The following is a 57,671-nucleotide window of genomic DNA, read 5'->3' as shown; positions in this document are numbered from 1 at the left end:
GCGGACTAGTTCCTCCAGCTTGATGCGGTACTCTTTAGACAGAAAATCATGCGTGGCGTCGACCGAACGGCACCAGATTGCAATCAGTTTGTTCCCTTCATCATGCCGCGATCGGCGTATGTTAATAACCATATTCTCTCCTTTTCGTTATGCTTATATTCTAACGTATCCGTCGTCGTGAAACTTTCTCACCTTTAACATGCAGGCTCGACATTGGCGTGATTTCTGAGTATCTTCAGCTATCTGGATGTCTAAACGTTTAAACGTATGTAGTGAGGTTATCAGGTTATGCCGATTCGTGTGCAGGACGAGCTACCCGCCGTCAATTTCTTACGTGAGGAAAACGTCTTTGTTATGACGACTTCCCGTGCTTCAGGTCAGGAAATTCGTCCGCTAAAGGTACTCATCCTCAACCTGATGCCGAAGAAAATCGAAACGGAAAATCAGTTTTTGCGGCTGCTGTCGAACTCTCCGTTGCAGGTGGATGTACAGTTACTGCGCATTGATGCACGTGAGTCGCGTAATACGCCAGCAGAGCATCTGAACAACTTCTACTGTAACTTTGAGGATATCTGCGATCAGAACTTCGATGGCTTGATCGTCACCGGCGCGCCGCTGGGTCTGGTGGAGTTCAATGATGTTGCCTACTGGCCACAGATCAAACAAGTGCTGGAGTGGGCGAAAGATCATGTCACCTCAACGCTGTTTGTCTGTTGGGCGGTCCAGGCAGCGCTTAATATCCTCTACGGTATTCCGAAACAGACCCGCACTGATAAGCTTTCTGGCGTTTATGAGCATCATATTCTTCACCCTCATGCACTGCTGACGCGGGGTTTTGATGATTCGTTCCTGGCCCCGCATTCACGCTATGCTGATTTCCCGTCAGTGTTGATCCGTGACTACACCGATCTTGAGATCCTCGCCGAGACTGAGAATGGTGATGCCTATCTTTTTGCCAGCAAAGATAAACGCATTGCGTTTGTCACGGGCCATCCGGAATATGATGCCAACACATTAGGTAGCGAATATTTCCGCGATGTAGAAGCCGGATTAAACCCCGACGTTCCCTACAATTATTTCCCGCAAAACGATCCCCAAAACAAACCTCGCGCTACCTGGCGAAGCCACGGTAATTTGCTGTTCATCAACTGGCTCAACTATTACGTCTACCAGATCACACCATATGATCTGCGTCACATGAATCCAACGCTGGATTAATCGTCTGTCGCTGACGATCCTAAAGCGTTTCAGCATAGTGAATCAGGCACCTTCGGGTGCCTTTTTTATTTCCGAAATGCACTTCAACTTGTGATTAAACTTTATTTTTATTGTTATCAACAGGTTAATTGATAATTAAATTAAAAATGGAAATTGTTTTTGATTTTGAAATTTAAATGAGTAGTCTTAGTTGTGCTGAACGAAAAGCGCACAACGATCCTTCGTTCGCATTGGGAATGCTTTGTTATCAATGACGAGGAGTTACAGAATGAATCAACAGGCAACGACTACCGATGAATTGATCTTTACCAGGCCCCATGGTGAGCCAGAGAAGCAGATCCTGACCGATGAAGCGGTCGAATTTCTCACTGAACTGGTGGCGCGCTTTACGACGAAGCGCAATAAGCTGCTCGCGGCTCGTATTCAGCAGCAGCGGGATATCGACAACGGTATATTGCCTGATTTTATTTCGGAAACTGTTTCCATTAGAAACGGAGACTGGAAGATTCGCGGCATTCCGGAGGATTTACAGGATCGTCGGGTCGAAATCACCGGACCGGTTGAGCGCAAGATGGTCATCAATGCGTTGAACGCGAATGTGAAGGTTTTTATGGCCGATTTCGAAGATTCGCTGGCACCGGAATGGAGCAAAGTGATCGACGGGCATATCAACCTGCGTGACGCGGTAAACGGCACCATCAGCTACACCAATGAAGCTGGCAAAATCTATCAGTTGAAGCCCAATCCGGCATTACTGATTTGCCGTGTGCGTGGTCTGCACCTGCCGGAAAAACATGTGACCTGGCGCGGTGAAGCGATCCCCGGCAGCCTGTTCGATTTTGCCCTCTATTTCTTCCATAACTACAAAGCGTTGCTGGCCAAAGGCAGCGGTCCCTATTTCTACCTGCCGAAAACGCAGGCCTGGCAGGAAGCGGCCTGGTGGAGTGAAGTCTTCAGCTATACCGAAGATCGTTTCAATCTGTCGCGCGGTACGATTAAAGCCACGTTGCTGATTGAAACCCTGCCGGCCGTGTTCCAGATGGACGAGATCCTGCACGCGCTGCGTGACCATATTGTCGGGCTGAACTGTGGTCGTTGGGATTACATCTTCAGCTATATCAAAACGCTGAAGAATCATCCGGATCGCGTTCTGCCGGACCGCCAGGTGGTGACGATGGATAAGCCTTTCCTTAGCGCCTATTCGCGTCTGCTGATTAAAACCTGTCACAAACGTGGTGCCTTCGCGATGGGCGGTATGGCGGCATTCATCCCGAGCAAAGACGCTGAACGCAATAATCAGGTACTCAGCAAGGTGAAAGCGGATAAAGCGCTGGAAGCCAATAACGGCCACGACGGCACGTGGATTGCGCATCCGGGACTGGCGGATACCGCGATGGCAGTCTTCAACGAGGTGCTCGGCGAGAACAAAAACCAGCTGTTTGTGACCCGTGATGAAGACGCGCCGATTACCGCAGAACAATTGCTGGCGCCATGTGAAGGCGAGCGTACGGAAGAGGGGATGCGCGCCAATATTCGCGTTGCGGTGCAGTACATCGAAGCGTGGATCTCCGGCAACGGCTGCGTGCCGATTTATGGCCTGATGGAAGATGCGGCGACAGCGGAGATCTCCCGTACGTCAATCTGGCAGTGGATCCATCACGAGAAAACCCTGAGCAACGGCAAACCGGTCACTAAGGCGCTGTTCCGCCAGATGTTGGCTGAAGAGATGCGGGTCATCCAGGACGAACTGGGTGAACACCGTTACAGCAGCGGCCGATTTGATGATGCCGCGCGCCTGATGGAGCAAATCACCACTTCTGACGAATTAATCGATTTCCTGACATTGCCAGGCTACCGCCTGCTGGCGTAAATGCCCAGGCTATTTTGTTCGCCATTTTGGCCCCGGGCCGTGCTCAAAATCCTCACGTACGATAAGTACGCTCCGGTTTTTGCGCGGCTTCCCGTGACCAAACTGCCTTCACCAATAACGCCTGGGAAGCCAGGAGAATAATATGGAGCATCTGCACATGAAAACCCGTACCCAACAGATCGAAGCGTTACAGAAAGAATGGACACAACCGCGCTGGGAAGGCATCCGTCGCCCGTACAGCGCGGAGGAAGTGGTGAAATTACGCGGCTCGGTTAACCCGGAATGCACGCTGGCGCAGCTGGGCGCAGCCAAAATGTGGCGTCTGCTGCACGGCGAATCGAAAAAAGGTTACATCAACAGCCTTGGTGCGCTGACCGGTGGTCAGGCGTTACAGCAGGCGAAAGCGGGTATCGAAGCGGTGTATCTGTCGGGGTGGCAGGTTGCGGCGGATGCCAACCTGGCGTCCAGTATGTACCCGGATCAATCGCTCTACCCGGCGAATTCTGTTCCGGCAGTGGTGGATCGGATCAACAACACCTTTCGCCGTGCGGATCAGATCCAGTGGTCCAGCGGTATTGAGCCCAACGATCCGCGCTATGTGGATTACTTCCTGCCAATCGTCGCCGATGCGGAAGCCGGGTTTGGCGGCGTACTGAATGCGTTTGAGCTGATGAAGTCGATGATTGAGGCCGGTGCAGCGGCTGTTCACTTCGAAGATCAACTGGCCTCGGTGAAGAAATGTGGTCATATGGGCGGCAAAGTGCTGGTGCCAACTCAGGAAGCGATTCAGAAACTGGTGGCTGCGCGTCTGGCGGCAGACGTTATGGGCGTCCCGACGCTGGTGATTGCGCGTACCGATGCGGATGCGGCGGATCTGATCACCTCCGACTGTGACCCGTACGACAGCGAATTTATTACCGGCGAGCGCACCAGTGAAGGATTCTTCCGTACGCGTGCCGGCATTGAGCAGGCGATCAGCCGTGGCCTGGCCTACGCCCCGTATGCCGATCTGGTGTGGTGTGAAACCTCGACGCCGGATCTGGAACTGGCGAAGCGTTTTGCCGATGCGATTCATGCGAAATTCCCAGGCAAACTGCTGGCCTATAACTGTTCGCCATCGTTCAACTGGCAGAAGAATCTGGACGATAAGACCATCGCCAGCTTCCAGCAGCAGTTGTCAGATATGGGGTACAAATACCAGTTCATTACCCTGGCAGGTATTCACAGCATGTGGTTCAACATGTTCGACCTCGCGCACTCCTACGCGCAGGGTGAAGGCATGCGCCACTATGTTGAGAAGGTTCAGCAGCCGGAATTTGCGGCGGCTAAAGACGGTTACACCTTCGTGTCCCATCAGCAGGAAGTAGGGACAGGCTACTTTGATAAAGTCACCACCATCATTCAGGGCGGCACTTCCTCGGTGACCGCGCTGACCGGCTCGACCGAAGAATCACAGTTTTGATTAATGCCCGGTGGCGCTGCGCTTACCGGGCCTACGAAGGGATGTAGGCCGGATAAGCAGACGCGCTATCCGGCATGACGTTGTGCCGGATGAGGAGAAGCGATGACGCGTGGCCTGGAGTTACTGATTGCTCAGACGATTTTGCAAGGTTTCGACGCCCAGTATGGTCGATTTCTGGAAGTGACCTCCGGCGCGCAACAGCGCTTTGAACAGGCTGACTGGCATGCCGTGCAGCAGGCGATGAAAAGCCGTATTCACCTCTACGATCACCACGTGGGTCTGGTGGTGGAACAACTGCGCTGCATCACTGGCGGCAAAAGTACCGACGCCGCATTTTTGCTGCGTGTAAAAGAGCATTACACCGGGCTCCTGCCGGATTACCCGCGCTTCGAGATTGCGGAGAGCTTTTTTAACTCCGTATATTGTCGGTTATTTGACCACCGCTCGCTCACTCCCGAGCGGCTCTTTATTTTTAGCTCCCAGCCGGAACGTCGTTTCCGGACGATCCCGCGTCCGCTGGCAAAAGATTTCTTCCCGGATAGCGGTTGGGAACCGCTGCTCACCCGCATTCTCAGCGATCTGCCGTTGCGCCTGCCCTGGCAGAACAAAGGGCGCGATATTCGCTATATCATTGCACATCTGCGTGAAACCTTTGGTGAGGAGACGTTGCAGCAGTGCCATCTACAGGTGGCTAACGAGCTGTTTTATCGCAATAAAGCCGCATGGCTGGTCGGCAAACTCATCACGCCATCCGGCACGTTGCCCTTTTTGCTGCCGATTCATCGCACCGATGAAGGTGAACTGTTTGTGGATACCTGCCTGACCACCACGGCAGAAGCCAGTATCGTGTTCGGTTTCGCTCGTTCCTATTTTATGGTGTACGCGCCGCTGCCCGCCGCGCTGGTGGAATGGTTGCGCGAGATCCTGCCAGGAAAAACCACCGCTGAGTTATACATGGCGATTGGCTGTCAGAAACATGCGAAGACCGAGAGCTATCGCGAGTATTTGTTGTATCTGCGCAGCTGCGATGAGCAGTTCATTGAAGCGCCGGGCATACGTGGCATGGTGATGCTGGTCTTTACGCTGCCGGGGTTCGACCGGGTTTTTAAAATTATTAAAGATAAGTTCGCGCCGCAAAAAGAGATGTCTGCCGCCCACGTTCGCGCCTGCTATCAACTGGTGAAAGAGCACGATCGCGTGGGACGCATGGCAGATACCCAGGAGTTCGAAAATTTCGTGCTGGATAAACGTCAGATCGATCCGGCATTGATGGCGCTGTTACTTGAGGAAGTGCCGGAAAAGATAACCGATCTTGGTGAGCAGATTGTCATCCGTCATCTCTATATTGAGCGGCGGATGGTGCCGCTCAATATCTGGCTTGAGCAGGTCGAAGGTCAGCAACTGCGGGATGCGATTGAGGAATACGGCAACGCGATTCGCCAGCTTGCCGCTGCCAATATTTTCCCCGGCGACATGCTGTTCAAAAACTTTGGCGTCACCCGTCATGGTCGCGTGGTGTTCTACGATTACGATGAAATCTGCTACATGACGGAAGTGAATTTCCGGGCCATCCCGCCGCCGCGCTACCCGGAAGATGAGATGAGTGCCGAGCCCTGGTATAGCGTATCCCCTGGCGATGTGTTTCCTGAGGAGTTTCGCCACTGGTTATGCGCCGACCCACGCATCGGACCGCTGTTTGAGGAGATGCACGCCGATCTGTTTCGTGCCGATTACTGGCGCGCATTACAGACGCGCATTCGGGAAGGGCATGTTGAAGATGTTTACGCATATCGCCGTCGCCAGCGATTCAGCGTGCGTTATGAAACCGACCGGGCGCTTGCGCCGCCATCCGGCAGTGTGCGCCGACCTGCCTGATGGCACGACGCTTATCAGGCTTGCCGAAAATGCTCCTGAGGAGGATTTTGTTTAACGAATCCCGCCGTATGCCAGCGTCACCTCTTTCGCCGCCTTGATCACCATCGCGCCAAACTCGGTCACGCGGTCGTCCGTGATGCGCGAAATCGGGCCAGAGATAGAGATTGCCGCGAATGGCTCGCGGTGTTCGTCATAAATGCACGACGCGACACAACGCAGACCGAGCGCATGTTCCTCATCATCAAAGGAATAACCGCGCTTGCGGGTCTGGGCGAGGTCGTCCTTCAGATGAACCGGGGAGACCAGCGTCGCGTGGGTGTATGCATGCAGCCCTTTGCGGTGCAGCAACTGGGTCACCTGTTCTTCGCTCAGTTGTGCTAAAAACGCTTTGCCTGCGCCAGAGGCGTGCATCGGCAGTTTACCGCCAATCGGCGCGGACATACGCATCAGTTGGGTACACTGTACCTGGTCAATGATAATCGCCTGATGATCACTTTGATCCAGCACCGCCAGATTCACCGTTTCGCCGGAATCTTCCATCAGTTTGCGCAGAATAGGGTGGACGATCGCCAGCAAATTGCGGCTCTGTAAAAAGCTGCTGCCGACGATAAACGCATGCGCGCCTATCGCCCAGTGTCCAAGGTCACCCACCTGACGCACAAAGCCCTGCTGCTGCATGGTGGTCAGTAAGCGATGAGTCGTGGAGTTCGGCAGGCCAGCCTGCTGTGCCAGTTCGGTCAATGCCACGCTGCCGTTGGATTCCGCGATCCATTCCAGCAGTTTCAGGCCACGGGTCAGCGACTGAACCTGTCCGGCAGCGGGGGCGGTCGTCGCGGCGGGTTTTCTGCCGCGTTTGGCGGGAACGGGTGCAACCATAGCGCATTCCTTTTCTGTATCGTGGAAATCATTTTCGTTTTATTCAATTATAATGCAAGAAGTCTTGTACTGATCGGATGAGTGAAGCTGAACATGTCTCATGTTGCCCGTTGTTGGCTTTTCCGTCAGCCCTGTTTATGCCACTATGTTTTGTTGACTTTTTCGGTCTGGTTAAGCGTTGTCGGGAGCAAGTGTGAGCAGCAAAGTTGAACAACTGCGTGCGCAGTTAAATGAACGTATTCTGGTGCTGGACGGCGGTATGGGCACGATGATCCAGAGCTATCGTCTGAGTGAAGAGGATTTCCGTGGTGAACGCTTTGCCGACTGGCCGTGCGACCTGAAAGGCAACAATGACCTGCTGGTGCTGAGTAAGCCAGAGGTGATCGCCGCGATTCATAACGCGTACTTTGACGCGGGCGCGGACATCATTGAAACCAACACGTTTAACTCCACCCCCATCGCGATGGCGGATTACCAGATGGAGTCCCTGTCGGCGGAGATCAACTTTGCCGCCGCGAAACTGGCGCGTGCCTGTGCCGATGAGTGGACTGCCCGTACCCCGGAAAAACCGCGCTATGTTGCGGGCGTTCTCGGCCCAACCAACCGGACCGCATCGATCTCGCCGGATGTGAATGACCCGGCATTTCGTAATATCACCTTTGATCAGCTGGTGGCTGCTTACCGCGAATCCACCAAAGCGCTGGTGGAAGGTGGCAGTGACTTGATTTTGATCGAAACCGTCTTCGATACGCTGAACGCGAAAGCGGCGATTTTTGCGGTGAAAGAAGAGCTGGAAGCGCTGGGCATCGACCTGCCGATCATGATTTCCGGCACCATCACCGATGCTTCTGGACGTACCCTTTCCGGGCAAACGACAGAGGCGTTTTACAACTCCCTGCGCCATGCTGAACCTCTCACTTTCGGCCTCAACTGCGCGCTGGGGCCGGATGAACTGCGTCAGTATGTGCAGGAACTGTCTCGCATTGCTGAATGTTACGTGACTGCACACCCGAACGCCGGGCTGCCCAACGCTTTCGGTGAATACGATCTCGATGCCGATACGATGGCAAAACAGATCCGCGAATGGGCCAAAGCGGGCTTCCTGAATATCGTTGGCGGCTGCTGCGGCACCACACCGGAACACATCGCGGCAATGAGCAGGGCGGTCGAGGGACTGGCACCGCGCCCGTTGCCGGAGATCCCGGTGGCCTGCCGCTTATCCGGTCTCGAACCGCTGAATATTGGCGACGACAGCCTGTTTGTAAACGTCGGTGAGCGTACCAACGTTACCGGCTCCGCCAAATTTAAGCGCCTGATCAAAGAAGAAAAATACAGCGAAGCGCTGGACGTTGCCCGTCAGCAGGTAGAAAGCGGCGCACAGATTATTGATATCAACATGGATGAGGGGATGCTCGACTCCGAAGCGGCGATGGTGCGCTTTCTCAACCTGATCGCCGGTGAGCCTGACATTGCTCGTGTGCCGATCATGATTGACTCCTCAAAATGGGACGTCATTGAGAAAGGGCTGAAGTGCATCCAGGGGAAAGGCATCGTTAACTCCATCTCGATGAAAGAGGGGATTGAAACCTTTATCCATCATGCGAAGCTGCTGCGCCGCTACGGTGCGGCGGTGGTGGTGATGGCTTTTGATGAGCAGGGCCAGGCGGATACGCGTGCGCGTAAAATCGAGATTTGCCGCCGGGCGTACAGGATCCTCACCGAGGAGGTGGGCTTCCCGCCGGAAGACATCATTTTCGACCCGAATATTTTCGCAGTAGCAACCGGGATCGATGAGCACAACAACTACGCGCAGGACTTTATCGGTGCCTGTGAAGACATCAAACGCGAGCTGCCGCATGCGTTGATCTCCGGCGGCGTGTCCAACGTGTCATTCTCGTTCCGTGGCAACGATCCGGTGCGCGAAGCCATTCACGCGGTGTTCCTCTACTATGCCATTCGTAACGGTATGGACATGGGGATTGTCAACGCCGGGCAACTGGCGATTTACGACGATCTCCCTGCCGAGCTGCGCGATGCGGTGGAGGATGTGATCCTCAATCGGCGTGATGACGGCACCGAACGATTGCTGGAGCTGGCGGAGAGATATCGCGGTAGCAAGAGTGATGAGGCGGCCAACGCGCAACTGGCGGAGTGGCGCACCTGGGAAGTGAAAAAGCGCCTCGAATACTCGCTGGTTAAAGGCATCACCGAGTTTATCGAGCAGGACACCGAAGAGGCGCGTCAGCAGGCGGCCCGCCCGATTGAGGTGATTGAAGGGCCGCTGATGGACGGGATGAACGTCGTCGGCGACCTGTTCGGCGAAGGAAAAATGTTCCTGCCGCAGGTGGTGAAATCCGCCCGCGTAATGAAACAGGCGGTGGCGTATCTCGAACCGTTTATCGAAGCCAGTAAAGAGAAAGGCTCCAGCAATGGCAAAATGGTCATCGCCACCGTGAAGGGCGATGTCCACGATATCGGCAAAAATATCGTTGGCGTGGTCCTGCAATGTAACAACTACGAAATCGTCGATCTTGGCGTGATGGTGCCGGCGGAGAAAATTCTCCGAACCGCCAAAGAGGTGAATGCGGATCTGATAGGCCTTTCCGGGTTGATTACCCCGTCGCTGGACGAAATGGTCAACGTGGCGAAAGAGATGGAGCGTCAGGGCTTCACCATACCGCTGCTGATTGGCGGCGCGACGACCTCAAAAGCGCACACGGCGGTGAAAATCGAGCAGAACTACAGCGGCCCTACGGTGTATGTGCAGAACGCTTCGCGCACCGTCGGCGTGGTCGCCGCGTTGCTTTCTGATACCCAGCGCGATGACTTTGTCGCCCGTACTCGTAAAGAGTATGAAACCGTGCGCATCCAGCATGGGCGTAAGAAACCGCGCACGCCGCCGGTGACGCTCGCCGCCGCGCGGGATAACGATCTGGCGTTTGACTGGGAAAGCTATACCCCGCCAGTGGCGCACCGTCTGGGTGTGCAGGAGGTCGAAGCCAGCATCGAAACGCTGCGTAACTACATCGACTGGACGCCGTTCTTTATGACCTGGTCGCTGGCCGGGAAGTATCCGCGCATTCTGGAAGATGAAGTGGTAGGTGAAGAGGCGAAGCGCCTGTTTAAAGATGCCAACGACATGCTGGATAAACTGAGCGCAGAGAAGGCGCTGAATCCGCGCGGTGTGGTGGGGCTGTTCCCGGCAAACCGCGTGGGTGATGACATCGAAATCTATCGTGACGAAACGCGAACGCACGTGCTGACGGTCAGCCATCATCTGCGTCAACAGACTGAAAAAGTGGGCTTTGCTAACTACTGTCTGTCTGACTTCGTGGCGCCGAAGCTGACCGGCAAAGCGGACTACATCGGTGCTTTTGCGGTGACCGGTGGTCTGGAGGAGGACGCGCTGGCGGATGCGTTTGAAGCGCAGCACGATGATTACAACAAGATCATGGTGAAAGCGCTTGCCGACCGTCTGGCGGAAGCCTTCGCGGAATACCTGCATGAGCGCGTGCGTAAGGTCTACTGGGGCTATGCGCCGAACGAAAATCTCAGCAATGAAGAGCTGATTCGCGAAAACTACCAGGGAATTCGTCCGGCGCCGGGGTACCCGGCCTGTCCGGAGCATACCGAGAAAGGCACCATCTGGCAGTTGCTGGAAGTGGAAAAGCACACCGGCATGAAGCTTACCGAATCCTTCGCCATGTGGCCTGGCGCATCGGTTTCCGGCTGGTACTTCAGCCATCCGGACAGCAAGTATTACGCGGTTGCACAGATTCAGCGCGATCAGGTGGAAGACTACGCGTTCCGTAAAGGGATGAGTGTTTCTGACGTTGAGCGCTGGCTGGCCCCTAACCTGGGCTATGACGCCGACTGATTCACGAAACTGTCATCTTTCCTTACAACTAACAGGGTGCTTGTCGGGCACCCTGTCTCTTTCTTGCGTTTAAACCCTTATACTGGAAGAAGGCTATGACCTCTCTGGTTATATTTTTACACGCAATCATTCAAGTTGCGTCGAGGCGGCAAGCCTGGGAATCTCCAGGAGCTTACTGAAGTAAGTGACTGGAGTGAGCAGGCGCAGCCAACAAAGAGGCAGCTTGAAGGATAAAGTGTAAATGATAAGGAGTACCTGATTCCGTGCTAACCCTGCTCCACCTGCTTTCTGCTGTCGCCCTGCTGGTCTGGGGTACCCATATTGTGCGTACTGGCGTGATGCGTGTGTTCGGCGCCCGCCTGCGAACCGTGCTTAGCCGTAGCGTCGAAAAGAAACCGCTCGCCTTCTGCGCGGGAATTGGCGTCACTGCGCTGGTGCAGAGCAGTAATGCCACCACCATGCTGGTAACCTCGTTTGTTGCTCAGGATCTGGTCGCACTGACGCCTGCGCTGGTGATTGTGCTTGGTGCAGACGTAGGGACCGCGCTGATGGCGCGTATCCTCACCTTCGATTTATCGTGGCTCTCGCCGCTGCTGATTTTTATCGGCGTGATCTTCTTCCTCGGCCGTAAACAGTCACGCGCCGGACAACTGGGGCGCGTGGGGATCGGCCTTGGCCTGATCCTGCTGGCGCTGGAACTGATTGTCCAGGCCGTCACCCCTATAACCCAGGCCAACGGCGTACAGGTCATTTTTGCCTCGCTGACCGGCGATATCATGCTGGATGCGCTCATTGGCGCGATGTTCGCGATCATCAGTTATTCCAGCCTGGCGGCGGTACTGCTCACGGCCACCCTGACCGCGGCGGGGATCATCTCCTTCCCGGTGGCGCTGTGTCTGGTGATTGGCGCCAACCTCGGTTCCGGCCTGCTGGCGATGCTCAACAACAGCGCGGCTAATGCCGCGGCTCGTCGCGTGGCGCTTGGCAGTCTGTTGTTTAAGCTGGTGGGCAGCCTGATTATTCTGCCATTTGTCCATCCGCTGGCGAATCTGATGGATGAATTGCCGCTGGCGAAATCCGAGCTGGTGATCTATTTCCATGTTTTCTACAACCTGGTCCGCTGCCTGGCAATGATTCCTTTTGCCGAGCCGATGGCGCGCTTCTGTAAGCGCATCATCCGCGACGAGCCTGAGCTGGATGCGCATCTCAAGCCAAAGCATCTGGACGTTAGCGCGCTGGATACGCCGACCCTTGCGCTCGCCAATGCCGCCCGTGAGGCGCTGCGCATCGGCGATGCGATGGAACAGATGATGGAAGGGCTGAAGAAGGTGATGCATGGCGAGCCGCGCGAAGAGAAGGAGCTGCGCAAAATCGCGGATGACATCAACGTGCTCTACACTGCCATCAAACTCTATTTGGCGCGGATGCCGAAAGAGGAACTGGCGGAAGAGGAGTCGCGGCGCTGGGCGGAGATCATCGAGATGTCGCTTAACCTTGAACAGGCGTCGGATATTGTGGAGCGCATGGGGAGCGAGATTGCTGATAAATCGCTGGCGGCGCGGCGGGCGTTTTCTATTGAGGGGTTAAAAGAGCTGGATGCGCTGTACGACCAGTTGCTCAGCAACCTGCAACTGGCGATGTCGGTCTTCTTCTCCGGCGACGTGACCAGTGCCCGGCGGTTGCGCCGTAGCAAGCATCGTTTCCGCATACTGAATCGCCGTTACTCGCATGCGCACGTTGATCGTCTGCATCAGCAGAACGTACAAAGTATCGAGACCAGCTCCCTGCACCTGGGATTATTGGGGGATATGCAACGTCTGAACTCGTTGTTCTGTTCCGTGGCTTACAGCGTGCTGGAACAGCCGGACGAAGATGACGAGCGGGATGATTACTAACAGGCGGTAAGGCCGGATAGCGCTTATCCGGCCTACCAATTGCGCTCATTGCAGGCCGGATAAAGCATTTACGCTGCCATCCGACAACGTCGGTTAAAAGCAGTGACCTGCCTCAACGGCAACGGCGTCTTTACCGGCTTCGAACACGTAGGTGGTGTTCGGACCGCCAAGCACCGCCTGACCCTTACTAACTTTAATCCAGTTGCCTTCCGGCAGACCGATCACCGTCAGTTCAGGCGCGACAACCAGCAGCTCGCGAATACGCTGTTCACGCGTTTCGCCTTTGTGTCCTTCCGGCAGCGCGTTAGTGAAATGCGGGTTAATCTGCAACGGGAACAGGCCCAGCGCATCAAAACCTTGCGGATCAACAATCGGCATGTCGTTGGTGGTGCGGATGGTCTTGCAGGCGAGGTTGGCACCCGCACTCCAGCCAATGTACAGCGCACCGCGTTTAACCACGTCAACAATCGGTGCCAGCAACCCGCGCTCGCGGCTCTCTTTCAGTAACTGAAAAGTATTACCGCCGCCGACAATCACCACTTCCGCATTTTCAATGGCCGCCACCGGATCAGTCACGGTGTGAATACCCACCACCTTGACGCCCATCGGGGCGAAGATTGCAGCCGTTTTTTCTGTGTATTCATCCCAGGTTTGCGTGACGCCTGCAAAGGGTATAAATACTGCCGAACGGCGCCCCTCAAGTTGCTCCGCAATCAGCGGCAGCGCATGCTCCATCCAGCCTTTACCCGGCAGTGTCGAGTTACTCAATAAAAGCAGTTCCATTCTTTCTCCCTGTAATCAGTAAATGACAAAACGCGGTCATGCTACCACTGACAGTGTAGCGCCTTACTGACATGGCTCACGATGTTGGAAGGGGGGGTAGAAAGGACCACTGACTCAATAATGAAAAATGCACGATATGCGTATTAAAGCGAGTGAAGATATTTCTCACTCTGCCAGTATGAACATGTAACGCCTTGATAATACAATAAACCAGGTGTGATTGAATTTATCGTAGTTGAAATGTGTATTCACTCTTTATGAAAAGTGAGAAGGGGATTTTTAAATTTTGACGGTTACTAATTTAAAACAGCAACATTGCGGTATTGCCCTGGATTTATCCCGAACAGGCTTAAGCGTATTGCGATAAGCACTATGAGGTTTCTGGCCCATGCTGAAGCATTGGCGTCTGTCCTCTGATCAACAACAGTGTCGCTATTTTCATTATTATGTAACTAAACATTTCAATTCGAATGGAAAAATTATTGTAACTCACTGAAATATAGGATTTTTACCAAAAATTATAATTTATGTATCTTTTTGTTTTACTTACAAACAGTAAGGTAAATTCCGAAAAAAAGATCGATTACAACGATCGATACCTTTCAAGTGATAGTCTTTAACTATTGATTTTGTTTTATCGATCAGGTTTGACAATCAATATTGCTCATGTACTATTCTGTTTGAATCAATATTATACCGACAGCAGCAGAGTGGGTGTGCCGGACATCGTCAGAATAAATAACCTCGCCGGATAATAAATACCCCCTGAAAATAAAAAACAGGCTGTCCAGGATATAGGGAGCATCATCTGTATGACAAAGGAATATGTAAAGAAGAGCCATATTGCCAGTTGGCCTGAAAATGATGTTTATTTTTCCACGGGTATCTCTGCGCTGGCCAGAAAAGTGACTAATTCTCATTCCGGCCCAGACTATCTGTTTATTAATCTTAATAGTTATACCTTAAAGCTTTTTTTTCGATCGTTCTCTCAATTGAGCAAGAGTGGTTATCAGTTGATTATTATTTCAACCCAACGACTCATGCCGCTGGCTTTTTTCTGGCACCTGAAATGTCACGCCGTCAGCGCAATTTTCGAATCGCGTTGCTCTGTTCATGATGTTATTCGCGGTCTGGATACTGTCGCGACCGGGCGGCAAATCGTCTGGTCCTTCCCGGGGCCTGCCTGTTTACTCTCTTCAAGAGACGTTTTACTTCTGCGGCATTATCTTGAAGGGGGAAGTATGGGCTATTTACAAGAGAAACACTGCCGCGCGTATTCCACCTTGCAGGGATGGAAGACTACAGTCGCGCGGAAATTTAAAGTACGAAAACTCGAACATCTCCTTATTTCGAATTAATCATCATTGTCCAGTATGAATATTTCTGATGCCTGAGCGTCCAGTGGAATATTTATAAGCAAGATAGAACTGCCCGTTTAATAGGGATCTTATTAACTATGGATGTAGATATGAAACGCGTTTTTTACCATGCTTTTTTCCCCGCGTTATGTTTAACCGCGTACCCACTGACTGCGGCGGAAATGCTTCCCACACCTTATCCACCCGTGCAAACTACCACGATGCCGGACGACTTATTATCGAATTCGAATTATACGAATCACTGGGATTGGGTGAAAGAAACCTGGGAGAAAGGCTATTCCACTTTTTCCATCAAAGATAAAAAATATATTGCTAACCAGGAAATTACGCTGATCAATCCTGCTTTTTCTAAACAGGTCGTGACGTTATTAAATGAGTCGTATAGTTATAACAATACGTTGAATTCTGTGCAGCTTAATATCGGTGACGGTATATACGATGCCGCCGGTTCTGAAGCCGTGAATACCACGGTGAAAGGGGAATACACCAATAGTAAAGGGAATATTGAAACAGGTGTATTGCAACTTAATGGCGACGGGAAAGCCTTCCATACGCTGGTTGAGAATAACGGTGCCCTGACGATGAATGGTGATTCACAGGCGTATGACACCGTGGTGAAAGCCGGTGGTCGACAGACTGTTGGAGGCCGTGCTTATGCTCAGGCGAATCTCATCGATGGCGGTATTCAGGTGCTCTCAGTCACCAGTACGGCGTTGGCTGAAGATACCATTGTGCAAAATGGCGGCCAGCAAATCATTTATAACGGGACCGCGAAAAACTCGCACATCGGCGCCAACAGCTATCAGCTTGCCAGCGGTCTGGCTTTGGATACGTACCTGTATAACGGCGCATTCCAGCAGGTGTTTAGCGGTAAAGGCGAAGAGTTCGTTGCGGACCTCAATACCACCGTTTATGCCGGTGCGCGACAAACGATAACCTCGGGTATTTCAGAAAATGCGCAGGTCTATGGCACGCAGGTGATTACCGGCGTAGACGGTCAATGGAGCGATGGAGACTGGGTTTCCGACAGTAATTCCAACGTTCGTGTCAACGGGCAGCAGGCGAAGAACGCCACCATCCATGCCGGTGGTTTGCAACGTATTCAAACCGGCAATGCCGATGGCACACAGGTCTATGGCACTCAACTTGTCAATGGTCAGAAAGGTGGCTGGGTTGGGGGAAACTGGGTGGAGCAATCTGGATGGACCGGTGGCATTCGCGCTAACGCGACAAATACGACCGTTCATGCAGGCGGCCTTCAGCAACTTGCCTGGTACGGTGAAGCCAGTAATACGGTTATCGATGGCGGCCGTCAGGAAGTGCTTGCGCTGGGGCATATCTCGAACACAACGCTTCGCAATGGCGGGAGCAGCCTGATTGCCTATGGAGGCTATTCAACGGGGGCACTGACGGTAGAAGACGGTTCACTGACTATGGAAGGGGGAAGTGTACACGACTGGACGGGGAATCTGGGTAAGGGTGCCTGGGCCGCGTCGGTGGACTTACAAGGCCCTTCTTCCGTTCTGTACTTAAAACACAACGCGGATACTGCGGAATCCGTCACGACGATTAAAGCCTTAACGCATAATGGTGTGGTCAATTTTAGTGCGCCAGAGGGACGCGACGCGGGACAGTTTAACCGTCTTGAACTCACCACGCTGGAGGGGACCGGGACTTTCGTTATGAACACCAATCTGTCCGGCGGGATTGGGGATTTTCTGAACGTTTCCGATGCCGTGACGGGGCAATTTAAGGTCACGGTGCATGATTCCGGAAGTGAGTTACGCAGTCGAGCGGCTACTCCTTATCACTTAATTTATGCGAATGGGAGCGGGGCAGACACCTTTGCGATGACCAACGGCAGCGTCGATCTTGGTGCGTACAAATACTATCTGGTGCATGGCGCCGATAGCGATAAGGATAACTGGTATTTGTCACCGCAGGCGAATACGCCAGAACCTGAGCCAGGCCCGGATCCTGAGCCGGGTCCAGGACCTTCGCCTGAACCGAATCCTGAACCGGGAGTTAAGCCGGATTTATCAGAAAGCGCGAAAGCGGTTATTGCCATGGCGAATGTGACACCCACTTTGTGGGACGCTGAGTTGTCAACGCTGCGAACCCGTCTCGGTGAAATTCGTCAGATGCGTGACTACGAAGAGGGCGCATGGGGCAAATACATCAGTAGCCGCTACCGCGTTTCCACAGAGCACGTGGCTTACCGTCAGGATGTGAACGGTGTGATGCTCGGTGGCGATAAGCGTTTTGATTTAGAAAATAGCGCACTGATTATGGGCAGTATGGCTTCCTATACGCGTGCGGATCTCGACTCATCCAGTACCAATGGCAAAGCGGACAGTTACGGCATTGGACTGTACACGACCTGGTTACACAACAGCGGTTATTACATCGATGGTGTGTTGAAAGCCAACTATTTCCGTACGGAGAACAACCCCTACTTCAACGGCGGACGCACCCATGCGAAAGATAATACCGTTGGCGGCGGGGCTTCAGTCGAGATCGGTAAGCATATTGCGCTTGAGACGTGGTTTGTTGAACCCTATCTCCAGGCATCATGGTTTATTGGCGACCAGACCCACTACAAACTCGACAGTGGCATGTCGGTTAAAGCGGATGCTGCGCGATCGTTAAAAGGGGAAACCGGGTTAACCTTCGGTAAGAATGTGACGCTGGTAGATGGGACACTGTTACAGCCGTATGCGAGAGTGGCCGTTCGTCATGAGTTTATGAAGAACAACGACGTCGTCATTAACCACACTGAGAAGTTCAAAAATGACCTGTCAGGGACAAGCGGCAAATATGGCCTGGGGATGACCGCGAAGCTAAGCGATCGGTGGTCCGCATGGGGAGAAGTCAGCTACGAAAAAGGGCAACATATCGAGACGCCTTATAGTGGTCAACTGGGTATCCGCTACAGTTTCTGAACGTTGTGATTACGCGTTTAATAACCCTCCTCAGCGTCATCAGAGGAGGGTTATTTGCACATGTTACCCCACCCGGGCAAATTCAGCGGCTTCACTAATCAGCGCGTCATCCGGGCGTACGCCGGTGTACATTGCGAACTGCTCAACGGCCTGCAACGCAATTACTTCTGCGCCGCTGATAGTCATTTTACCCAGCTTCTGCGCCAGTTTGATCACCGGGGTATCCGGCGGCAGGGCAACGACATCGAACACTACGCTGGCGCTGGCGACCATGGCTTCGCTGTACGCCAGCTCATCGCTCTCTTTACCTCCGGCCATGCCGACGGGCGTGACATTGACCAGAATGTCGCAGGCAATGCCTTCCGGCAGCGGCTGCCACTGAAAGCCATACTGTTTCGCCAACGCCGGACCGCTGTCCCGGTTACGAGCGGCGACGATCACATCGCGAAAACCGGCGTCGCGAAAGGCGGCAATCACCGCTTTGCCCATCCCGCCGCTGCCGCGAATCATCACCCGCGCAGTGGTGTCGAGCTGGTGGCTGGCAATCAGGCTTTTTACCGCCATATAATCGGTGTTGTAGCCTGTCAGTCTGCCGCCGTCATTGACGATGGTATTGACGGAATCAATGACTTTTGCCGATGGATCGACCGCGTCGAGAAACGGCATACAACTCTCTTTAAACGGCATCGATACCGCGCAGCCACGAATGCCTAACGCGCGAACCCCTTTCACCGCCGCTTCAATATCCTGGGTGGTAAACGCCTTGTAGATGAAATTTAAACCCAGCTTTTCATACAGATAGTTGTGAAAGCGGGTACCAAAGTTGCCGGGCCGACCGGCAAGCGACATGCACAACTGGGTGTCGCGGTTAATCATGTTAAATCTCCTCGGCGTGCGACAGTAAATACTGTTCGGCTTCCTTAGACCAAATCCCGTGATGGCGTTCCAGAATAGCGCACAGCGCGGGATCGTCAATCTGGCTGAGAGCGGTTAGCGGTAACGCTTTCCCGGTATAGACCAGCTTTTTACCGCCGCCCACTTTCGGCAGCTCCAGCGTGGTTTCTCCTGCGGCATTCAGCCCAAGAATGTGCGTGACCACTTTGGCGGCCTGCACTTTCTTCTCTTCAATCAGTTTAACCGCCGTGCGCATATCGTCAGTGTTCCCACCCGAGGTGCCCACGTAGTGAGTGAAGGCGTAATGCACATCGTAGAAGTTGATTGGGGCGCTGAACTGCTTGTCCTGCGGGCCGGCAAAGAAGTTCATACAACCGTCGGGTGCGAGCAGGGAAGAGGCCAGGGTGACCAGTTGTTCGTTCGGCACGAAGACAAAAATATCATCAAAACCGTGGCCGCCGGTCAGCGCCATCAGCGTGTCGTAAGCGGCATCCTGTGCGTGCAGGTAGTGGATCAACGTTTGCGGTTCAGAAGGATAGTGTTTACGGGCATAGCTCAGCTTGTCGTGGTTAGTATCGGTCACCACCAGTAACGCCGGGTTGATCGGGCCATGCAGCGCGTAGTCGATCGCCAGCAGCCCCATTGGCCCCGTCCCGCCAAGGATCAGCGTGCGACCCTGTGGACGAATCCCCATGTTGTGGTTATAGGTGCCTTCCTGCAGGTGATAGTTGGCGTTGAACGCGCCGATCACGCAGGAGAGCGGCTCGACCAGCGATCCTTCAAAGTACGTTTCGCCTTCGTAAGCCAGCAGGCAGTCCTGTTCCATCACCACATTGGGGATCACGACGTGTGTGGCTTCGCCGCCTACCCACGGGAAGGAGTAACCGGGGCAATCCGGGCGATCCGCCAGTTGCAGGTTCGCCTGAATCACATAGCGCTGGCCGGGCTGGAACTTGTGCTGCCACTTTTTCCCCACGGCGATAATATCGCCGCAGAACTCGTGGCCGATGATGATTGGGTGGGTCGCTACATCGTCCGGCACCTTTTTATGATCCTCACCCTGATTAGCCTCTTTCCAGGAAGAGAGGCACAGGCTGTCGGTGACCACGGTAGCCAGAATTTCATCGTCCTGCATCTCTGGAAGTTCGAACGTTTCCAGGCGCAGGTCGCGTTTGCCATAAAGGCGCAGAGCTGTTGTTAACATATATTCCACCTCATGTTGAGCGATAGCCCCGGCTGACCACCGGGGCGAAAAAATCAGGACAGGAAGCCCAGTGCGTTACCCATAATCCCCAGACCAAACAGGGCGAAGATCAGCCATACCGGGTTAATTTTCTTGTTGAGCAAACGAACCATCAGCATCGTCAGGCCCAGCGCCAGCAGGCCGGGGCAGAGCTGATCGAGGATGTTCTGCACGGTCATCGTGACGGTGCCGCCGTCCGCGCCGGGGGTTTGCGATACCACCAGTGGCACGTTGATGCTGGTCCACTTGGTGACCAGCACCCCCATCACAAACAGGCCGAGAATCGATGCGCCTTCGGTCAGTTTTTGCAGCAGGTTGCCGCCCATGTCACTGACGATGTTGACCCCTTTATTGAAGCCAATTTGCAGGCCGTACCATTTCATCGCCAGACGGACTGCGTTGAAAATAAAGAAGAACAGCAGCGGGCCGAGCACGTTGCCGGACAACGCCAGCGACGCGCCGAGCGCGGCGGTGATCGGTCGCAACGTGCCCCAGACTAACGGGTCGCCAACGCCCGCCAACGGCCCCATCAAACCGACTTTGATGCCGTTGATCGCGCCATCATCGATTTCCGCCCCGTTCGCTCGCGCCTCTTCCATCGCGGCGGTCACGCCAATCACCGGGCCGCACACCGCGGGCGTGGTGTTGAAGAACACCAGATGACGCTTGAGTGCCGCCACCTGATCTTCTTTCAGCGGGTACAGGCGCTTGATGGCGGGGATCATGTCGTAGCAAAAACCCAGCCCATGAATACGTTCAAAGTTGAAAGACGCCTGCTGCAGGTTGGAGCGAACAAACATGCTAAACAGGTCAGATTTGGTCAGTTTTTTCTGTTCCATGATGGGCTCCGTTAGTCATCAAGCTGGTCAAGAGCGGTGGAGGAGGAGGTCTGCGTCTGCGGTTCGGCCTTACGCCACTGTGGGTTCAACTGGATATAGACCAGCGCAATAATCGCGCCGACGCCGCCAAAGGCCAGCAGACTCAGGTCGAGGTAACCACCGGCGATAAAACCGAGGAAGAAGAAGGGCATCAGGTACTTCACGCCCATCATGCGCAGCACCATGGCGTAACCGACCACCACGATAAAGCCACCGGCAATCTGCAGGCCGCGAGTGACGAATTCCGGGATGGCGTTGAGCATATTGCTGACCATATCTGCACTGACAAACAACGAGACAATTAACGCCGGAATGGCGACGCGTAACGCCTGGACGCCCAGCGCAGAGACATGGAGGATGTCGATGGTGCGAAAACGTGCGTCTTCTGCGGCTTTATCCGCCGCATGCTGGAACACCACGGTGATAGTCCGGGCGAAGACGGTCAGGACCTGGCCTGCCGCCGCGACCGGCAGTGCGATGGCGATACCGGTCGCGATGCTCTGTTGCCCGACGATAACCAGAATGGCGGAGATAATACTGGCGAGCGCGGAGTCCGGAGATTGCGCGGCACCAACGTTCATCCAGCCAAGCGCGATCAGCTCCAGCGTTCCGCCGAGCATCACCCCGGTTTTTAAATCACCGAGGATCAGGCCGATAACCGTACAGGCAATGAGCGGGCGGTGGGTCTGAAATTCATCCAGCACGCTGCCCATTCCGGCAATACAGGAAAATATAAATATGGCGATAATTTGTAGGGTACTGATTTCCATAATGGGTCACCTTAAAATGTGAACATCCCTGCCTGTTAAAGCATTTACACGTCGTCCTTCAGGCTGCCTCGTTGTTGGCTGAATTACTCGTCTCATCCATGAGACTCGCCCTGACGGGCCGTCGCTTCGCAACGTTCAAATCTGTTCCCGACAGATTTGTGACTCACCCCCAGTCACATCGTTATTTATGTTCCTGTGGATTCACTCATTTGCCGCCGTGATGCTTCCAGAATGACTGTGTAATAAATACAGGCGCTTTTATTTATTCCGCGAACGACTGTTCTTTTATTTTTTCGAGAATATTAATGGAGGGATCGGAGGCGACCACGCGTAAATCCAGGGTGACGCCAAATTTATCCAGTTCGCGAAACGCATTAATATCATCGTCATCTAAGGATACGGCTTTGGTTAATTGTTTTTTACCCGGTCGCCAGGCCATGCCGCCAATATTTAAGGTGGCAATTTTTACGCCCTGTTTGACCATCGCCAGCGCATCCTGGGGGCGGGTAAATAAATAAAATACAGTCTCGTCCTGATACTGTGGATTATGATAAACCGCGACGGCTTTTTCGATATTCACCACGTTGACCTTCATTCCCGGTGGGGCGGCCTGGCGTAATAATGTCCGGCGCACTTCATCATTATAAACGTCGTCATTACAGATAATAATCCGCTGGGCATTCGCCACCTTCGACCAGACGGTGGTGACCTGACCGTGGATCAAGCGGTCATCAATACGGGCAAGGGTAATATTCATCAGAAATCCTCTTCGGTCGTTTCCAGATGCTGCCAGACCACGCAGGTTTGTTGTGCAATGGTCGTCAGGTGTTCGCACAATTCATCCACATTCATACTGCTCTGGTTATCTACCAGTTCCAGCGCCAGCGGCAGGGAAAGCCCGCTGATCACCCGGATGGCCGGATTGCGCATCGCCAGCGTTGCCGCGGCGTTCCACGGACTGCCGCACTGCAGGTCTACGGCAATCAGCCATTCGCTATCGGTGTGAGCGCTCACTAACTTTTCCAGCTTTGTGACGATGTCGCTGGCGTTCTCGCCGGGGACAAAGGCGACCGCCTCAACGTTGGCGTCACCGTAGACCATGTGCACCGATTCCAGCATGGCGCAGGCTAGTTTGCCGTGAGCACAGAAGATTGCATTGACCATAACGTCTCCTTAGCCGCGCGTTTTTCCGCCCGCAATGTTAGTGGTTACTCCGGTAATGTAGCTGGCACGTTCAGACAGAAGATAACAAACGAAATCAGCAACTTCGCTCAGGCGTCCCGAACGGCCAATCGGAATCGCGTTCTTGCTATAGCCTTCACGCAGCTGATCAACGGTGATATTGCGGGTCCAGGCCAGCGCTTCTTCATATTCCGGCGTGCGCAGTCCCGTTTTTTCCAGAATCCCGGGTGCAATACCGACCACGCGAATGCCGTGTTTACCCAGCTCTTTTGACCAGGAACGGGTGAAGCTATTCAGCGCCGCCTTCGTTGCGGCATAGCAGCTCTGGCCTTCTGACCCTTCCAGCCCGCTTTCCGAAGAGACATTGACGATAACGCCGTTACGCTGTTTCACCATTTGGCGCGCCACTGCCTGTGACATTAAAAACACGCCTTTCTGGTTGATATTGACCATTTTTTCAAACGCGGCTTCGTTTAATTCATACTTTCCTGCAGGCGCTTTTTCATCGACCAACAGGCGAGGAAAGTTAACGCCAGCGTTATTGACCAGACCGTCAATACGACCAAAGCGCTGGATGATTTCATCCACGGTGTGATTAACCTCTTTGGCGCTGGAAATATCTGTCGGCCAGAAGTGATAGTCGTTATTACCTTCATGCTTTGCTTCGCCGCCATGAATATCCGCCATCTGGACATTCGCGCCTTGTGATAATAATTCTTCGACAATGGCTAAGCCAATTCCGGATGCGCCGCCGGTTACAATAATGACTTTATCCTGTAGATTTAACCACGTTTGCATAATTAACTCCCAAATTCAGAGAAGGGGATCCTGCATAAAATAAATTACGTCAGGATCAAGATGAGTATATTTACTTCAACAATAATTCAGCGGTATGGCTATTAGTGACCAGCGCATTAATATAGTTTCCACGTAATGCGCCGAGAATGCCGCTAAGCTTTTCTTCACCCATTGCGATGCCGATGGAATAACGCGCTTGCTTTAATTTGTTGGTTTCGATGGAGAGCGTTTTTTCGCTCATCGTGGTCTCCACCGTCACGCCGTTAATATCGTAAAAGCGCGAGCAAATGTCTCCGGCAACCTGCCGGGCATGCAGGTCGTCACTCTCTTCGCTGCCGTAAAAGGCATGCCAGTTTGCACCGTCGCGAATTGCCGGAGAACCGATCCCTACCAGCGCAACATCCAGATTGTCCCAGTAGGCAGAAATCGAATTAAAGTGCTGGGACTGCATAATACCGTTGCGAATCAATGGATTTTCCAGCAGTGCCGGAAAATCAGCCAGATGTGATTCGCCTTTCAGCTTTGCCGCCGCGCCGTAGGTCAGCGTATTGACGTGATAGCGGCTCTCGAGCTTCCCGGATGGCCCGCCGATAATCGGCACGCAGATCAGCTGGCGTGACTGGCTGGCTGGCGACAACCCTTCGACCAGTGCGCGTACTGCGCGTCCCCAGGAAAAACCAATGATGTCGCCGGGTTCCAGTAAACGTTCCAGCAACTGCGCGCCGTGCACGCCCATCATGGCAAGTTGTTCCTCTTCCTGCTCGTTGTCGCAGGTGATCACCACCGCTTCTTTGAGGCCGAATCGTTGTTTAAGCTGCTGTTCCAGCCACAGGTTTTCGTTGTAATCGTAGTTGATGGCGATAGTGACGATGCCCTGTTCACGACCGCGTTTCAGCAGGCGGCTAATGGTGGTGCGATAAATCCCCAGTTCACGGGCGATCTGCGCTTGTGTCATATCCTGTTCGTAATAGAGCTGCGCTATTTTTACGATCAGGCGGATATCATCACTGTTTTCCATCGCCATTTGTAGACTCCTGCACATTTGTGCAAATCACCAATCTGCCCTCTTGATCTGATATAACCTCATAAAAGGGGGAGTTCAAAGCGATTTTCTCTTCTTTGTGCGTCATGGGCTGGCGATTAATGTTGCACATATGATGTGCGGAGCGCTCGTTGTTGGCACAGATGTGCACATAATCCTAATGTCTTGATTCTGTTAATTTTCATTCAACAAAATTGCACGTAAAGATCGGAGACACTTTTGTGTCGAAAGGTGTGGCGGATCACAAATAGCGCTGAGGCCAATTTGCACGATTATTTTTTATCGCCAGCAAGGTAAGGTATATTCCGCATTTATTACGCAAAGCATTCAGGATGTATCAAGGCGGCAAGGGAGCGAATCCTCAGGAGCATAGATAACGATGTGACTGGGGTGAGTGACAAATCTGTCAGGAACAGATTTGAACGTTGCGAAGCGACGGCCCGTCAGGGCGAGTCTCATGGATGAGACGAGTAATCTGGCAGCCAACGCAGAGACAGCCTGAAGGATGAAGTGTACAACGGAGAAATTATGCTGCCCGACTCATCAACACGACTCAACAAATACATCAGTGAAAGCGGAATCTGCTCGCGCCGCGAAGCGGATCGCTTCATTGAGCAAGGGAATGTCTTCATTAATGGCAAACGCGCCACCATTGGCGACCAGGTGATGCCTGGCGACGTCGTGAAAGTGAATGGTCGGTTGATTGAGCCGCGTGAAGCGGAAGATCTGGTCTTTATCGCGCTGAACAAGCCGGTGGGGATCGTGAGCACCACCGAAGACAGCGAGCGTGACAATATTGTTGATTTCGTTAACCACAGCAAGCGCATATTCCCGATTGGCCGTCTGGATAAAGATTCCCAGGGACTGATCTTCCTGACCAACCACGGCGATCTGGTGAATAAGATCCTGCGTGCCGGTAACGATCATGAAAAAGAGTATCTGGTCACGGTCGACAAACCGGTTACGGATGAGTTTATTCGTGGGATGAGTGCCGGCGTGCCGATTCTGGGTACTGTCACAAAAAAATGTAAGGTGAAGAAAGAGGCGCCGTTTGTATTCCGGATTACCCTGATTCAGGGGCTGAACCGTCAGATCCGCCGCATGTGCGAACATTTCGGTTATGAAGTGGTGAAGCTTGAACGCACGCGCATCATGAACGTTGGCCTGTCCGGTTTGCCGCTGGGAGAATGGCGTGACCTGACGGATGATGAGCTAATTACGCTGTTTAAGCTTATCGAAAACTCTTCTTCAGAAGCGAAACCGAAGGCGAAAGCGAAGCCGAAAACCGCGGGAATCAAGCGTCCGGTGGTGAAAATCGAAAAGACGGCGAACAAAGAGAAAGCGCGCCCGGCGGCAAACGGCAAACGCTTTACCTCGCCGGGGCGTAAGAAGAAAGGACGTTAACGTCTGCCGCGCGTTGGCGTATTCGCAGACCAGGAAAAAGAGGCTTCAGCATCCGGTTTATAAGCCTGCTTTTTCTTCAACTGGCGGGCTTTTTTTGCCTCGGCTTCGCGCAAGACCATCAGCTTATCAATGTACTCTTTCTTCACGCTGTTAGTCTCTGCGTTGGTCAATTGACGACCATGCGCGATACGGGCGCGATCCAGCAACGTTTTCAGTTCGCGCTGTTCGCGCTCGGTCATCTCTTTTTGGGTAATGCGGGGGAGTGCCATACGGGTGCCCTCTGTCTGCCTGGTGATTTCAGTGTACGGCAATACGCCTCGGGCGGATAGCGCTCAGTCAGCAATACGCAGTTTTCCGGCGAAATCCTGTTGTGTATAACCCGTTGTTTTAAATCCCTTATCCGTAATGACGTAATCGATCTCTTTGAGAGTCGCGATACACATCACGCCGTCCTGACCAAATTTAGTATGGTCAGCGAGAATCACGGATTTTTTACTCATCGCAATCATCGCTTTGGCAACGTATGCCTCGTCAAAGCTCTTCACGAGTACACCATGCTGCGGCGAAATGCCACCCGCACCGATAAAGCAAATATCAGCGTGAATCGCATTAATCTGCTGGCACACAGAGACGCCCAGATTGGCGCGGAAATGGTAATCGTATTCACCGCCTAAGACATAGACTCGCGCCTGGAGATTATGCTCTTTTATTTTATCGGCAATTAAGGCGGAATTGGTAATAACGGAAAACGCGAGAGGGGGTAAGTGTTCGGCAAGAATAAGATTCGTGGTACAGGAATCAATAAATAGCGTATCGCGCTCGCTGACCATTCCCGCCGCCGCTTTGCCAATCGCCATTTTTTCTTCGCGATGGGCATCAATTCTCGCGCCAAATGCATCTTCCTGAACAACCTGTTTTTTGACCGCGCCACCGTGAATTTTGGTGATTTGACCTTCAGACTCCAGCAAAGAGAGATCGCGGCGAATGGTTTCCGAGGTCACGTTCAGCGTTTCTGATAATTTAATAACGGTCACTTCACCGAACTTGTTTAATTCATCAAGAATATGCTTTCTTCTTTTAATCGGGTTCATTATTTTCCGCCAGGGTCGAACTTTGCCGCATGGTAACTGGATGCGCAGAGCAACGCAACCACTCCAGCGCGCAGACGATACCCTCATCATCATTGGTGGTGGTTACATACCGCGCCTGATGTTTCACGCTATCTGGCGCGTTGCCCATTGCGATGCCGAACCCGGCAACGGCGAACATGCTGATGTCATTCTGTTGATCGCCAATGGCGGCAATCTCAGTGGTTGACAGATTTAATTGGCGGGCGATTTCATTTAGCGCATACCCTTTATTTATTTCGCTACGTTGAATATCAATATAATTCCCACCGGTGATTGTCGACTTATAGTCATTGGGTAACTGACGACTTATTTTCCGACAGAGATCGTCGATCCTGGCGTGTTCTGCGACCAGCGTAATTTTAAATATATCGCGACGATTAAAGATATTCCCTGGCGCGGCGCTAATAAGCGGTAACGCAAATAAACTGGCCTCATAGGATGTCCACGGGGCGATAAGGCGATCGTCGCGGTGATAAATCGCCTGGGCAGTAAAAAAATGGTGAGGATAACGGGACAGCGAAATATGGCGGTCAATCTCTCTGAGATCCATCCGGGTAAGGGCCGCAGAATGCAGAATGCGTTGTGACGCCAGCTCAAGGATCTGTCCGCCGTTGAAGCCTGCGCACCAGTCAAACAGTGTCTCAACCTGCTGCTGTTGTAACAGGCGCGCCATTGAGGAGACCGGTCTGGCGGAACAGGCGGCCAGCAGACCGCCGCGCTGACGAAAGTCAACCAGCGCCTGACGTGTGCGTGGCGTGATAGTCTTCTGCGACGTCAGCAATGTTCCATCCAGATCGGTAACCAGTAGCATTATTGTTCTCTGTCGTTAGGCATGAGCGATAAACGGGGTCACGGCCTCTTTGGCGGCATTGCAGACCATATTGTCGATTGCCGTACCGACGACCAGGATATTAACCCCGGTGTCCTTAAATGCTTTGGCATTGGCGAGGTTAATGCCTCCTTCTGCCAGCGTCGGGACGTCCACCGCGCCAACCAGCGCCCGAAGACGGTCTTTAATCATCTGCGGGATATCGCCTGCCGCCACGCCTTCATAGCTCATGCCGGTCATCAGGCCGATCATATCGACGCCAATCTCCTGCATACGTTTCGCTACGCTGGCGACCTCTTCCGGGGTGCGTGCCGGAATACCGAAGGTATGCAAATCATCCGGATGACCAATGTAGGCATCCACGGTCAGGCCATACTGATGGGCAAGGTTGACGATGTCCTGCAGGTCGTCCCAGTCTGATTTATGGGTATGTAAACCGTCAGCTCCGGCGCGGGCAATCTCCAGAATCTCTGTTTCGCTGAGCGGGACGGGCAGCGTTTCGGTAAAACCGCCCGCAATGCCCACGGTGATGAAGATGTCGTCCGGGACCACATTACGCACGCCGTGCACAGCTTCTGCCATCTGACCGTTGGTGATTTCGTGGCGGATTTGCTCCGCCGCGTGCATGTTACTCACCCCTTTGTGTCCGCGCGCCAGCGCCAGCGCAGGATGGTTCGGCTCGAGCAGTTTCACGCCTGCCTCACAGACCGCTTTTGCCAGGCGCGCATCGTCGCCGGTGATCCCCGTGCTGAGGATGGTTTGCCCGCCGTGCAGCGCGATGGCATCTTTCACTTTCTGTAACGCTTTGGCGCGTTTTTTATTCATATCGCCTTTAAACATGGTGTACCTCTGGTGTTGGTGCATTTATTAACGGGCAGACGCCACAGATTCACTCTGTACGACAGCCTTAAAACGGTTCGCAATGATGGTGGTGATACAGGTCATTGCCATGACAGTGAACATCACAATCGCCATCTGTAATGCGTTGCTGGATAAGAACGGTGAGGCGAACGCCGGGACGTAGGCCACCCCTTTGACGTTAAAGAAGCCGAGCATCATGCCGCCCATTCCGGCCCAGAAGATGGCGGAACCAAAGACGATTTTGTTGGCGAACATGAAAGGGTAGGCGGATTCCACAAATGTTCCGAAGCCCAGGTTGATAAGCAGGCCCGGTGTGGCGACGGCCGCTTCGCTTTTTTCGCGTGGTGCGATGACGTTAGCCAGGTTGATGCCGGCAGCAACCATCACCAGACCCACCATATCCACAGCGCCGAGGAAGCTGACGCCGGATTTCTCCATCTCCAGCAGCACCAGCGGTAGAATGACCGCGTGATAGACACCGCCCAGAATGGCTGGCCAGATCACCAGACCGGCCAGCAGCCCGGCAAGAATCGGACTGAATGCCAGCGTGCTTTCGATAGCCAGCTTGATGTAGTTACCGGCGGAGAGCGCCAGGGGACTCAGCAGATAATGCATGATCAGGCCAGCAGTCAGACCCGAAATCCCGCCGGCAACGATGTTGACGGTGGTCATCGGGAAACGCCAGTTCAGGCACAGCTCAAACAACCAGCGCACAAAAATCCCGGCCATCAGACCGCCGATAATCCCCCCGATCAGGCCGCCTTCAACGGAAAGCACCCCGGCGACGACCCCGGCTACAATGGAGACTTCATCAAGTTCGGAGATCTGTTTTGCCGCCAGCACGGCAACCAGCACCGGCAGACCCTTCAGCAGGATTTCAAAGATATCGTTGAGTTTTTCCAGCCCGGGGATGTGGCTCAGGGCGAGTACGATCGCCATCGCGATAAAGCCTGGCAGCGCCGGGATCATGATGCTGCGGATGTTAAAGCGCTTAAGCAGACTCTTTCCGGAACCGCCTTGTGCAGGCGACGCGCTGCCCAACTGGGGTTTGTATTTGATACCCCAGTATTTACACAGCGAGGCGACGAAAGAGACCGCGCGAGTGCGGCTGGTGGTCCCCGTGGTGCCTGAGGTGGCGACCACATTGGCGCCCTTTGCGGCGACCAGCGCCATCGAGGTGCCGCCGGTGCCGACAATCGGGGTTTTCATTTCTACGGCGGCATCAAAAACGGCCTGGTTAGCTTTTACCGGATCGGCGCTCATCACTACGATCCCGTCGATCTCACCGCTGCGGATCATCCCGGCTATCTGGCGATCGCTCTCGACGACGGAGGCATTCACCTCGGAGAGTTTACCCTGGAAGATACGTTGTGGTTTTGTGTTGTTTTCTGTGGTTAAGGCATAGACGGCTGCTGGGGTGTCAGGTTTGGCGACATCCATCGACGCCTCTGCTGCAATGAACTGCACGGCAGCGACGGTGACACCCGCGGCTTCACACTGCTGATAAATCTCCTGGAGTAACTTCTCTGGCTCAGCGCCACCCAGGTTGTAGAGGTTGCCTCCACTGCTTCCAATAATCGCAATTTTTTTCATAGCGGCCTCAAAGAAAAGATAGGGTAGGGGGTGATCTGTGTTGTAGTGGGATCATATTCCCAAGCAAAACAAAATAAAGCAACATTAAAAGAACGAATACAGCTCTCGATAAAATAATAAATTTATAATAATTAACTGAAAATAAAGGTATTAATTATATTTTTGTTTTGTGTTGATATTTGTTGTTTTGTGATGAGGTTCAAACAAGGAAGGCAAGGAATGGGGAAATCCCCCATTCGCAGGGGATCAATTTTCTTTGACAGCACTCTGCTGTTCATCAATCGGTTTACCGGACCAGTACCCTGCCAGCAGAGAGCCGGAAAGGTTGTGCCAGACCGAGAACAGTGCGCCGGGGAGGGCCGCGAGCGGGCCGAAGTAGATTTTACCCAGCGCGGCGGCGAGACCGGAGTTTTGCATTCCCACCTCGATCGCCAGCGTGCGGCAAGTTGACTCGTCAAAGCCAAACAAGCGCCCGCCCCAGTAACCGCCGAGCAGGCCGATGGTGTTGTGTAGGATCACCGCGATAATCACCACGAAGCCGACGGACGCGATATGCGCGGCGGAACCGGCAACCACTGCGCTGATGATCGCCAGAATGCAGACCATCGAAAAGGCGGGCAGGTAAGGTTCAACTGCCTTCACGACGCGCGGGAACAGATGATGGATCACCAGGCCCAGCGCAATTGGGATCACCACAATTTGCAGGATGCTGAGCAGCATCCCCATCACATCCACCTGAATGTGCGCATCGACATACAGACGCGTCAGCAGTGGTGTGGCGACCACGCCCACCAGAGTGGAGACGGAAGAGATCGTTACCGAGAGTGCGACATCGCCTTTCGCCAGATAGATCATGACGTTAGATGCCGTGCCGCTGGCGACGCTTCCGACCAGCACCATCCCGGCGGAGAGTTCCGGCGGCATGTTAAATGCCATCGCCAGTACCCAGGCCGCCAGCGGCATCACCAGATAGTGCAGGAAAATTCCCGCCGCAACCGGTGCCGGGCGTGAGAGCACACGTTTAAAATCATCCACTTTCAGGTGGACGCCCATGCCGAACATAATCAGCATCAACAATGTCGTCACCCACGGGCCGACAGGCGTAAAGGTGGATGGCGTGTAATACGCAATAGCAGAGAGCAGCAGCGCCCATAACGGGAACAGCCTGGTGAGAGTGGCGAGCATGTTGTTTTCCTTGCACGTATGTTGTGTTTGCTTGTTATTAACGGGTTGGGATCGAGCCCAACCATCATTATTGTGTATCGTGTGAAGAGGTATTATTCAAACAAATTATGCTTATGTTCTGACTTTGAGATTTTCCCAGCTCAGACCAAACCGAGCCAGGTACTTACGCAGACGGTCGGCATCGTTGGGATTGGCTTTCTTTTGTCGTGAGACGGCGAAGAGTTCACGTCCGGCTTCGGACAACGATGCGCTGCGGCGACAGACCTCAAGCACGGTTTCCAGTTGGCGGCGGTCAAAGAGGTCGAGTTCCATCTCCATCTCCAGTTCCGGTTGCGACGGTGCCTCTCCCCAGCTCTCCTGCAAAAGCGCAATCTCTTCGTCGACAAGGGCCTGCGTGATACGTCCTTGCTCGGCCAGCGTCGCCATTCGCGCGACGGAGGAACTCAGTTCGCGGAAATTGCCACGCCACTGCGCCTGAGGTGAACAGGCAAACGCCAGATAGCGTTCACGCGCCTCCTTATCAAAACGAATCTGATTCTGTCGGCTGCGGGAGAAGCGTTGCAGCTCATACTCCACGTTAGGGGCGATGTCTTCACGCCGCTGTGCAAGGCCGGGCAGGGCAAAGCGCCACATGTTTATCCGTGCGTAGAGATCTTCGCGAAAACGCCCTTCGGCGACCCACTGCGGCATATCGCGATGGGTTCCGGCTATCAACTGGAAATCGCTGTACACCTCTTTATCTGAGCCAAACGGGAAGAAGGTTTTCTCCTCGATCGCTTTCAGTAGCATGGCCTGTTCATCCAACCCCAGTTCCGCGATCTCATCCAGAAACAACACCCCGCCGTCGGCTTCACGTAACAGTCCCGTTCGTGACGACAGTGCGCCCGTAAACGCGCCTTTCACATGACCAAACAGCGTCGACATGGCGTTATCGCCGCGCAACGTCGCGCAGTTCACTGCCACCAGTTTTCCACCCACCAGATGCCGTGACTGACGAAGCTGAAAAATCCGTTTTGCGAGGAAGGATTTCCCCGCACCGGTGGGGCCGGTGAGCAGGATAGGATCGCCAGAGCGCAAGGCAACGCGCTCAATACGGTCAATCAGTTTATTGAACGTGGCATTGCGCGTCTCGATACCGCCTTTGAGGAAGGAGATCGATTGTTGCTGCTCACGCTGAAAGCGACTGGTGAGTGTGGCATAGCGGCTTAAATCAAGATCGATCACCGAGCAGGTGCCAGCGGCAACATCCTCCTGCGGAGCGCCCTTCGGTGCGGGTCCGGTTTGCAGAAGGCTGGCGGGCAGATAGCGGGCTTCCGTCAGCAGGAACCAGCAAATTTGCGCCACATGAGTGCCGGTAGTGATGTGCACCAGATACTCTTCATTCTCGGTATCGAAAGTGTAATGAGTGGCAAAGTCGAGGAACGCGGCGTAGACCTCTTCGAAATCCCAGGGATCGGTAATGGGGATGGCATGTGGACGAACCTCAGTATGTGGCGAGAGCAGGCTAATATCTTCCGCTAACTGCTGACACATCCCGGCATCGCGTGGCTGGTGGATAAGCTCCAGCCGATCGACCGGGAAATCCGGCTGTTGGCACAGTCCGACCGTGGGCCGCCATTTCTTTAACCGGTTTGCCCGTTTACCGCGTTTATCCAGCACCGTGCCCAGTACACCAATCACCACCCGTCGCTTTTTCATGTTTATCCAAAAAGATAAAGTTCGATAGGTAAGGATAAAAAACAGGCGAGACGTCTGCAATCATCATTTTTGGTGATGAAAATTAATTACTTATTAATCAATAAACTAAAAAATAATTTCGTCATTTTCTCGTTCTGGCACGCTTCTGGCAATAACCCTCTCGTCAACACGTTGAAAACGCAGGGGGTTAAACCCCGCCGGCACATCAGGAACGGCTGAGGCTGTATTCCGGAGGTGTTCCGTCAACCGATGACACCTGAACAATGGGTTCGATTCCCGATTCATTCTCCCAATGAAACTGGTTGTTAATCAAAGAAATAAAAACGGGCACTGCGCAGTTAACAGGCCCCAAAACAGGTCGCCGGTCACGATGCCGCGCCGCAGGCAAAAGGGAATTCCCCTGTGGCCTCGCCTCCGCACCCGCACCCGCACCTGACTTGATAAGGAAAAAAGAAAAATGACGAAGAAAATCACGATCCGTAAAGGGCAATTAGGTCTGTTAGCCAAAAACGGCGACTACTATCAGGTTCTGGAGGCGGGTGAACACCGTCTGCCGTGGTTCAACACGCCAGAGGTGCTGGTGGTTAATCTGGACGGCAGCGAAGTGCCGGAAGCGCTGGCGAATTATTTACGCCGCTTTCAGCCAGACTGGGTAACACGTTATGCCCTGGCCGTTGATCTTAACGACAGCGAAGCGGGCGCGTTATACATGAATGAGGTGTTGCAGGAGATCCTGCCGCCGTCAACGCGCCGTTTGTACTGGCGGGCCGACGAGGCGTTGAAACTGGTACGGATGGATACGCGTCAGGTTCAGGTGCCTGCTGAGGTCATGAATGCGGTTCTGCAACCGCGACGTAGCGGCGCGGTAAAAGGTCGTGAAGCGATGCTTACCGTACAGGTGCCTGCCTGGCACGCCGGAGTGTTGAAAATTGATGGCGAGACGCAGGCACTGCTGCCGCCGGGTCTGACGGCGTACTGGAAAGTGAATCATCTGGTTGACGCCGAAGTGGTGGATACCCGTTTGCAGGTGCTGGAAGTAGGCGGTCAGGAAATTTTGACCAAAGATAAGGTCAACCTGCGCCTGAATCTGGCAGCGAACTGGCGTTACCGCGATGTGTTGCTGGCGTTTGCACAGCTCACTAAACCGCTCGATCATCTGTACCGCGAACTGCAGTTTGCGCTGCGGGAGGCCGTCGGGACGCGCACGCTTGATGAGCTGCTGGAAGATAAACAGGTAATTGATGAGGTGGTCAGCGCACAGGTGAAAGACCGGATGACACCGTATGGCATCGACGTGGCGTCGCTGGGTGTGAAGGACATTGTGTTGCCGGGGGATATGAAAACGATTCTGTCCCGTCTGGTTGAAGCGGAAAAATCGGCGCAGGCCAACGTGATCCGCCGTCGTGAAGAAACGGCAGCGACGCGCTCGTTGTTGAATACGGCGAAAGTGATGGAAAACAACCCGGTAGCTTTGCGTTTAAAAGAGCTGGAAACCCTCGAAAGAGTGGCAGAGCGTATCGATAAAATCTCGGTATTCGGTGGCCTGGACCAGGTTCTGCACGGCTTAGTGAACATTAAAGGATAAGAAACATGGCACATCACGACTATGCGCTGTTGACGTCGCAGAACGCGGCGCCGGTGAAAATGTGGACGCACGGCGTCCCGGTGGAACCCGAGGCACGCCAGCAATTGCTGAACACGGCGAAGATGCCATTTATTTTTAAACACCTGGCGGTCATGCCGGATGTGCATCTGGGGAAAGGGTCAACGATTGGCAGCGTGATTCCGACCAAAGGAGCGATTATTCCGGCAGCAGTGGGGGTGGACATCGGCTGTGGGATGATTGCGGTACGTACCTCGCTGCTGGCTGACGATCTGCCGGATAACCTCAGCGGGTTGCGGAGTGCGATTGAGCAGGCCGTTCCACATGGGCGAACCAATACGCGATCCCGTCGCGATAAAGGGGCGTGGGACACGCCGCCAGAGGAGGTGAGTACTCACTGGGGGACACTGGCACCGCGCTTTACGCGCCTGACTGACAAGTATCCCTCGCTGCTGAAAACCAATAACTATAAGCATCTCGGAACGTTGGGAACCGGTAATCATTTCATTGAAGTGTGTCTGGATGAGCAGCAGCGCGTCTGGGTGATGTTACACAGTGGTTCGCGTGGTGTGGGGAATGCCATCGGCAACGTCTTTATCACGCTGGCGCGGCAGGATATGCAACAACATATCGCGAATTTGCCTGACCGAAACCTGGCGTATTTCCAGGAAGGGAGTCGGCACTACAACGACTACATTGAAGCGGTGGAATGGGCGCAGGATTTTGCCCGACAAAACCGGGAGGTCATGATGTCCCGCGTGTTGGCCGCGCTGTCGCGTAGCGTGAGTAAACCGTTTATCACGCAACAAGAAGCAGTGAATTGCCACCATAACTACGTGCAAAAAGAGCGTCATTTTGGTGAAGAGGTGCTGGTAACGCGTAAAGGTGCCGTTTCCGCACAAAAAGGCCAGATGGGGATCATCCCCGGATCGATGGGGGCGAAAAGCTTCATTGTGCGTGGGTTGGGCAATGAAGAGAGCTTCTGTTCCTGCAGTCATGGTGCGGGAAGAACCATGAGCCGAACGGCGGCTAAAAAACGCTTTACCGTAGCGGATCAGATCCGCGCGACGGCCCACGTTGAATGCCGTAAAGACAGCGAGGTGATTGATGAAATTCCGCTGGCCTACAAAGACATTGATGCCGTGATGGCGGCGCAGTCTTCGCTGGTGGAGATCGTGCATACGTTGCGGCAGGTGGTATGTGTAAAAGGATAAAAGAAGATGACCAAAAATGCAGTGAGTGCCGCAATGTGCGAACGGGTCATGCGGCAGCTCAAAGAGATAGAAACCCGCTACGGCGTCAGGGTGCTGTATGCCTGCGAATCGGGGAGTCGTGGCTGGGGATTTGCCTCGACGGATAGCGATTACGATGTGCGGTTTTTGTATGTTCATCCGCCGGAGTGGTATTTGCGGGTTGATGCGCCGCGTGACGTCATCGAGCTGCCAATCGACGATGAGCTGGATGTGTGCGGCTGGGAGTGGCGTAAAGCGCTGGGTCTGCTGAAGGGCGCTAACCCAACGCTGATCGAGTGGCTGGATTCCCCGGTGGTTTATCAGCAGGATGATGCTACGGTCAGTGCGCTTAAAGCGATGATACCGCAGTGGTTTTCTCCGCTTCGTGCGCGCTGGCACTACTACTCGATGGCGCGAAAAAACTTTCGCGGCTACTTGCAGGGGGAAACGGTGCGTCTGAAAAAGTACTTCTACGTCCTGCGTCCGCTGTTGGCGGTGCGTTGGGTTGAAGCAGGAAAAGGCGTTCCGCCCATGCGGTTTGCCGAACTGCTGGCGGGAAGCGATCTGGATGCGCCGTTACGTCAGGAAATAGATGAACTGCTGGTGCGCAAACAGCGGGCTGGGGAGGCGGAGTATGGTCCGCGTCGTCCGCTGCTACATACGTTTATCCACGCCGAACTGGCGCGAGGCGAAATCCCGCCAACGTTACCGGATAGCCGCGAAGGCGACGTGAAGGCACTGGATCGACTGCTTTACGAGACGGTGATGTCATGACTGTGTTGCCCGATGATGCTCACGCTTATCGGGCCGACACCGGCTGGCCTCCAGGCCGGATAAGGCGTTTCATCGCCATCCGGCATTCAGGCCTGTCTTACTCAAACAAATTATGGTGCAGCTTCTGTACCACCTGTTCTGCTTCGGTGCCAGGCACCAGGAAACAGAGGTTATGGCTGGAGGCGCCATAGCAAATCATGCGGATATTGAACGGTTCCAGTACGCCGAACACCTCTTTGCCGACACCGCAGGCTTTCGACAGATCGTTACCAATCAACGCGACCAGCGCGAGACCTTCTTCCACTTCCACCCGACACAAGGCCGACAGTTCCATTAGCAGCGACTGCGTCAGCAGCGTATCGCCGGTGGAGGTGGAACCGGTGGTGTCCAGCGTCAGCGCCACGCTCACTTCAGAGGTGGTGATCAAATCTACGGAGATATTATGGCGCGCCAGAATGCCGAACACTTCAGCCAGGAAACCGCGCGAGTGCAGCATATTCAGGCTGTGCAGGGTCAGCAGCGTCTGCTTACGACGCAGCGCCAGCGCGCGGAACAGCGGTGGATTCTGCGTTTTGTTACAAACCAGCGTGCCGCCCGCTTTCGGATCTTTACTGGAGCCAACGAAGACCGGGATATCGCTGCGCACCGCCGGCAGCAGGGTAGCCGGATGCAGCACTTTCGCGCCGAAGGTGGCCATTTCCGCCGCCTCTTCAAAGGCGATTTCATCGATACGCTGGGCGGCAGGCACCACGCGAGGATCGGTGGTATAGATGCCCGGAACATCCGTCCAGATATCGACACGCGCCGCATGCAGCGCTTCGGCCAACAGGGCGGCCGTGTAGTCGCTGCCGCCGCGTCCGAGTGTGGTGGTACGCCCTTTGCCTTCGCTGCCGATGAACCCTTGCGTGATCACCAGCCCTTCGCTCAGACGTGGGGTCAGTTGCAATGTCGCCAGCTCCGCCAGCGCCGCTACGTCAGGTTCGGCACGGCCAAAGCGATCGTTGGTTCGCATCACTTTACGCACATCAAACCACTGCGCCTGAACGTTACGCTCACGCAGGATCTCAACAAACAGCAGGGTGGACATCAGTTCGCCGTGGCTGACCAGTTCATCCGTCAGTGCCGGGGAGGTGGCTAATGAGGCCGCTTCCGCCAGCGTGGTGATATTTTCCAGCAGGCGTTCAATCTCTTCACGAATGACGTTGGGATAACGCAGACGCTCCAGGATATCGAACTGAATTTTACGGATGGCGTCGAGCTTCTCAAAGCGAGCCTGTGGTTCCAGTCCTTCTGCCAGCGCCACCAGCAGATTGGTGATGCCAGCAGAAGCTGAGAGCACCACTACGCGCACGTTTGCATCGGAAAGCACCACGTCGGCGCTGCGGTTCATGGCATCAAAATCAGCGACGCTGGTACCGCCAAATTTGGAAACAACGATTTCTGTCATAACAACCTCGTGTCAGGGAGTGAGAAAGCGACCTGGGCACAAAGGCAGAACAGAAACCGGTGCAGGCGCAAATACCGTATTTATAAATAAAATGTGCAGACGACACTGTCAACGCCGGGATTATGCGGATTTTTCATGCTGGCAAGTGGCTGAGTAACCGTACTTATAACAACGCTGTTTTTTCACTGTATTTGACCGAAGCCAGGGCAACGGCACTAAAACAATCACACTTTTCTGTGACTGGCGTTACAATCGATCTCAGTCACAATTCTCAAATCAGAAGAGTATTGCTAATGAAAAACATCAATCCAACGCAGACCTCTGCCTGGCAGGCACTACAAAAACACTTTGACGAGATGAAGGACGTTACCCTCGCGGATTTGTTCGCGAAGGATAACGATCGCTTCAGCAAATTCTCCGCAACGTTTGACGATCTGATGCTGGTGGATTACTCCAAAAACCGCATCACCGAAGAGACGCTGGCGAAACTGCAGGATCTGGCGAAAGAGACCGATCTGGCGGGCGCCATCAAATCCATGTTCTCCGGCGAGAAAATCAACCGTACGGAAGATCGTGCCGTGCTGCATGTGGCGCTGCGTAACCGTAGCAATACCCCGATTATGGTTGACGGCAAAGATGTGATGCCGGAAGTCAACGCGGTGCTGGAGAAGATGAAATCTTTCTCCGAAGCCATTATTTCGGGTCAGTGGAAAGGTTATACCGGTAAAGCGATCACCGACGTGGTCAACATCGGTATTGGCGGCTCCGACCTCGGCCCGTTCATGGTGACCGAAGCGCTGCGCCCATACAAAAATCACCTGAATATGCACTTTGTTTCTAACGTCGACGGTACCCATATCGCCGAAGTGCTGAAGAACGTGAATCCGGAAACTACCCTGTTCCTCGTGGCGTCCAAGACCTTCACCACGCAGGAAACCATGACCAACGCCCACAGCGCGCGTGACTGGTTCCTGAAAACCGCCGGTGATGAAAAACACGTTGCGAAACACTTCGCTGCACTGTCTACCAATGCGAAAGCGGTTGGTGAGTTCGGTATTGATACCGCCAACATGTTCGAGTTCTGGGACTGGGTGGGCGGTCGTTATTCTCTGTGGTCAGCGATTGGTCTGTCGATCATCCTGTCTGTCGGCTACGACAACTTTGTGCAACTGCTGTCCGGCGCGCATGCGATGGATAAGCACTTCTCGACCACGCCTCTGGAGAGCAACCTGCCGGTGCTGCTGGCGCTGATCGGCATCTGGTACAACAATTTCTTCGGTGCTGAAACCGAAGCCATCCTGCCGTACGACCAGTATATGCACCGTTTCGCGGCCTACTTCCAGCAGGGCAATATGGAGTCCAACGGGAAATATGTTGACCGTAACGGCAACCCGGTGGATTACCAGACGGGTCCGATCATCTGGGGTGAGCCGGGAACCAACGGTCAGCACGCGTTCTACCAGTTGATTCATCAGGGAACCAAAATGGTGCCTTGTGACTTTATCGCCCCGGCGATTACCCATAACCCGCTGTCCGATCACCATCCGAAGCTGCTGTCTAACTTCTTCGCCCAGACTGAAGCGCTGGCGTTCGGGAAATCCCGCGAAGTGGTGGAGCAGGAATACCGTGACCAGGGTAAAGATCCGGCCACGCTGGAACACGTGGTACCGTTCAAAGTGTTTGAGGGCAACCGCCCGACTAACTCCATCCTGCTGCGTGAAATCACCCCGTTCAGCCTGGGGGCGCTGATCGCCCTGTATGAGCACAAAATCTTTACACAGGGCATCATCCTGAACATCTTTACCTTCGACCAGTGGGGCGTTGAGCTGGGTAAACAGCTGGCAAACCGTATTCTGCCGGAGCTGAAAGATGATAAGGCGATCGAAAGCCACGACAGCTCGACTAACGGATTGATTAACCGTTATAAAGCCTGGCGTTAATCTGCCAGCGTGCCGGATGGCGGCGAATGCCTTATCCGGCAAATTAATAATGAAATCAGCCGATATTATTATCGGCTTTTTTTATAAGATAATTCCGGTTGTTCGTGTTGTTCTCCACCGTTCTATATTGAGCATAATCCTAAAATAATAAATAACCGGAAAATAACGCCGTGTTATTTTAGGATAATACGGATCGTTCAGATGTCAGGTTTTAATGATAACTCGTTGTTTTTAATGTTTATTGTTATTTTAATTAAAGTAAATAATTCAACAAAAGTCCAATTATCCTAAAACCATTCCGCTATTTCCCCCTACCGTAATTCGCATGCTTTAGTTGTGTATACTCGATCCCGCCCGAAACGCTTTTGGGCAAATCTCCATTCATTCAATGAAGGGAAATTGTTATGAAAAAAGTTCTGTATGGCATTTTTGCCATATCTGCGCTTGCGGCGAGTTCTGTCTATGCAGCCCCCGTTCAGGTGGGTGAAGCAGCAGGCTCGGCAGCAACGTCGGTGTCGGCGGGTAGCTCCTCGGCATCCAGCGTGAGCACCGTAAGTTCGGCGGTGGGTGTCGCTCTGGCGGCAACCGGCGGCGGTGACGGTTCCAATACCGGGACCACCACCACAACCACCACCAGTACCCAGTAACACCGGTACGTTTAACTCTAACCACACTTCGGTGTGGTTATTTTGCCCCTCTGGAGAAGAGTCGTGAAGCGACCTGCGCTCATATTACTTTGCCTGCTGTTACAGGCCTGCTCAGCCACCACAAAGCAGCTGGGCAACTCACTGTGGGACAGTCTGTTTGGCACGCCCGGCGTCCAGCTAACGGACGATGATATCCAAAACATGCCCTACGCCAGCCAGTACATGCAGCTCAACGGCGGGCCGCAGCTGTTTGTGGTGCTCGCTTTCGCAGAGAACGGGCAGCAGAAATGGGTGACGCAGGATCAGGCCACTCTCGTGACCCAGCATGGTCGTCTGGTGAAAACGTTGCTTGGCGGCGACAACCTTATCGATGTGAATAACCTCGCAGATGACCCGCTGAGTAAACCGAATCAGATCGTCGACGGTGCCACCTGGACCCGCACGATGGGCTGGACGGAATACAAGCAGGTGCGCTATGCCACCGCGCGCTCCGTCTTTACATGGGATGGCAACGACACGGTAAAAGTCGGTAGCGAAGAGACGCCGGTTCGCGTGCTGGACGAAACTGTCACGACCGATCAAGCGCGCTGGCATAACCGTTACTGGATCGATAACGAAGGGCAAATTCGCCAGTCGGAGCAGTATCTGGGCGCGAACTTCTTCCCGGTGAAAACCACGCTGATTAAGGCGGCAAAATTATGATGAAACGGACTCTTGCAGCGCTGATCTTCAGTCTGAGCGCGTCATCTGTTTTTGCTGCGGGGACCGTTAAGGTCTTTAGCGCCGGTAGCACAGAGCCGAAAACGCTTACCGGCGCTGATCATCTTATCGATCTGGTGGGACAGCCCAGACTGGCGAACAGCTGGTGGCCTGGCGCGGTGATCGCTGAAGAGAAAGCGACCGTGAAAGCGCAGGGCCAACAGCAGGCGCTGCTGGCGCACCTGGCGGCGTTAAGCGCCAACGCAAGCGGGGACGATGCAGCCGCCATTAACGCGTTGCGCCAGCAAGTTCAGGCGCTGAAGGTGACGGGTCGACAACTGGTGAATCTCGATCCGGACATCGTGCGGGTCAGCGAGCGCGGCAATCCGCCGTTGCAGGGCAACTACACGCTGTGGGTCGGCGGGCAGCCGACGGACGTCACGCTCTTTGGCTTGATAAGCCGTCCCGGAAAACAGCCGTTTATGCCCGGACGCGACGTCGTCAGCTATCTCGATGGACAAGACCGGCTCAGCGGCGCGGATCGCAGCTATGCGTGGCTTGTTTATCCCGATGGCCGAACGCAGAAGGTGCCGGTGGCGTACTGGAATAAGCGTCACGTTGAACCGATGCCTGGCAGCATCATTGTTGTCGGACTGGATGATTCTCTCTGGAGCAGCGAACCGGAAGCGCTGAACGCCGACATTCTTCATACCCTGACGCAGCGGATACCTGAATAATGAAAAAAACATATCTGCTCAGCTTACTGGCGCTGGGCATCAGCGCAGCCTGCCATGCCGAAACGTATCCGGCGCCGATTGGACCCTCTCAGTCGGATTTTGGCGGCGTGGGATTATTACAGACCCCAACCGCGCGCATGGCGCGTGAAGGGGAGTTGAGCCTCAACTATCGTGATAACGATCAGTACCGTTACTACTCCGCCTCCGTACAGCTTTTCCCCTGGCTGGAAACCACGCTGCGCTACACCGATGTGCGGACCAAAAAGTACAGCAGCGTCGAATCGTTTTCCGGCGATCAAACCTACAAAGATAAAGCGTTCGATCTGAAGTTACGCCTGTGGGAAGAGAGCTACTGGATGCCGCAGGTGTCGGTCGGTGCGCGAGATATCGGCGGGACTGGCCTGTTTGATGCGGAATACCTCGTGGCGAACAAAGCCTGGGGACCGTTTGATTTCTCACTCGGCCTCGGCTGGGGATATCTGGGAACCAGCGGCAACGTCAGTAACCCGCTCTGTTCGTACAGCGATAAATATTGCTACCGCGATAACCGCTATAAACAAGCTGGCTCCATTGATGGCAGCCAGATGTTCCACGGCCCGGCATCGTTGTTTGGCGGCGTTGAGTACCAGACGCCGTGGCAGCCCCTGCGGCTGAAGCTGGAATATGAGGGCAATAACTACCAGCAGGATTTTGCGGGCAAGCTGGAACAGAAAAGCAAGTTTAACGTCGGCGCCATTTACCGCGTCACCGATTGGGCCGACGTTAACCTCAGCTATGAACGTGGTAACACCTTTATGTTTGGGGTAACGCTGCGGACTAATTTCAACGACTTACGCCCATCGTATAACGATAACGCGCGGCCGAAATACCAGCCGCAACCGCAGGACGCGATCCTGCAACACTCAGTGGTGGCGAATCAGTTGACGCTGCTGAAATACAACGCCGGACTGGCAGATCCGCAGATTCAGGTGAAAGGCGACACGCTGTACGTGACCGGCGAGCAGGTGAAATACCGCGACTCGCGTGAAGGTATTGAACGGGCGAATCGGATCGTGATGAACGATTTGCCAGAGGGGATCCGCACGATCCGCGTGACGGAAAACCGTCTCAACCTGCCGCAGGTCACCACCGAAACGGACGTCAGCAGCCTGAAACGCCATCTGGAAGGCGAACCGTTGGGACAGGAAACGCCGCTGGCGCAACAGCGCCTTGAGCCGATAGTACCGGAACGCACTGAGCAGGGCTGGTATATCGACAAGTCGCGCTTCGACTTCCACCTCGATCCGGTGCTGAACCAGTCCGTGGGCGGACCGGAAAACTTCTACATGTACCAGTTGGGTGTGATGGCGACGGCGGATCTGTGGGTGACCGATCACCTGCTGACCACCGGAAGCTTGTTTGGCAATCTCGCCAATAACTACGATAAATTCAACTACACCAATCCGCCGAACGATTCGAAGCTGCCGCGTGTGCGTACCCGCGTGCGTGAATATGTGCAGAACGACGTTTATGTGAACAACCTGCAAGCTAACTATTTCCAGTACTTGGGTAACGGTTTCTATGGTCAGGTCTACGGGGGTTATCTTGAAACCATGTATGGCGGGGCGGGGGCAGAAGTGCTGTACCGTCCGGTCGACAGCAACTGGGCGTTTGGTCTGGATGCAAACTACGTGAAACAGCGTGACTGGCGCAGCGCGCAGGACATGATGAAATTCACCGACTACAGCGTGAAGACCGGACACCTGACGGCCTACTGGACGCCGTCATTCGCCCAGGACGTGCTGGTGAAAGCAAGCGTCGGTCAGTATCTGGCGGGGGATAAAGGCGGCACGCTGGATATCTCTAAACGCTTTGACAGCGGCGTGGTGGTGGGTGGTTACGCCACGCTTACCAACGTCTCGCCGGATGAGTATGGCGAAGGGGATTTCACCAAAGGCGTCTACGTGTCGATTCCGTTGGATCTCTTCTCTTCCGGCCCGACCCGCAGTCGTGCGGCCATCGGCTGGACGCCGCTGACGCGTGATGGGGGTCAGCAGCTCGGACGTAAATTCCAGCTCTATGACATGACCAGCGATAAAAGTGTGAATTTCCGCTGAGTTAACGTGGTTTTATCCAGCCGGAAGACGGCGTAATAATCTGGCTGGATTACCCGCATATACGCCTTTTTCGGTGATTGATTTGGTCACCACGCTACCCGCACCGATAACTACGCCATCGCAGATACTGACCGCCAGTATTGTCGCGCCGCTACCAATGGAGACATCGTCACCAAGAGTAATTCGTCCCCAACTGCTGCGGTCGGCATTGGGTTTTCCTTCCCGAAACATATCGTTAGCGAACATGACGCCGTGGCCGATAAAGCAGCGGGAACCGATGGTGACATATTCGCAAATGAAGGTATGCGACTGGATTTTTGTCTCTGCGCCAATCTGCGTATTTCCCTGAATTTCGACAAAGGGGCCGACAAAAACGTTGTCGCCAAGCCGGCAGTCGTAGAGATTGGCGGGTTCATAAATCACCACATTTTCACCACAGGTGACATTGCGGAGGGTGGACTGACGAATCGTTGCCATTTTGGGTCTCTCAGAGCGGTTTTTCCATGACGTGAAGCGTAGTGGTCTGCGACGTGGTGGAAAAAAAAGTGTTTTTCACAAAGGTCATTCCCTGCTGTTCATAGAACTGACGTGCCCGGGGGTTATCCGCCAGTACCTCCAGCCAGATCCGTGTTTCCCCTTGCGCTTTGGCCTGACGGACCACTTCGGCAAAAAGCTGTTCACCGTACTGTTTGCCAGTTTCGCCCGGCAGAAGGTAGATCTTATTCAGCAATGTCCCCGGCGGGTCTTGTGGCTCAAGGGCCTGATGTAACGAATACTTCGCAAAACCAATCGGGACGTCAGTAAAAGCGATCAACCAGAAGGTGCCCGCTTCTGCGAGACTTCTGGCGATGGCGGGCAGAGAATATTCCTGCTCAAGATACGCCGCCAGTTCGTCATCATTTTTCCACAGATGGGCAAAATGATGACGATAGCTGGTATATCCCATTGTGCTCAACAGGCTGGCATCGTCGCGTATTGCCATTTGAAACCGAAGCATTTCGCCTTCCTTTCAGAATGTTAGGGTTGAATGGATTGTCACACCCTTTTCTGATTGCACAAAACATAAACAAAAAATATAGATCTCCGTCACATTTTTGCGTTATACAGGAACCTCACCACTGAGAAAGAGGTGCTGTTATGACGTCACTATCTCGTCCGCGCGTGGAGTTTATCTCTACGATCCTACAGACCGTGTTGAACCTTGGGCTGTTGAGTCTGGGCCTGATCCTGGTCGTATTCCTCGGCAAAGAGACACTGCATCTGGCTGATGTGCTTTTCGCGCCTGAACAAGCCAGCAAGTATGAGCTGGTGGAAGGGCTGGTTGTCTACTTTCTCTATTTCGAATTTATCGCGCTGATTGTGAAGTACTTTCAGTCAGGCTTTCACTTTCCGCTGCGCTATTTCATCTATATCGGGATCACCGCGATTGTCCGGCTGATCATCGTCGATCACAAATCGCCAATGGACGTGTTGATCTATTCGGCGGCGATCCTGCTGCTGGTGATCACCCTCTGGATGTGTAATTCGAAACGCCTGAAGCGCGAGTAAAAAAAGGCGCTCCGTGGAGCGCCGAATTACAGTCACAAGTTGGATAAAACAAGTTGAGGGTGCAGTGGCATTACAGGTACTTCGATGAAACTTAGCCTTTGACTCCGCCCGCCGTCAGGCCGTTGACTAGCCAGCGCTGCGCCAGCAGGAAGACCAGAGTGATTGGAATCGCGGACAGCACGGCGGCAGCGGCAAAATCGCCCCACAGATAGTTTTGTGGGTTGAGGTACTGCTGCATCCCGACCGCCAGGGTGTAGCTGTTCACATCACGTAGCAACAGTGAGGCAACCGGTACTTCGGTGATGGCGGCAATGAACGACAGAATAAAGACCACCGCCAGAATGGGCACCGACAGCGGCAGCAACACCAGACGGAACGCCTGCCACGGGGTTGCTCCATCCAGTGCGGCCGCTTCTTCCAGCGAGCCGTCGATGGTTTCGAAATAGCCTTTGATGGTCCACACATGCAGTGCGATACCGCCGAGATAGGCGAAGATCACCCCGCCGTGGGTGTTCAGACCGATAAACGGAATGTACTGACCGAGGCGATCGAACAACGCGTACAACGCGACCAGCGACAGCACCGCCGGGAACATCTGGAAAATCAGCATTCCTTTGAGCAGCGTGGCTTTGCCAGGGAAGCGCATACGGGCAAAAGCGTAGGCACAGGTAGTGGACAGCGCCACGATACCCATTGCGGTGATCCCGGCGATTTTCACCGAGTTCCACAGCCATAACAGTACCGGGAAGGGGGGCGGCGTGACGCGGCCATCAGCGTGTTCAACGCTAAAGCCCAGCGCCAGCCGCCAGTGCTCCCAGGAGATTTTTTCCGGGATCAGGCTCCCGGTCGCAAAGTTACCTTCACGCAGCGAGATGGCGATAACCATCAGCAGCGGGAACATGATCGCCGCGATAAATATCAGTAGCAGCAGGTGCGTGATAAAGAGGCGCAACTTTTGAGATTTCGGTTGGACCATAGCCATAATTTTTCTTCACTCCTTAATACCGCTCCAGGCTATTTCACTTGCCATTCTGAATGCTGGCAGCATCCAGACTGGCGGCGCCAATGACGCCTGGTGATGCTGATTAATCAAATTTCATGCGTGTGGCTTTCAGGTTCACAATCGCCAGGGCGCCGACCAGCAGGAAGATCAGCGTGGCGATTGCCGCCGCCAGACCAAAGTCCTGACCGCCGCCGCCTTCAAAGGCGATGCGATAGGTGTAGCTCACTAACAGGTCGGTATACCCGGCTGGCGTGGTCGTTCCGAGGCGATCCGGACCGCCGTTGGTTAACAGTTGAATCAGCACGAAGTTGTTAAAGTTAAAGGCGAAGCTGGCGATCATCAGCGGCGTCAGCGGCTTGATCAGCAGCGGGAGCGTAATCTTAAAGAAGTTCTGGAACGGGCCTGCGCCATCCATTGCCGAGGCTTCGTACAGGTCGTCCGGAATCGCTTTCAGCAAGCCCATGCACAGGATCATCATGTACGGATAACCGAGCCAGGTGTTGACGATAATAATCATCGAACGGGCAGTGGTCGGATCGCTGAACCACGCTGGTTTGATGCCAAACAGCGCGCTCAGCATCATGTTGATTTCACCAAAGCTCTGGTTGAACAGCCCTTTGAAAATCAGAATTGAGATAAACGACGGCACAGCGTACGGCAGGATCAGCAGGACGCGGTAAATGGCCTTACCTTTCAGCGATTCCCACTGCACCAGACACGCCAGCACCATCCCCACGGCGACGGTCAGAATCACGGTCAGCACTGAGAAAACCACCGTCCACACGAAGATGGCGAAGAATGGCTTCTGGATCCCTTCGTCCGTAAAGACGCGGGTAAAGTTATCCCAGCCGATGGTCACGGTGTAGCCTGGACTCAGCTTCTCATCACCCCAGTTGCCGTCCGCATTGATGGACTGGTAATAGCCGATGCCGTTATTGGGACGGTATTTCACGCCGCTCTGGTTGTTGGTTAACATGCCGTCATCAGCGAGGGTGTACAGCGGCTGCGTACCGGAGAACTGGCGCAGCGAGCTCATGATCACTTTACTGCCATCGGGCATCACGGCGGTAATCTGATTCAGCGCCTGGCGATTCTGGGTGATGATGCGCAGCGTTGCGCGTTCACCGGTCGGCAGGGCGTCTGTCTCTTTCAGCGCCAGCTTTTGCTCGCCACCAAATTTAAAAGCGTCGGAGAGGTAATTCTTTCCGGTTTCGCCGTCGGTGAGGGCCAGTTGCCACTCTTCACCGGCAGGATACAGCCCGAAGTTAAAGGATTTACCCGCCTGATAAGAGCGGTCCATCAGCACCTCTTGGGCGCGTTCGAAAGTGAGCTGGTTGGTGCTGCTGTAGTTGGTAAAGGCAATGGCGATGGTGCAAATCAGCGGAAACAGGACAAACAGTCCCATACCTGCCATGCCAGGGTAAACGTAGCGCCAGGCGTAGGTCTTACGGTTGGCAAAAATGTACAGGCCAGCAGAGCTTAAAATCAGCGTCATGATGGCGAACAGGTACTCCCCCTGTGCATACATTAAAACAACAAGGTAACCCACCAGCAGGCCCAGCAGACCTATCACTGACCATTTCAGCGTGTCGCTTTGCCACCAATGTTTCTTTTTAATGACATCCATGGGGATCTTCCTCTACAACAGTGAAATCTTGTCGTGAATGTGCCGGATGGCGACATAAATGCCTTATCCGGCCTACAGACGTTTGTAGGCCTGATAAGCGCAGCGCCATCAGGCACATCGACAGCATTACTTGGTGATACGGCCCTGCGCGTCTTTCAGTGCTGCGTCAACGGTCTGACGACCGCTGGCGGCGTTGATGACCGCCGTACGAACCGCGTACCAGAACGCAGACATCTGCGGGATGTTCGGCATGATTTCGCCTTTCTGTGCGTTATCCATGGTGGCGGCGATACGTGGGTCTTTCGCTAATTGATCCTGATAGGATTTCAGCGCCACGGCGCCCAGCGGTTTGTCCTTGTTCACTTCTTCCAGACCCTGATCGGTCAGCAGGTAGTTTTCCAGGAACTCTTTTGCCAGTTCTTTATTCGGGCTGGCGGCGTTAATACCGGCACTCAGCACGCCGACGAACGGTTTAGACGGTTTGCCTTTGAAGGTTGGCAGCAGGGTGACGCCGTAGTTCACTTTGCTCTTATCGATGTTCGTCCATGCCCACGGACCGTTGATGGTCATCGCCGTATCGCCTTTGTTAAAGGCCGCTTCGGCGATGGAGTAGTCGGTGTCGGCGTTCATGTGTTTGTTCTTGATGAGGTCAACCAGGAAGCCCAGACCCGCTTTCGCGCCTGCGCTGTCGACGCCCACGTCTTTCACGTCGTACGTGCCGTTTTCAAACTTGAATGCGTAACCGCCGTCGGCAGCAATCAGCGGCCAGGTGAAGTACGGCTCTTGCAGGTTGAACATCAGCGCGCTCTTACCTTTCGCCTTCAGCTCTTTATCCAGTGCCGGAATTTCTTCCCAGGTCTTCGGCGGGTTTGCCACCAGATCTTTGTTGTAAATCAGCGACAGCGCTTCAACCGCGATCGGATAGGCGATCAGCTTGCCGTTGTAACGCACGGCATCCCAGGTGAACGGATAGAGTTTTTCCTGGAACGCTTTATCCGGCGTGATTTCAGCCAGCAGGCCAGACTGTGCGTAACCGCCAAAACGATCGTGCGCCCAGAAAATGATGTCCGGACCGTCACCGGTTGCCGCGACCTGCGGGAATTTCTCTTCCAGCTTGTCCGGGTGCTCGATGGTCACTTTGATACCGGTGTCTTTCTCGAATTTTTTACCCACTTCGGCCAGGCCGTTATAGCCTTTGTCGCCGTTAATCCAGATAACCAGTTTACCTTCTTCAATTTTGGCCAGAGCCGGTGCGGAAATCATCATTGCTGCGAGGGCGGACAATGCGAAAACGCGTGCGCCAGTCTTGATCTTCATATCTGCCATCCTTTTGGTGATGTGCTCGTGGTAAGACTTCAGTGGTTCAACGTGACTCAGTCTCCTTATTTGACATCCTCTTTCCATCCTCCTTACCCCTACGCCCCACCCGCTCTTTATGTGATCTGTGTTGCAGAAATATGAGTAATGCGTACTGGCGCACATAAAAACAGACTCATTTTTGCGGGGAACATCACGAAATTACGCGATGTCCCCCGGCCAGGGTCTCAGACTTCCTTCCCTCATCCTCCCGACTCCTCCCCCATAAAAAAGCTGGGGGGTGGAGGATTCACGCTCGCAGTGAATCCCGCATAGTCAGGCCATCATGAATGTTGCTGTCAATGACAGGTTGTAACGAAGGGAGAAGGCATGGCGAGCGTACAGCTGCGAAATGTAACGAAAGCCTGGGGTGATGTGGTGGTATCGAAAGATATCAATCTCGACATTCACGAAGGGGAATTCGTGGTGTTTGTTGGACCGTCAGGCTGCGGCAAATCGACCCTGCTCCGTATGATTGCCGGACTTGAAACGATTACCAGCGGAGACCTCTACATTGGGGAAACCCGCATGAACGATATCCCACCAGCAGAGCGTGGCGTCGGGATGGTCTTCCAGTCCTACGCGCTCTACCCCCATTTATCCGTTGCCGAAAATATGTCGTTTGGCCTGAAACTGGCGGGCGCGAAAAAAGAGGTAATGAATCAGCGTGTTAACCAGGTTGCCGAAGTGCTGCAACTGGCGCATCTGCTGGAGCGTAAACCGAAAGCCCTTTCAGGGGGACAGCGCCAGCGCGTGGCGATTGGCCGAACGCTGGTGGCGGAACCGCGTGTGTTCCTGCTCGATGAACCCCTCTCCAACCTTGATGCCGCGCTGCGCGTGCAGATGCGTATCGAAATCTCCCGTCTGCATAAACGCCTGGGTCGCACGATGATCTACGTCACCCACGATCAGGTCGAAGCGATGACGCTGGCCGACAAAATCGTGGTGCTGGATGCCGGTCGCGTCGCGCAGATTGGCAAGCCGCTGGAACTGTATCACTACCCGGCAGACCGCTTCGTCGCGGGTTTTATTGGTTCACCGAAGATGAACTTCCTGCCGGTGAAAGTCACCGCAACCGCCATCGACCAGGTGCAAGTGGAACTGCCGAACCGTCAGCACGTCTGGCTACCGGTCGACAGCCGTGATGTGCAGGTCGGTGTAAATATGTCGTTAGGTATTCGTCCGGAGCATTTGCTGCCCAGTGATATCGCCGATGTCACGCTGGAAGGCGAGGTTCAGGTCGTCGAACAGCTTGGTCACGAAACACAGATTCATATTCAGATCCCCGCCATTCGTCAAAACCTGGTGTACCGCCAGAACGACGTGGTGTTGGTAGAAGAGGGCGCCACATTCGCTATTGGCCTGCCGCCAGAGCGTTGTCATCTGTTCCGTGAAGATGGCACCGCATGTCGTCGGTTGCATAAAGAGCCCGGTGTTTAAGGTGTCCCATTAAAAAAAGCGCAAAACCCTACGGTGAAGCGTGCAAAGAAAAGCAATGATCTCAGGAGATAGAATGATGATTACTCTGCGCAAACTCCCCCTGGCGGTTGCCGTCGCAGCAGGCATTATGTCTGTTCAGGCAATGGCAGTGGATTTCCATGGTTATGCTCGTTCCGGTATCGGCTGGACGGGTAGTGGCGGCGAACAACAATGTTTCCAGGCAACCGGTGCTCAAAGTAAATACCGTCTTGGCAACGAATGTGAAACGTACGCGGAACTTAAACTGGGCCAGGAAGTCTGGAAAGAGGGCGATAAGAGCTTCTATTTTGACACCAACGTTGCCTACTCCGTGGCACAGCAGAATGACTGGGAAGCCACCGACCCGGCATTCCGTGAAGCGAACGTACAGGGTAAAAACCTGATCGACTGGCTGCCTGGCTCCACCATCTGGGCAGGTAAGCGCTTCTATCAGCGTCATGACGTTCACATGATCGACTTCTACTACTGGGATATTTCAGGTCCTGGCGCCGGTATCGAAAATATCGATCTGGGCTTCGGTAAACTGTCTCTGGCCGCCACCCGTTCTCAGGAAGCCGGCGGCTCTTACATCTTCAGCAGCAATGATATCTATGACCGTTACAAAGACACGGCGAACGACGTTTTCGACGTGCGTTTAGCCGGTCTGGAAACGAACCCGGACGGCGTGCTGGAACTGGGTGTTGACTACGGTCGTGCGAACAAAACTGACGGTTACAGCTATGCCGACGGTGCCACTAAAGACGGCTGGATGTTCACCGCTGAACATACGCAAAGCATGCTGAAAGGCTACAACAAGTTTGTCGTTCAGTACGCTACCGACGCAATGACGACTCAGGGTAAAGGGATCCCGCAGGGCTCCTTCACGGGTAACAACTACAACCCTGATACGGAAATTGGCGTCGTTAACAACGAAATCAACAACAACGGTAGTCTGGTGCGTATCCTCGACCACGGAGCTATCTCTCTGGGCGACCGTTGGGACCTGATGTACGTCGGTATGTATCAGGATATCGACCGTGACGATAACAACGGTTCAACCTGGTACACCGTCGGTGTGCGTCCGATGTTCAAATGGACACCGATCATGAGCACCCTGATGGAAATCGGCTACGACAACGTGAAGTCTCAGCGTACCGACGACACCAACAACCAGTACAAAATTACCCTGGCGCAACAGTGGCAGGCTGGCGACAGCATCTGGTCCCGCCCGGCTATCCGTGTCTTCGCGACCTACGCGAAGTGGGATGAGAAATGGGGTTACGACAACGGCATTGCCTACAGCGATACCAGCGCGCGCACCTACAGCCGTGGCGACAACGATGAGTGGTCCTTCGGTGCTCAGATGGAAATCTGGTGGTAATCCGGCACTAACCTGACGTAGCGAGGGGCGTAAGCCCCTCTGTTTCTCGCGGTTTAGCGCGCTATTGCCTGGCCACCGCTGAACCCACGCTTTCTGAGGTGATAACAATGAAAATGAAGAAAAGTCTCGTCGCCCTTTGTTTATCCGCAGGGTTAGTTGCCAGTGCGCCGGGCATCAGCCTGGCTGACGTGAATTACGTTCCACAGAATACCAGCGCCGCACCGACGATTCCGACGGCGGCACTCCAGCAGTTAACCTGGACGCCGGTTGACCAGTCCAACACGCAAACCACACAGCTTTCGACCGGCGGTCAGCGTCTTGATGTCGCGGGCATCTCCGGTCCGGTTGCCGCTTACAGCGTACCGGCGAACATCGGGGAGCTAAACATAACGCTCACCAGCGAAGTGAACAAACAAACCAGTGTCTTCGCGCCCAACGTCCTGATTCTCGATCAGAACATGACGCCTTCTGCGTTCTTCCCCAGCAGCTATTTCACCTACCAGGAACCGGGCGTGATGAGCGCGGATCGTCTGGAAGGGGTGATGCGCCTGACGCCAGCGCTGGGCCAGCAGAAGCTTTATGTTCTGGTCTTTACGACCGAGAAAGATCTTCAGCAGACCACCAAACTGCTCGATCCAGCGAAAGCCTACGCCAAAGGCGTGGGTAACTCGGTGCCGGATATTCCGGATCCGATTGCCCGTCATACCACCGACGGTCTGCTGAAGCTGAAAGTGAAAACCAGCAGCAGTTCCAGCGTGCTGGTGGGGCCATTGTTTGGTTCTTCCGGCCCGGGTCCGGTGACGGTGGGCAATACCGCCGCACCTGCACCGACCTACGCTGCACCTGCTGCCGCGCCGGTGGTTGCACCTGCGCCCGCGAAGAAAAGCGAGCCGATGTTGAACGACACCGAAAGCTACTTTAACAAAGCGATTAAAGACGCCGTCGCGAAAGGTGACGTTGATAAAGCGCTGAAACTGCTTGATGAAGCTGAACGTCTGGGATCAACATCTGCCCGTTCCACCTTTATCAGCAGTGTAAAAGGCAAGGGGTAATTTCTCCCCACATTGCTGATTTGCAACAACTGGTGCGTCAACTGGCGCACCTTTTTTTTAGCATTTCCTGCGACTTGTTACGTTTCTGTTGCGTAACAGATCACTTAATTATGTTTCCATCTTCCGTAAGCGCTTTTCTGCGATACAATGCCTTTCAGTTATGAAACGGAGAGTCAGGCATGTCACACCCCGCGTTAACGCAACTGCGTGCGCTGCGCTATTTTGAAGAGATTCCCGCCCTGGATCCAGAACAGCTCGACTGGCTGCTACTGGAAGATTCCATGACAAAACGTTTTGAACAACAGGGAAAACGGGTCACTGTGACCCTGATCAGGGAGGGATTTGTCGGTCAAAATGAGGTGGTGGAAGAGCTGACGCGACTGCCAAAAGAATCCCGCTACTGGCTGCGTGAAATCCTGCTCTGTGCCGATGATGAACCCTGGCTGGCTGGACGCACCGTGGTGCCTGAATCCACGCTGTCCGGCCCCGAACTGGCCTTACAACACTTAGGCAAAACCCCGCTGGGGCGTTATCTGTTTACATCATCGACGTTGACCCGAGATTTTATTGAGATTGGTTGTGATGCCGGGCTGTGGGGACGTCGTTCCCGCCTGCGACTGAGCGGTAAGCCGCTAATGCTGACCGAACTGTTTTTACCTGCATCGCCGTTGTACTAAGAGGAAAATAAAATGGAGTGGAGTCTGACGCAAAATAAGCTGCTGGCGTTTCACCGCTTGATGCGTACGGATAAGCCCATCGGCGCCTTACTGCTGCTCTGGCCGACGCTGTGGGCTCTGTGGGTAGCGACCCCTGGCGTCCCTCAAGGGTGGATCCTGGCGGTGTTTGTCGCCGGGGTCTGGCTGATGCGTGCCGCCGGATGCGTGGTTAATGACTATGCCGATCGAAAATTTGACGGACACGTAAAACGCACGGCGAACCGCCCATTACCTAGCGGCGCAGTGACGGAGAAAGAGGCCCGGACGCTGTTTGTGGTGCTGGTACTGCTCGCTTTTCTGTTGGTATTAACGCTCAACACCATGACCATATTGCTGTCGGTTGCAGCACTGGCGCTGGCGTGGGTCTATCCGTTTATGAAGCGCTACACCCACCTGCCGCAGGTAGTGCTGGGGGCGGCGTTTGGCTGGTCGATCCCGATGGCCTTCGCGGCGGTGAGTGAGTCGGTACCCTTGAGCTGCTGGCTGATGTTCCTGGCCAATATCTTGTGGGCGGTGGCCTACGACACGCAGTACGCGATGGTTGATCGCGATGACGATCTGAAAATCGGCATTAAATCGACGGCCATTCTGTTTGGCGAACATGACAAGCTGATTATCGGTATCTTGCAGGTGGCGGTGCTGGCGCTGATGGCGCTGATTGGCTGGCTGAACGGTCTGGGGCTGGGTTATTACTGGTCTGTGCTGGTCGCGGGCGCGCTGTTTGTTTATCAACAGAAACTGATTGCCAACCGCGAACGCGAGGCCTGCTTTAAAGCATTCATGAACAATAACTACGTCGGGCTGGTGTTGTTTATCGGTCTGGCAATGAGCTACTGGCACTCATAAAGCATCTTGCCCGGTGGCGCTGCGCTTATCGGGCCTACCAAACCGTAAGCCGATGTAGGCCGGATCAGGCGGAACGCCGCCATCCGGCAATCTAACATAAAAAAGCCGGTCATCTTGACCGGCTTTTTCTTTACTCGCTCTGCGTCGCGCTCTCGATGGTGAGGCGTACATCCGACGTGATGAGTTCCGCCAACATCTGATACACCTTCATCGTTTCGCCCGGCTCCGCATCGCCGGTATCGCTGATGTAACCCTCGTCACGCAGAGTCAGCACCAGTGAGCTGAACACCGCCTTGTCGAAGAATTCCGGCGCGTTAATACCGTGCAGCACGGACAGACGCTGCGCCACGGTGCGGCTTTCTTTCTCCAGCGTCCCGCGGTTGATCGACGGGTTAGCGCTCAGCAGCCAGAAGGTGATGGCATAACGCTGCAGCGTTTCGCGCGCACCCGCGGCCAGCAGTTGCAGCGTACGGGAATGAGCCGGATTGATATGCAGTTCATCATCCTGAACGGTAATCAGCCCCTGACGCTGCATTTCAGCCGTCAGCGCGTCAATCACGTCTGCCAGCTCATCGCGCTCCCAGCGCAGGAACAGCTCGGCTTTCAGCATCGGGTAGAGCACGTCAACGTGTTGCAGCAACGCTTCGCGGGAAATATGACGATGCTGGGTGACGATCGCCGCCATCAGTGACGGTAGCACCAGCATATGCGCGATGTTATTGCGATAGTAGGTCATCAGCACCGCCTGCTCGCGCGGCAGAATGATGATATCGCCAATGGTATCCTTCTCGACTTCGAATTTGTTCATCTGCAACGCGTGATCGATAAGATCGCTGGCGTTGACAGACGGCACGGTCGAATCAGAGGAATACGGCACGTTGCGCATCAGATCCAGGTAACAGTTGAGCTGCTCGGTCAATTGTTCGCGGGTCAGCGAACGCTGGCGAGACGCTAACAGCGCGGTGCAGCACAGGTTCATGGCGTTCGCCGCACCCGCATTGTTAATACGCACCATCAGCTCCGCCGCAATCCCGTTTACCGTCGGCGTCAGCCAGGCTGGACGCACGGCTTCGATCGGATCGATAGACTCGCGCCACTCCGGCACGTGGTGATTCAGGTAGGTCATCAATGGCATTGGCTCGCCAAAGTTGACGTAGCCCTGACCGAGATTACGCAGCTTGCTCAGGCCACGCAGCATCTGCGGCAGGCTCTCTTTCTCTTTGGTCGCGCCGCGCAGCTCTTTGGCATAGGTTCCTACTTCCATCACGTGCTCGTAACCGATGTAAATCGGCACCAGGGTTATCGGACGGGTACCTCCGCGCAGCATCGCCTGAATGGTCATCGACAGCGTGCCGGTTTTTGGATCCAGCAGACGACCGGTACGGGAACGACCGCCTTCGACAAAGTATTCAACCGAGTAGCCGCGGCTGAACAGTTCGCCCAGATACTCACGGAAGACGGTGGAATAGAGTTTGTTGCCTTTAAAGGTACGACGAATAAAGAACGCGCCCAGGCGGCGGAAGATCGGGCCCGCCGGCCAGAAGTTCAGGTTGATACCCGCAGCGATGTGCGGCGGCACCAGCCCCTGGTGATAGAGCACGTAGGAGAGCAGCAGGTAGTCCATGTGGCTGCGGTGGCAGGGAACATAAACAATTTCGTGCCCGTCGTGCGCCAGTTGGCGAACGCGTTCTGCGTTGTGAACGTTAATCCCCTGATACAGCCGGTTCCAGGTGAATCCCAGAATACGGTCAGTCAGGCGAATCATCTCGTAAGAGAAGTTGGCGGCGATCTCTTCCATCAGCGCAATGGCGTTTTGCTGCGCCTT

The 57,671-nt window shown here is 54.1% G+C and carries 48 protein-coding genes (2 of these 48 only partly in view); 23 read left to right on the top strand and 25 right to left on the bottom strand.

Annotation, left to right across the window (positions count from 1 at the left end):
- A protein-coding gene (locus tag HVZ37_RS20815) for an acetyltransferase (RefSeq protein ID WP_042998990.1) crosses the window boundary here: on the bottom strand, positions 1–132 show its 5' end (the start). It extends 318 nt beyond the left edge of the window; only the first 132 of its 450 coding nucleotides appear in the window; it begins with the start codon at positions 130–132; the stop codon falls past the left edge of the window.
- Between the two features lie 156 nt (positions 133–288).
- On the opposite strand from HVZ37_RS20815, the gene metA reads away from it, so the two are divergent.
- The 4 genes from metA to aceK all read left to right on the top strand — a co-directional run bounded on the left by metA (position 289) and on the right by aceK (position 6,425).
- On the top strand, positions 289–1,218 hold the full coding sequence (gene metA, locus HVZ37_RS20810) for a homoserine O-succinyltransferase (protein ID WP_042998991.1): 930 nt from the start codon (positions 289–291) through the stop codon (positions 1,216–1,218).
- 268 nt (positions 1,219–1,486) lie between these two features.
- Positions 1,487–3,088 (top strand): malate synthase A, encoded by a 1,602-nt coding sequence (gene aceB, locus HVZ37_RS20805; RefSeq protein ID WP_042998992.1) that lies wholly within the window; start codon positions 1,487–1,489, stop codon positions 3,086–3,088.
- A gap of 157 nt (positions 3,089–3,245) precedes the next feature.
- Positions 3,246–4,550, top strand: a complete 1,305-nt coding sequence (gene aceA, locus HVZ37_RS20800) for an isocitrate lyase (protein ID WP_044268583.1) — start codon at positions 3,246–3,248, stop codon at positions 4,548–4,550.
- A gap of 102 nt (positions 4,551–4,652) precedes the next feature.
- Positions 4,653–6,425, top strand: coding sequence for a bifunctional isocitrate dehydrogenase kinase/phosphatase (gene aceK, locus HVZ37_RS20795; protein ID WP_181627939.1), 1,773 nt, complete (start codon positions 4,653–4,655; stop codon positions 6,423–6,425).
- Between the two features lie 51 nt (positions 6,426–6,476).
- Here aceK and iclR read toward each other — a convergent pair whose 3' ends face one another.
- Positions 6,477–7,301, bottom strand: coding sequence for a glyoxylate bypass operon transcriptional repressor IclR (iclR, locus tag HVZ37_RS20790; RefSeq protein ID WP_042320966.1), 825 nt, complete (start codon positions 7,299–7,301; stop codon positions 6,477–6,479).
- 193 nt (positions 7,302–7,494) lie between these two features.
- On the opposite strand from iclR, the gene metH reads away from it, so the two are divergent.
- Positions 7,495–11,178 (top strand): methionine synthase, encoded by a 3,684-nt coding sequence (gene metH, locus HVZ37_RS20785; RefSeq protein ID WP_181627938.1) that lies wholly within the window; start codon positions 7,495–7,497, stop codon positions 11,176–11,178.
- 263 nt (positions 11,179–11,441) lie between these two features.
- A complete protein-coding gene (locus HVZ37_RS20780) occupies positions 11,442–13,073 on the top strand; it encodes a Na/Pi cotransporter family protein (RefSeq protein ID WP_042998996.1) in 1,632 nt (543 codons plus the stop codon).
- A gap of 93 nt (positions 13,074–13,166) precedes the next feature.
- Here HVZ37_RS20780 and pepE read toward each other — a convergent pair whose 3' ends face one another.
- Positions 13,167–13,856, bottom strand: a complete 690-nt coding sequence (gene pepE, locus HVZ37_RS20775; RefSeq protein WP_044253414.1) for a dipeptidase PepE — start codon at positions 13,854–13,856, stop codon at positions 13,167–13,169.
- An 812-nt stretch (positions 13,857–14,668) separates the two neighbouring features.
- Between pepE and HVZ37_RS20770 the strand changes: the two genes are divergently transcribed.
- Positions 14,669–15,214, top strand: a complete 546-nt coding sequence (locus HVZ37_RS20770) for a hypothetical protein (RefSeq protein WP_044253412.1) — start codon at positions 14,669–14,671, stop codon at positions 15,212–15,214.
- Between the two features lie 272 nt (positions 15,215–15,486).
- Positions 15,487–18,177 carry an autotransporter outer membrane beta-barrel domain-containing protein gene (locus HVZ37_RS20765; RefSeq protein WP_249418373.1) on the top strand — a complete coding sequence of 897 codons (2,691 nt, stop codon included), beginning with the start codon at positions 15,487–15,489 and terminating at the stop codon, positions 18,175–18,177.
- A gap of 63 nt (positions 18,178–18,240) precedes the next feature.
- Here the strand turns inward: HVZ37_RS20765 and HVZ37_RS20760 are convergent, their stop codons facing one another.
- The 8 genes from HVZ37_RS20760 to HVZ37_RS20725 all read right to left on the bottom strand — a co-directional run bounded on the left by HVZ37_RS20760 (position 18,241) and on the right by HVZ37_RS20725 (position 24,960).
- A complete protein-coding gene (locus HVZ37_RS20760) occupies positions 18,241–19,053 on the bottom strand; it encodes a shikimate 5-dehydrogenase (RefSeq protein ID WP_181627936.1) in 813 nt (270 codons plus the stop codon).
- 1 nt (position 19,054) lies between these two features.
- Positions 19,055–20,275, bottom strand: a complete 1,221-nt coding sequence (sorE, locus tag HVZ37_RS20755; RefSeq protein ID WP_044253408.1) for an L-sorbose 1-phosphate reductase — start codon at positions 20,273–20,275, stop codon at positions 19,055–19,057.
- A gap of 53 nt (positions 20,276–20,328) precedes the next feature.
- Entirely contained in the window at positions 20,329–21,153 is an 825-nt protein-coding gene (locus HVZ37_RS20750) for a PTS system mannose/fructose/sorbose family transporter subunit IID (protein ID WP_042999002.1), read from the bottom strand.
- Between the two features lie 11 nt (positions 21,154–21,164).
- Positions 21,165–21,962: a PTS mannose/fructose/sorbose transporter subunit IIC gene (locus tag HVZ37_RS20745; RefSeq protein ID WP_042999003.1), complete on the bottom strand. Its 798-nt coding sequence runs from the start codon at positions 21,960–21,962 to the stop codon at positions 21,165–21,167.
- Positions 21,963–22,224: 262 nt separating this feature from the next.
- Positions 22,225–22,719: a mannose/fructose/sorbose PTS transporter subunit IIB gene (locus HVZ37_RS20740; protein WP_042999004.1), complete on the bottom strand. Its 495-nt coding sequence runs from the start codon at positions 22,717–22,719 to the stop codon at positions 22,225–22,227.
- The gene (locus HVZ37_RS20735; protein ID WP_042999005.1) at positions 22,719–23,126 is read right to left on the bottom strand and encodes a mannose/fructose/sorbose PTS transporter subunit IIA; all 408 of its coding nucleotides are present in this window, start codon (positions 23,124–23,126) and stop codon (positions 22,719–22,721) included. The genes HVZ37_RS20740 and HVZ37_RS20735 overlap by 1 nt, the downstream gene beginning before the upstream one ends.
- Before the next feature lie 9 nt (positions 23,127–23,135).
- Positions 23,136–23,942, bottom strand: a complete 807-nt coding sequence (locus tag HVZ37_RS20730) for an SDR family oxidoreductase (protein ID WP_044268567.1) — start codon at positions 23,940–23,942, stop codon at positions 23,136–23,138.
- Positions 23,943–24,012: 70 nt separating this feature from the next.
- A complete protein-coding gene (locus HVZ37_RS20725) occupies positions 24,013–24,960 on the bottom strand; it encodes a sugar-binding transcriptional regulator (protein ID WP_044268586.1) in 948 nt (315 codons plus the stop codon).
- A gap of 552 nt (positions 24,961–25,512) precedes the next feature.
- On the opposite strand from HVZ37_RS20725, the gene rluF reads away from it, so the two are divergent.
- Positions 25,513–26,388: a 23S rRNA pseudouridine(2604) synthase RluF gene (rluF, locus tag HVZ37_RS20720; protein WP_042999008.1), complete on the top strand. Its 876-nt coding sequence runs from the start codon at positions 25,513–25,515 to the stop codon at positions 26,386–26,388.
- Here rluF and HVZ37_RS20715 read toward each other — a convergent pair.
- The 7 genes from HVZ37_RS20715 to rtcR form a co-directional block, all read right to left on the bottom strand.
- Entirely contained in the window at positions 26,385–26,657 is a 273-nt protein-coding gene (locus HVZ37_RS20715) for a DUF3811 domain-containing protein (RefSeq protein WP_042321003.1), read from the bottom strand. The genes rluF and HVZ37_RS20715 overlap by 4 nt on opposite strands.
- Positions 26,658–26,720: 63 nt before the next feature.
- Positions 26,721–27,479, bottom strand: coding sequence for a DeoR/GlpR family DNA-binding transcription regulator (locus HVZ37_RS20710; protein ID WP_104445921.1), 759 nt, complete (start codon positions 27,477–27,479; stop codon positions 26,721–26,723).
- Complete coding sequence (locus tag HVZ37_RS20705; protein ID WP_181627935.1) at positions 27,466–28,329, bottom strand: Cof-type HAD-IIB family hydrolase; 864 nt, start codon at positions 28,327–28,329, stop codon at positions 27,466–27,468. Before HVZ37_RS20705 ends, HVZ37_RS20710 begins: the two co-directional genes overlap by 14 nt.
- 15 nt (positions 28,330–28,344) lie before the next feature.
- Positions 28,345–29,187, bottom strand: a complete 843-nt coding sequence (locus HVZ37_RS20700) for a histidine biosynthesis protein (protein WP_044253395.1) — start codon at positions 29,185–29,187, stop codon at positions 28,345–28,347.
- A 27-nt stretch (positions 29,188–29,214) separates the two neighbouring features.
- Complete coding sequence (locus HVZ37_RS20695) at positions 29,215–30,801, bottom strand: PTS sugar transporter (RefSeq protein WP_046401379.1); 1,587 nt, start codon at positions 30,799–30,801, stop codon at positions 29,215–29,217.
- Positions 30,802–31,047: 246 nt separating this feature from the next.
- Positions 31,048–31,986 (bottom strand): ketopantoate/pantoate/pantothenate transporter PanS, encoded by a 939-nt coding sequence (gene panS, locus HVZ37_RS20690; RefSeq protein WP_044265250.1) that lies wholly within the window; start codon positions 31,984–31,986, stop codon positions 31,048–31,050.
- Positions 31,987–32,097: 111 nt separating this feature from the next.
- A complete protein-coding gene (rtcR, locus tag HVZ37_RS20685) occupies positions 32,098–33,684 on the bottom strand; it encodes an RNA repair transcriptional activator RtcR (RefSeq protein WP_181627934.1) in 1,587 nt (528 codons plus the stop codon).
- Between the two features lie 457 nt (positions 33,685–34,141).
- Here rtcR and HVZ37_RS20680 point away from each other — a divergent pair, with 457 nt between their 5' ends.
- The 3 genes from HVZ37_RS20680 to HVZ37_RS20670 are packed head-to-tail and all read left to right on the top strand — an operon-like array spanning position 34,142 to position 37,293.
- Entirely contained in the window at positions 34,142–35,269 is a 1,128-nt protein-coding gene (locus HVZ37_RS20680) for a slipin family protein (protein ID WP_044264155.1), read from the top strand.
- A 5-nt stretch (positions 35,270–35,274) separates the two neighbouring features.
- Positions 35,275–36,501, top strand: coding sequence for an RtcB family protein (locus tag HVZ37_RS20675; protein WP_181627933.1), 1,227 nt, complete (start codon positions 35,275–35,277; stop codon positions 36,499–36,501).
- A 6-nt stretch (positions 36,502–36,507) separates the two neighbouring features.
- Complete coding sequence (locus HVZ37_RS20670) at positions 36,508–37,293, top strand: nucleotidyltransferase domain-containing protein (protein ID WP_181627932.1); 786 nt, start codon at positions 36,508–36,510, stop codon at positions 37,291–37,293.
- A gap of 97 nt (positions 37,294–37,390) precedes the next feature.
- Here the strand turns inward: HVZ37_RS20670 and lysC are convergent, their stop codons facing one another.
- A complete protein-coding gene (lysC, locus tag HVZ37_RS20665) occupies positions 37,391–38,740 on the bottom strand; it encodes a lysine-sensitive aspartokinase 3 (RefSeq protein WP_042999018.1) in 1,350 nt (449 codons plus the stop codon).
- A 293-nt stretch (positions 38,741–39,033) separates the two neighbouring features.
- Here lysC and pgi point away from each other — a divergent pair, with 293 nt between their 5' ends.
- The 5 genes from pgi to HVZ37_RS20640 all read left to right on the top strand — a co-directional run bounded on the left by pgi (position 39,034) and on the right by HVZ37_RS20640 (position 44,859).
- Complete coding sequence (gene pgi, locus HVZ37_RS20660) at positions 39,034–40,680, top strand: glucose-6-phosphate isomerase (protein WP_125339216.1); 1,647 nt, start codon at positions 39,034–39,036, stop codon at positions 40,678–40,680.
- 404 nt (positions 40,681–41,084) lie between these two features.
- Positions 41,085–41,327: an exopolysaccharide production protein YjbE gene (gene yjbE, locus HVZ37_RS20655; protein WP_042321038.1), complete on the top strand. Its 243-nt coding sequence runs from the start codon at positions 41,085–41,087 to the stop codon at positions 41,325–41,327.
- A gap of 63 nt (positions 41,328–41,390) precedes the next feature.
- Positions 41,391–42,029, top strand: a complete 639-nt coding sequence (locus HVZ37_RS20650; RefSeq protein ID WP_044264147.1) for a YjbF family lipoprotein — start codon at positions 41,391–41,393, stop codon at positions 42,027–42,029.
- Positions 42,026–42,763: a capsule biosynthesis GfcC D2 domain-containing protein gene (locus tag HVZ37_RS20645; protein ID WP_044264146.1), complete on the top strand. Its 738-nt coding sequence runs from the start codon at positions 42,026–42,028 to the stop codon at positions 42,761–42,763. Before HVZ37_RS20650 ends, HVZ37_RS20645 begins: the two co-directional genes overlap by 4 nt.
- Positions 42,763–44,859: a YjbH domain-containing protein gene (locus HVZ37_RS20640; RefSeq protein WP_044264143.1), complete on the top strand. Its 2,097-nt coding sequence runs from the start codon at positions 42,763–42,765 to the stop codon at positions 44,857–44,859. The genes HVZ37_RS20645 and HVZ37_RS20640 overlap by 1 nt, the downstream gene beginning before the upstream one ends.
- A 12-nt stretch (positions 44,860–44,871) precedes the next feature.
- On the opposite strand, the gene HVZ37_RS20635 is transcribed toward HVZ37_RS20640, so the two are convergent.
- Positions 44,872–45,336, bottom strand: a complete 465-nt coding sequence (locus tag HVZ37_RS20635; protein WP_042999023.1) for an acyltransferase — start codon at positions 45,334–45,336, stop codon at positions 44,872–44,874.
- A 10-nt stretch (positions 45,337–45,346) separates the two neighbouring features.
- Positions 45,347–45,856 carry a GNAT family N-acetyltransferase gene (locus HVZ37_RS20630; protein WP_181627931.1) on the bottom strand — a complete coding sequence of 170 codons (510 nt, stop codon included), beginning with the start codon at positions 45,854–45,856 and terminating at the stop codon, positions 45,347–45,349.
- A 140-nt stretch (positions 45,857–45,996) separates the two neighbouring features.
- On the opposite strand from HVZ37_RS20630, the gene psiE reads away from it, so the two are divergent.
- Positions 45,997–46,407, top strand: coding sequence for a phosphate-starvation-inducible protein PsiE (gene psiE / locus HVZ37_RS20625; protein WP_042999025.1), 411 nt, complete (start codon positions 45,997–45,999; stop codon positions 46,405–46,407).
- Positions 46,408–46,498: 91 nt separating this feature from the next.
- Here the strand turns inward: psiE and malG are convergent, their stop codons facing one another.
- From malG to malE, 3 genes are all read right to left on the bottom strand, one after another.
- Positions 46,499–47,389 (bottom strand): maltose ABC transporter permease MalG, encoded by an 891-nt coding sequence (gene malG, locus HVZ37_RS20620; RefSeq protein WP_044253369.1) that lies wholly within the window; start codon positions 47,387–47,389, stop codon positions 46,499–46,501.
- A gap of 103 nt (positions 47,390–47,492) precedes the next feature.
- Positions 47,493–49,037 (bottom strand): maltose ABC transporter permease MalF, encoded by a 1,545-nt coding sequence (gene malF, locus HVZ37_RS20615; protein WP_061069526.1) that lies wholly within the window; start codon positions 49,035–49,037, stop codon positions 47,493–47,495.
- Between the two features lie 126 nt (positions 49,038–49,163).
- Entirely contained in the window at positions 49,164–50,354 is a 1,191-nt protein-coding gene (malE, locus tag HVZ37_RS20610) for a maltose/maltodextrin ABC transporter substrate-binding protein MalE (RefSeq protein WP_142765445.1), read from the bottom strand.
- A gap of 369 nt (positions 50,355–50,723) precedes the next feature.
- Here malE and malK point away from each other — a divergent pair, with 369 nt between their 5' ends.
- The 5 genes from malK to ubiA all read left to right on the top strand — a co-directional run bounded on the left by malK (position 50,724) and on the right by ubiA (position 55,846).
- Entirely contained in the window at positions 50,724–51,833 is a 1,110-nt protein-coding gene (malK, locus tag HVZ37_RS20605) for a maltose/maltodextrin ABC transporter ATP-binding protein MalK (RefSeq protein WP_042321056.1), read from the top strand.
- Positions 51,834–51,906: 73 nt separating this feature from the next.
- Positions 51,907–53,232, top strand: a complete 1,326-nt coding sequence (locus tag HVZ37_RS20600) for a maltoporin (RefSeq protein WP_042999029.1) — start codon at positions 51,907–51,909, stop codon at positions 53,230–53,232.
- A gap of 107 nt (positions 53,233–53,339) precedes the next feature.
- Positions 53,340–54,284, top strand: coding sequence for a maltose operon protein MalM (malM, locus tag HVZ37_RS20595; RefSeq protein WP_044253364.1), 945 nt, complete (start codon positions 53,340–53,342; stop codon positions 54,282–54,284).
- A gap of 179 nt (positions 54,285–54,463) precedes the next feature.
- Positions 54,464–54,961, top strand: a complete 498-nt coding sequence (ubiC, locus tag HVZ37_RS20590; RefSeq protein ID WP_042999031.1) for a chorismate lyase — start codon at positions 54,464–54,466, stop codon at positions 54,959–54,961.
- Positions 54,962–54,973: 12 nt separating this feature from the next.
- Positions 54,974–55,846, top strand: a complete 873-nt coding sequence (gene ubiA / locus HVZ37_RS20585; protein ID WP_181627930.1) for a 4-hydroxybenzoate octaprenyltransferase — start codon at positions 54,974–54,976, stop codon at positions 55,844–55,846.
- 130 nt (positions 55,847–55,976) lie between these two features.
- Here ubiA and plsB read toward each other — a convergent pair whose 3' ends face one another.
- Positions 55,977–57,671, bottom strand: partial view of a glycerol-3-phosphate 1-O-acyltransferase PlsB gene (gene plsB, locus HVZ37_RS20580; protein WP_042999033.1) — the 3' portion only. 726 nt of this gene lie beyond the right edge of the window; 1,695 of the gene's 2,421 nt are visible here — the last part of the coding sequence; its start codon lies off the right edge, out of view; its stop codon occupies positions 55,977–55,979.

This window comes from Citrobacter sp. RHB35-C17, from assembly GCF_013816795.1.
Classification (GTDB): Bacteria; Pseudomonadota; Gammaproteobacteria; order Enterobacterales; family Enterobacteriaceae; genus Citrobacter_A; species Citrobacter_A amalonaticus.
The sequence above is the reverse complement of the archived record's forward strand: the minus strand, read 5'-3'. Positions and strand labels throughout refer to the sequence as shown.

Coding starts and splice junctions, on each gene's coding strand:
- sorE (WP_044253408.1), bottom strand. CDS start 20,275: ATGTTAACAACAGCTCTGCGCCTTTATGGCAAACGCGACCTGCGCCTG.
- HVZ37_RS20750 (WP_042999002.1), bottom strand. CDS start 21,153: ATGGAACAGAAAAAACTGACCAAATCTGACCTGTTTAGCATGTTTGTT.
- iclR (WP_042320966.1), bottom strand. CDS start 7,301: ATGGTTGCACCCGTTCCCGCCAAACGCGGCAGAAAACCCGCCGCGACG.
- HVZ37_RS20600 (WP_042999029.1), top strand. CDS start 51,907: ATGATGATTACTCTGCGCAAACTCCCCCTGGCGGTTGCCGTCGCAGCA.
- metA (WP_042998991.1), top strand. CDS start 289: ATGCCGATTCGTGTGCAGGACGAGCTACCCGCCGTCAATTTCTTACGT.
- HVZ37_RS20645 (WP_044264146.1), top strand. CDS start 42,026: ATGATGAAACGGACTCTTGCAGCGCTGATCTTCAGTCTGAGCGCGTCA.
- HVZ37_RS20630 (WP_181627931.1), bottom strand. CDS start 45,856: ATGCTTCGGTTTCAAATGGCAATACGCGACGATGCCAGCCTGTTGAGC.
- psiE (WP_042999025.1), top strand. CDS start 45,997: ATGACGTCACTATCTCGTCCGCGCGTGGAGTTTATCTCTACGATCCTA.
- HVZ37_RS20680 (WP_044264155.1), top strand. CDS start 34,142: ATGACGAAGAAAATCACGATCCGTAAAGGGCAATTAGGTCTGTTAGCC.
- pgi (WP_125339216.1), top strand. CDS start 39,034: ATGAAAAACATCAATCCAACGCAGACCTCTGCCTGGCAGGCACTACAA.
- HVZ37_RS20710 (WP_104445921.1), bottom strand. CDS start 27,479: ATGAACCCGATTAAAAGAAGAAAGCATATTCTTGATGAATTAAACAAG.
- rluF (WP_042999008.1), top strand. CDS start 25,513: ATGCTGCCCGACTCATCAACACGACTCAACAAATACATCAGTGAAAGC.
- HVZ37_RS20745 (WP_042999003.1), bottom strand. CDS start 21,962: ATGGAAATCAGTACCCTACAAATTATCGCCATATTTATATTTTCCTGT.
- malM (WP_044253364.1), top strand. CDS start 53,340: ATGAAAATGAAGAAAAGTCTCGTCGCCCTTTGTTTATCCGCAGGGTTA.
- HVZ37_RS20740 (WP_042999004.1), bottom strand. CDS start 22,719: ATGAATATTACCCTTGCCCGTATTGATGACCGCTTGATCCACGGTCAG.
- pepE (WP_044253414.1), bottom strand. CDS start 13,856: ATGGAACTGCTTTTATTGAGTAACTCGACACTGCCGGGTAAAGGCTGG.
- malK (WP_042321056.1), top strand. CDS start 50,724: ATGGCGAGCGTACAGCTGCGAAATGTAACGAAAGCCTGGGGTGATGTG.
- malF (WP_061069526.1), bottom strand. CDS start 49,037: ATGGATGTCATTAAAAAGAAACATTGGTGGCAAAGCGACACGCTGAAA.
- HVZ37_RS20675 (WP_181627933.1), top strand. CDS start 35,275: ATGGCACATCACGACTATGCGCTGTTGACGTCGCAGAACGCGGCGCCG.
- HVZ37_RS20635 (WP_042999023.1), bottom strand. CDS start 45,336: ATGGCAACGATTCGTCAGTCCACCCTCCGCAATGTCACCTGTGGTGAA.
- HVZ37_RS20760 (WP_181627936.1), bottom strand. CDS start 19,053: ATGATTAACCGCGACACCCAGTTGTGCATGTCGCTTGCCGGTCGGCCC.
- ubiC (WP_042999031.1), top strand. CDS start 54,464: ATGTCACACCCCGCGTTAACGCAACTGCGTGCGCTGCGCTATTTTGAA.
- HVZ37_RS20715 (WP_042321003.1), bottom strand. CDS start 26,657: ATGGCACTCCCCCGCATTACCCAAAAAGAGATGACCGAGCGCGAACAG.
- HVZ37_RS20640 (WP_044264143.1), top strand. CDS start 42,763: ATGAAAAAAACATATCTGCTCAGCTTACTGGCGCTGGGCATCAGCGCA.
- HVZ37_RS20770 (WP_044253412.1), top strand. CDS start 14,669: ATGACAAAGGAATATGTAAAGAAGAGCCATATTGCCAGTTGGCCTGAA.
- rtcR (WP_181627934.1), bottom strand. CDS start 33,684: ATGAAAAAGCGACGGGTGGTGATTGGTGTACTGGGCACGGTGCTGGAT.
- HVZ37_RS20705 (WP_181627935.1), bottom strand. CDS start 28,329: ATGCTACTGGTTACCGATCTGGATGGAACATTGCTGACGTCGCAGAAG.
- yjbE (WP_042321038.1), top strand. CDS start 41,085: ATGAAAAAAGTTCTGTATGGCATTTTTGCCATATCTGCGCTTGCGGCG.
- aceA (WP_044268583.1), top strand. CDS start 3,246: ATGAAAACCCGTACCCAACAGATCGAAGCGTTACAGAAAGAATGGACA.
- malE (WP_142765445.1), bottom strand. CDS start 50,354: ATGAAGATCAAGACTGGCGCACGCGTTTTCGCATTGTCCGCCCTCGCA.
- aceB (WP_042998992.1), top strand. CDS start 1,487: ATGAATCAACAGGCAACGACTACCGATGAATTGATCTTTACCAGGCCC.
- HVZ37_RS20695 (WP_046401379.1), bottom strand. CDS start 30,801: ATGAAAAAAATTGCGATTATTGGAAGCAGTGGAGGCAACCTCTACAAC.
- HVZ37_RS20670 (WP_181627932.1), top strand. CDS start 36,508: ATGACCAAAAATGCAGTGAGTGCCGCAATGTGCGAACGGGTCATGCGG.
- panS (WP_044265250.1), bottom strand. CDS start 31,986: ATGCTCGCCACTCTCACCAGGCTGTTCCCGTTATGGGCGCTGCTGCTC.
- HVZ37_RS20725 (WP_044268586.1), bottom strand. CDS start 24,960: ATGGAAAACAGTGATGATATCCGCCTGATCGTAAAAATAGCGCAGCTC.
- HVZ37_RS20700 (WP_044253395.1), bottom strand. CDS start 29,187: ATGTTTAAAGGCGATATGAATAAAAAACGCGCCAAAGCGTTACAGAAA.
- lysC (WP_042999018.1), bottom strand. CDS start 38,740: ATGACAGAAATCGTTGTTTCCAAATTTGGCGGTACCAGCGTCGCTGAT.
- HVZ37_RS20735 (WP_042999005.1), bottom strand. CDS start 23,126: ATGGTCAATGCAATCTTCTGTGCTCACGGCAAACTAGCCTGCGCCATG.
- aceK (WP_181627939.1), top strand. CDS start 4,653: ATGACGCGTGGCCTGGAGTTACTGATTGCTCAGACGATTTTGCAAGGT.
- ubiA (WP_181627930.1), top strand. CDS start 54,974: ATGGAGTGGAGTCTGACGCAAAATAAGCTGCTGGCGTTTCACCGCTTG.
- HVZ37_RS20730 (WP_044268567.1), bottom strand. CDS start 23,942: ATGCAAACGTGGTTAAATCTACAGGATAAAGTCATTATTGTAACCGGC.
- malG (WP_044253369.1), bottom strand. CDS start 47,389: ATGGCTATGGTCCAACCGAAATCTCAAAAGTTGCGCCTCTTTATCACG.